This is a genomic window from Acinetobacter sp. V110_1 (assembly GCF_031798975.1).
Lineage (GTDB): Bacteria > Pseudomonadota > Gammaproteobacteria > Pseudomonadales > Moraxellaceae > Acinetobacter > Acinetobacter nosocomialis_A.
This window is the reverse complement of record NZ_JAVQNN010000030.1, coordinates 1,211,100-1,268,770: the sequence shown is the minus strand read 5'-3', so window position 1 is coordinate 1,268,770 and position 57,671 is coordinate 1,211,100. Positions and strand designations below refer to the sequence as shown.

Here is a 57,671-nt window from a genome sequence, read left to right as displayed (position 1 = left end):
CCCCGTTTTGCCATTGGAAGTTCAATCACTTGAGTCTGGACAAAAGGTTGGATGCGTTTGAAATAATCTTCAAAACCAGTAAGTACCCAAGCAGGCATTTTTTGACCAATGGTCAGAATACGAATTTTCATGTGGTCTATTCAGTCAAAACAGCTGACATATTATACCTGAGGAGACAATAACTGCGGGGCAGTAAGTGGGCATAAAAAACGCAGTCCAAAAAATGGTGTTGGACTGCGATCAAATGATCATCTGTCTGGAGTTCAGATGACCATAGAGAATAAAAACAAGGCTATCTGTGACATAAGATAGACAAGAGCAAATAATAAAATTAATTACTCTCACTTCTTATTATGAGGGAGGTTGGATATTTTTCAATCAAATTATGTAACAAAAAAAAGAGAGCCAAAGCTCTCTTTTTTCTATTTTATAAATTAGTGACGCGCTGCTTTTGAGCCTTCTACCGGTTTTACAATCGGTGTTTTAGGTAAAGGCTTTGGCATTGAAGTTAATGCTAAAGGTAAGATTTCATCAATGCTTTTCACAGCTTTGATTTCTAATCCTTCTTTCACATTGTCAGGAATCTCTGCCAAATCACGAACGTTATCTTGAGGAATAAAGACCAGCTTAATTCCACCACGATGTGCAGCAAGAAGTTTCTCTTTCAAGCCACCGATACGCATCGCACGACCACCAAGACTTGTTTCACCTGTCATTGCGATATCTGGACGAATCGCAATACCAGTAAATGCTGATACAAGTGCAGTTGTTAATGCCAAACCAGCAGATGGACCATCTTTTGGAGTTGCACCTTCAGGTAAGTGAACGTGTACATCAGTTTCTTCAAAACGAGATGCTTCTATACCAAGTTCGTCAGCACGTGTACGTACTACAGTCATTGCTGCGGTAATCGATTCTTTCATTACGTCACCGAGTGAACCGGTTGTAATAAATTTACCTTTACCTTTAACAGCTGCAACTTCAATAGTAAGTAACTCACCACCAACAGAAGTCCATGCCAAGCCATTTACACGGCCTACTTGTGCTTCATCTTCAGCCATACCAAAGTCAAATTTATGTGGACCTAGGTATTCAGGAAGATTGGCAGAGGTAACGTCAAGCTGTAAGTTTTTAGACTTTTTACTTACCGCTTCTTTTACCACTTTACGCGCAATTTTAGAAACTTCACGTTCTAAACTACGAACACCAGCTTCACGTGTATAGCGTTGAACAATGTCACGAATCGCTTCTTCATGAATTGTTAACTCTTTTGGACGTAATCCGTTGTTCTTAATTGCTTTAGGAACAAGGTAACGCTCAGCAATGTTTACTTTTTCATCTTCGGTATAACCCGGTAGACGAATGACTTCCATACGGTCCAGTAGTGCTTCTGGAATATTCATACTGTTTGCGGTACAGATGAACATGACTTCAGAAAGGTCAAGATCAAGATCTAAATAGTGATCGTTGAACTTACTGTTTTGTGATGGATCAAGTACTTCAAGCAATGCAGAAGCTGGGTCACCACGGTAGTCTTGCGCCATCTTGTCAATTTCGTCGAGTAAGAACAATGGGTTCTTCACGCCAACTTTTGTTAAAGACTGCACAATTTTACCTGGCATCGCACCAATATAAGTACGACGATGTCCACGAATTTCTGCTTCATCACGTACGCCACCAAGCGCCATGCGAACAAATTCACGACCTGTTGCTTTAGCTACTGATTCACCGAGTGAAGTTTTACCAACCCCTGGAGGACCTACTAAACAGAGGATAGGGCCTTTGAGTTTTTTCACACGTGATTGAACAGCTAAGTATTCAACAATACGGTCTTTAACATCATCAAGACCATAGTGGTCAGCATCAAGAATTTCTTGTGCTTTTGCTAAGTTAATACTGACTTTGCTCGCTTTGTTCCACGGCGTATCTAAAATCACTTCTAGATAGTTACGTACAACTGCAGCTTCACTAGATGCTGGTTGCATTGCTTTAAGTTTACGGAACTCAGCTTCAGCTTTTTTGCGTACGTGTTCAGGTAAATCAGCTTCAGCAAGACGTTTCTCAATTTCAGCAACGTCATCTTCAGCACCGCCATTCATATCGGAAAGTTCACGTTGAATGACTTTCATTTTTTCATTTAGAAAGTATTCACGTTGGTTCTTTTCCATTTGGCGTTTTACGCTGTCATGTAAAGTTTGCTCAATTTGCTGTTCAGCAGATTGATTCATCAAGTAGTTCATTAACTCTTGCAAATGTGCTTCAAACTCATCGTGCTCTAAAAACTTCTGTTTAATTTCAATATTTAGAGGTACACGAGTTGCTACGAAGAACATAAGTTGCAATAAGTCTTCGATTTTATTGGCAGCAGCAACTAGTTCACGTGCATTACGTAATTTTGCTTCTGCATATTGAGCAAATAAGTTACGTAACTCTTGTAAACGAGTTTCTTGAGTTGCCTTATCTACATTAATAGTCATTGGACTTAAATCGTGTTCAGCAGTCAAATAACTATCTTCATCGATAATTTTTGTGAGCTTAGAACGATGTAAGCCTTCAATAAGTACTTTAATGCAGTTTTCATCATTTTCATGATTAACTACTTGTACAATCTTAGCGACTGTACCGTACTGGTATAAATTGTCGTGATCAATTTCTTCTGTAAGCGAATCTTTTTGCGCAACTACAAATACTAAATTGTCACTGTTACGAGCCACCTCAACTGCATTGATCGATTTTTCACGACCCACGAATAGCGCAATTTGCATGTGTGGATAAACCACCACATCACGTAAGGCTAATAGTGGTAATACACTTGGAACCTGAGGCTCTAAGTCAGTTTTTTCATTCATAATAAGTTCAGACATGGGCACTCCTAATGAGTGACAACGAGGTTGCCATGTTTTTTATAGTGATGTGTATTTTAAAAATTACAAGGGCATGACAATAGAAAATGTTGAAAAAAGGACTAATTTAGTCAACTTTTTTTTAAAAATGTTATGAATCAATAGATTAATTCTTAAGAAGAATAAAATTTTGTAGTGAAGGTAAGCATTTTTACTTAATAATTAGTCTTTGCCGTACAAGTAAGGAGGTCAGTTTTCGAAACAAATACTTTGTTTAGTTTTATTTTATAATAAGTATTTTTATTAAGTATATTTAAAATTTTATTTATTTTATAATTTATTATGAGTAGGATAAATGTACTATTATTTATAATATACAGCTGTATTTTAAATGGGTGATTATTGTTGAATAATAATATCAATAATGATATTTATTTTAGAGTTAATATTCTATTTTTATAATATACAGATGTATTTTAAAATGTATTTATTTTTATTAATTTTATAAAAATTAATCATATATTTAGAGTTATTATTCTATTTTAAAATAAGTTTACTTATTTTTAACAAAAACAAAACACTCTAGCGTTAATTAATTTTTTATTTATTAAATTCAATAATTTAAAATTAATTATAAAAATGTAAATTGTGATTAAAATCACAATTTTTCTTCTCATTATTTTATTTTTATATTTACCCTTTAAATTTATTCAATTAGGATGCCGCCTCTTTTTTTGGGCCGAAAATTTTAAAAATGTATTTGTACATTTTTATTGGTCTTTGAGTTTGGTATTTGTCTGAGAAGTTTTATGAATAAAGTTTATAAGGTCATTTGGAATGCTTCGATTGGAGCATGGGTTGCAACATCTGAAATTGCAAAAGGTAAAACAAAGACTAAATCAAAAACTTTAAATGTATCAGCGGTAGTTTTAACTGGTGTAATTAGTTTTGCTCCAAATGCTTTCGCAGGGACAAATACCGACGGAGGAGTAGGCCAAGGAACATCTATTTCAGGTACAACTTCTTGTCGTGAAGGGAATGCGAGTACTGCCAATGAAAAAGATGTTGCTATTGGTTGTGGAGCCCAAACTCAAGACCGAACAGGCTCTAACATCGCAAATCGTAATAATCCTTATAATAATTCTACTGGTGCTTATGCTGGCGCAATGAAACAAGGTGGGGCGATCAGTGTGGGTACTGGTGCTGTAGTTGAGAAAGGTTTAGGTACAGCAATTGGTTCTTATGCGACAACTCAAGGTATTTCAGGTGTCGCAATTGGTACAGGTGCTCTATCTTCTGGAAATACCGCTCTTGCACTTGGGCGCCAATCTGCCGCGACTGCAGATTTTTCTCAAGCCATTGGTAATGTTGCAGCAGCTACAGGTAAAGGCTCGTTAGCAATTGGCCACTCGGCAACTGCAGAAGGTTACCGCTCAATTGCAATTGGTTCGCCAGATATTGAAAATGCTGACCCAGTTGCGGGGCAAGCAGGTGCTGCTTATCAACCAAAAATGGCAACAAAAGCAACGGGTAAGGACTCGATTGCGTTTGGTGGTGGCGCAGTTGCCACTGAGGAAAATGCTTTAGCGATTGGTGCATTTTCAGAATCTAAAGGTAAAAAGTCTGTTGCGATTGGTACAGGCGCAAAAGCACAAAAAGATAATGCAGTTGTGATTGGAGACCAAGCTGAGGCTACTTTCGATGGTGGTGTCGCAATTGGTAAAGGTGCGCGTTCAGAAGCTGAAAATAGTATTGCTGTAGGTAAAGATTCAAAAGCAGTCCAGGCTACGGGTGAAAGTTTCTTAACTAAACAATCCGCTCCAACTGGTGTTTTATCAATTGGTGACGTGGGAAGTGAGCGCCGTATTCAAAACGTAGCAGACGGCGCTGCAGATTCTGACGCTGCTACTATACGCCAGTTAAAAGCTGCTCGTACTCACTATGTCAGTATTAATGATAACGGTCAGCAAGGTGGTAACTTTGAAAATGATGGGGCAACTGGACGTAATGCAATTGCTGTTGGTGTGAATACTTCTGCTGCTGGTCGTGAGGCAATGGCGATTGGTGCATATGCACAGGCGATGGGTTCTGGCGCAATTTCAATGGGTAGTAGCAGTCAAACGATTGGTCGTGGGGATGTTGCTATCGGCCGTAATGCATCGACTAAAGGAGCAGAAGGTACACCGTCTGGCTATAGCAATCAGTCGATTGCGATTGGTGATCAGACAAAAGCGATTGGAGATCAGTCGATTGCGATTGGTGCAGATGTGATTGCCAAAGGGAACTCTTCTGTTGCAATTGGTGGTGATGATGTCGATAAAATCGCCCAAGATGCTGAGCTGAGTAAAACTTATACAGAAATTACGGGTGGTGTGCTTAAAGCAGGCAGCTATCCAACAACTGAAGCAAATCACGGCTCAACGGCTGTCGGTACTCAAGCTGTAGGTACAGGCGCATTTTCTTCTGCGTTTGGTATGACCTCTAAAGCAACAGGTGACGCTTCATCAGCTTTTGGCGTCATGTCAAATGCTTCGGGTAAAGGGGCTGCTGCATTTGGTGCGGTTGCTCAAGCAACAGGTGATGGTGCATCGGCAATGGGTATTAACTCATTGGCATCGGGTACAAATTCAACAGCAATTGGCTCTGGTAACAAACCAGGTGAAGGTGCAAAAGCAACTGGAAACAGTGCTGCTGCAATTGGTAGTGGTGCCCAAGCAACAGGCGATAACTCGGCTGCAATTGGTAAAGGGGCTGAGGCTACAAATGAAAATGCTGCTGCTGTAGGTGGCGGTGCAAAAGCAACGGGTAAAAATGCTGCAGCCATTGGTGGTGGTGCAATTGCTGACCAAGAAAATGCAGTTGCAGTTGGTCAAGGTGCCCAGTCTTTGGTTGAAGGTGGTGTAGCTTTAGGTGCACGCAGTAAAGTAGAAGCTAAAAATAGTGTTGCTTTAGGCCAAGATGCTGTAGCAACCGAAGCGACAGGAAGTTCTTTCCTGACCAATCGTGATGCTTCTAAATCTAATGGTGTTATTTCTGTTGGGTCGGCTGGAAAAGAACGCCGTATTACTAATGTTGAAGATGGCTCAGCTGACTCAGATGCGGTAACAGTACGTCAGCTTAAAAATGTTGATGGACGTGTAAATCAAAACGCGAGCAATATTAGTAAAAATGCTCAGAATATTACCAATCTAAATCAAAAGTTAGATGATACAAAAACTGACTTGGGTAACCAGATTACGGATACAAACACCAAGTTAAACAATACCAAAGATCAGTTAACGACTCAGATTAATGACACTAAAACTGAGTTAAACAATACAATTAGTAATACGAAAACTGAACTGAATACCAAAATTGACAACACCAAGACCGAGCTTGAAAACAAAGGCTTGAACTTTGCTGGTAATAGCGGTGCAGAAGTACACCGTAAGCTTGGCGAGAAGCTCAATATTGTAGGTGGTGCAGTTGCTTCAACACCAGCTTCAAAAACAAGTGGTGAAAATGTTATTACCCGTACTACTCAAGATGGTATTCAGATTGAATTGTTGAAAGACTCAAAATTTGACAGTGTGACTACTGGCAACACTACTTTGAACAATAATGGTTTGACTATTAAAGACGGTCCAAGCATTACTAAAGACGGTATTAATGCAGGTGGTAAACAAATTACCAATGTGGCTGATGGAGTAAATGCTAAAGATGCAGTGAATGTTGATCAGCTCACCAAAGTAAAAGAGAGCTTAAATGGCAAAATCACTGATACAAATAATCAGTTAAATGATGCGAAAAAAGATTTGGGTAATCAAATTGTAGATACCAACAAGAATTTAAATGATGCTAAGAATGATCTTAGTAATCAAATTACCGATACCAATACCAAGTTAAACAATACCAAAGATCAGTTAACAACTCAGATTAACGACACTAAAACTGAGTTAAACAACACGATTGGTAATACGAAAACTGAACTGAATAGCAAAATCGACAACACCAAGACTGAACTTGAAAACAAAGGCTTGAACTTTGCTGGCAACAGTGGTGCAGATGTACACCGTAAGCTTGGCGAGAAGCTCAATATTGTGGGTGGTGCAGCTGCCTCAACACCAGCTTCAAAAACAAGCGGTGAAAATGTCATTACCCGTACTACTCAAGATGGTATTCATATTGAGCTATTAAAAGATTCGAAGTTTGACAGTGTAACTACTGGCAACACCACTTTAAATAACAATGGTTTGACGATTAAAGATGGCCCAAGTATTACCAAAGAAGGTATTAATGCTGGCGGTAAACAAATTACAAATGTTGCAGATGGTGTAAATGCTAAAGATGCAGTCAATAAAGGTCAGTTAGATGATCTTGCTGCCAAGCAAAATGCAACTGATGATGCTGCGGTGAAATACGATGATGCTAAAACTAAAGATAAAGTCACCTTAAAAGGTAAAGACGGCACAGTTTTAGATAATGTGAAAGCAGGCAACATTTCAGCGACTTCAAAAGAAGCGGTCAATGGTAGTCAGATTCACAATATTTCGAACAGTATTAAAAACAGTATTGGTGGAAATACAGTTGTAAATCCGGATGGTAGCCTGACTACTAACAATATCGGTGGAACAGGTAAAAACAACATTGATGATGCAATTAAGTCTGTAGATGACAAAGTTACAAACGGTATTAAGGATGTTGAAAACAAAGGCTTGAACTTTGCTGGCAACAGTGGTGCAGATGTACATCGTAAACTTGGTGACAAGCTCAATATTGTGGGTGGTGCAGCTGCTTCAACTCCGGCAGCTAAGACAAGCGGTGAAAATGTCATTACCCGTACCACTCAAGATGGTATTCAGATTGAGCTATTAAAAGACTCGAAGTTTGACAGTGTGACTACTGGCAATACCACTTTAAACAATAATGGTTTGACGATTAAAGAAGGTCCAAGCATTACTAAAGAAGGTATTAATGCTGGTGGCAAACAAATTACCAATGTTGCAGATGGTGTAAATGCTAAAGATGCAGTAAACAAAGGTCAGTTAGATGATCTTGCTGCTAAACAGAACGCAACTGATGATGCTGCGGTGAAATATGATGATGCCAAAACCAAAGATAAAGTTACCTTAAAAGGTAAAGACGGCACGGTTTTAGATAATGTGAAAGCAGGTAACGTTTCATCAACTTCAAAAGAAGCGGTCAATGGTAGTCAGATTCACAATATTTCAAACAGTATTAAAAACAGTATTGGTGGCAATACAGTTGTAAACCCAGACGGTAGTTTGACGACCAATAACATTGGTGGAACAGGCAAAAACAATATTAATGATGCAATTAGTGAAGTAAAAAATACTGCAACTAAAGCAAAAACGACTGTAACTGAAGGCGACAACATTGTTGTAAAACAATCTGTTAATAAAGATGGCAGTACTAACTACGAAGTATCAACCAAAAAAGATCTAACTTTAGATAGCGTTACTACAGGTGATAGCGTACTTAATCATAATGGCCTAACCATTAAAGATGGTCCAAGTATGACTAAAGATGGCATTAATGCTGGCGGTAAGAAAATTACTGATGTCGCGAATGGCGTGATTGCACAAAATTCTAAAGATGCTGTAAATGGTGGTCAGGTACATAACATCTCAACAAGTATTAAAAATAGTATTGGTGGAAATACAGTTGTAAACCCAGACGGTAGTCTGACCACTAACAACATTGGTGGCACGGGTAAAAACAACATCAATGACGCAATCAAGTCTGTAGATGAGAAAGTTACCAACGGTGTAAATGATCTGACTCAAAAAGGGCTGAATTTTGGTGCGAATGACCAGAAAGCAACTCAGGGTAAAGCTGTCCACCGTAAGCTTGGTGACACTATTAATATTGTAGGTGGGGCTAATCCAGAAACTGTTGAAGATAAAACTAGTGGTGAAAACATTATTACTCGTACCACAGAAGATGGCATCAAAATCGAGATGTTAAAAGATGTGAAATTCGACAGTGTAAATGTCGGTGGTCATGTCTTAAATCAGCAAGGTCTTATCATTAAAGGCGGTCCAAGCATCACAATTAATGGTATTGATGCGGGAAGTAAGCAAATTACCAATGTTGCAGATGGGGTAAATGCAAAAGACGCAGTTAATAAAGGCCAGTTAGATAAGCAAATTAATGAAGTTAAAGATCAAATTGGAAAAGATATTGGCAAACTTTCTGATCATGCTGTGCAGTATGACAAAGATAAAAATGGCAATGTTGACAAAAACTCAGTCACTTTAGGTGGTGGAGATAAAGGTACCAATTTGAAAAATGTAGCTGATGGTAAAGTTGCTGAAGGCTCTAAAGACGCCGTAAATGGTGGTCAATTATGGAATGTTCAAAATCAAGTCGATAAGAACTCGAATGATATTAAGAACATTCAAAATAACATCGACAACATTTCTAATGGTAAAGCTGGGTTAGTTCAACAGCAAAAACCAAATGGTGAAATCACGGTCGGTAAAGACACGGGTGGTACTAGCGTAAATATGGCTGGTAAAGACGGTGATCGAGTTGTCCAAGGTGTTAAAGATGGCGAGATTAAAGCTGGTTCAAACCAAGCCGTAAATGGTGGTCAGATTCACAATATTTCAGACAGTATTAAAAACAGTATTGGTGGAAATACATCAGTAAATAGTGATGGTTCAATCACGACTAAGAATATTGGTGGAACAGGTAAAGACAATATTCATGATGCCATTGGTACGTTAAATCAGTCGAACCAAGAATTAGGCAACAAAATTACCAATCTGGGAGATCAGTTACAACAAGTGTTTTATGACACCAATAAACGTATTGATGACGTTGAGAAAAAAGCCAATGCAGGTATTGCCGCTGCAATGGCCCTAGAAAATGCGCCGTTTGTAGCAGGTAAATATACCTATGCTGTAGGCGCTGCATATCATGGTGGTGAAAATGCTGTCGGTGTGACTTTACGTAAAACCTCTGATAATGGTCGTTGGTCAATCACAGGTGGTGTAGCAGCTGCTTCTCAAGGTGAGCCAAGCGTTCGTATTGGTATTAGTGGTGTTATTAATTAAGAAACTGGTTAGGAGAGTAGCAATGCTCTCCTTGCTCGACAGATTAAAGAGATTATAGAAATGAATAAAACAATCCAAAGCTTAGTCGTAGCAGCTTTTGCTGGTTTCACGGTAACAACTTATGCAAATGAAGCAGCTCAGCCACAGGAAATTCATTTTCCAGCGATTGAAAAAAGTTATTTGAAACAAGTAAAACGTTATGAATACCAAGATGTTGCTCGTTTAGACCAAGGCCTAAATAAAGACCAAATTCGAGCTTTACTAGGCAATCCACAATTTAGTGAAGGACTTTTTTCAGTAAAAGTTTGGAACTATGTATTAGATGTCCGTGTTCCTAACACAAACCAGTACCAACGTTGCCAGTTACGTGTTGATTTTGATAAGCGCTATTTAGCAGAACGTTTATCTTGGAAAGGTGAGGCTTGTGAAGGTTTGGTTGCTTGGGGAGAAAATAATCAGATATCAGCACATAGCACTGTAATTGCAGATCGTACAGCGAGTGTCTTATTTGCCTTTGATCGATTTGATGCGAGTGCCATTGAAGAAGGTGCTGAGAGCATTACCAAAATTGCTGAGCAGATTAAAAAAAGTCAAACAAGGAATCCTATTATTGTTTCAGGCTTTACAGATCGGTTAGGTAAATTTAGCTATAACCAACAATTGTCTTCACAACGTGCTAATACTGTTGCCAAATTATTGGTGCAACAGGGTATTGTAGCAAGTCGAATCCAAATACAGGCCAATAGTCAGACCGATTTATATAAACAGTGTAGCGGTAACAATAGTTCACAACTTATTCAATGTTTAGCGCCAAATAGACGTGTTAATATCAATTGGTGAAACGGTCTGTCAGGTAAAAGTAACCACCTTTAAAGTGGTTACTTTTATTCTTTTAGTAAACTGAAAAATAAATCAATCAGCTACATTTTGAGTCATATAATCCTTTCATTGCCTATAAAATCATAAAGCGAATCTGATGGGGAAAATCCATATAATATAGCCAAGCTTTAATATTCTAATAAACACTTCTAAACAATCAGTCTTTAAAAATGATTATTTATCAAAATAATGAAATTTTTTTAATAAAAATAAAGCGATAGTTTTTAACTATAAATTCAAATTCAATATTTTGTTTTTATTATCTTTTGAATACAAAAAAGTTTGACTTTACCTACAAAGTTTTATTTTTGGTAAAAAATCATAATATATTTTTTGTATTTATTTGATTATATATTGTACTTTTCCTTGTTTTTCATCGCGTTACAGGATTTTTTTGTGATTTACCTCTCATTTTTTCTTTGATATATTCCGCAAAATTTGCCAAACCTTTTGTTTTTTGAAGCTTTATGTAACTAAAGGTAAGCATTGTCTATTTTTTGTAAAAATGCGAGTAAGTATATGAATAAAATATACAAAGTAATTTGGAATGCTTCATTAGGAATTTGGGTCGCTGTTTCAGAAATTGCAAAAGGGAAAACAAAAAATTGTTCAGGCGTTGCTTCTAGCACAAATGAACTCATTGTGGGTGATGGCACCTCGGAGTCAAAGTACTTTGAATATAAAGTACTAGTATTAGCTATATTAGGTGTAATTACCCCTTCCGTATTTGCGGGTTATGAGGCGGGTGGAGGTAGCACTTTTACAAACTGTACTTCAACATCCGCGGGGTCTGGTTCGAGATCAGCAGGTAGTGTAGCAATAGGAACATCTTCTACAGCAACAATTCCAACAAGTGGGCAAGCCTGTGCACCTACAAAGGATTCTATTGCGATAGGATTAAGCGCGAGTACTGCTGGTGCTGCAGGAAATAACCAAAGTATTGCTATTGGACGAGAAAGTGCTGCATCTGGCGATCAGGCTATTGCATTAGGAGCAAATGTAAAGGCGAGTGGTAACTCATCGGTTGCGATTGGTGGAGATGATGTTGATAAGGTCGTAGATAGTGATGGTGCACTATATACTGCAATTACTGGTGGAACGATTGTAAAGAATAATTATATTCCAACAGAATCTAGTGGTGCTGCCAGTACGGCTATGGGGGTACAAGCAAAGGCAAGTGGAGCATTTTCTACAGCTTTAGGTATGACATCTGCGGCAAGTGGGGCTGCAAGTGTTGCTTTAGGTGTGAAGTCAACAGCAACTGGAGATGGGGCTTTAGCAATCGGGGCTGTTTCTAACGCTCAAGACAACGGGACTATTGCAGTTGGTATTAACTCCAAAGCAGTTGGTAATAACTCAATTTCTATAGGTTCTGGTAATACAAGTACCACTGGTGCAAATACAACAGGTCCAAATGCCACATCAATTGGTAGTAATGCTAGTGCGGTTGTAGATTCTACAGCTATTGGTTCTGGGGCAAAAGCAAATGTGAGCGGAGGTGTTGCAATTGGTAAAGATTCAGTTGCAAACACTGCTGCTGGAGTGGCTGGTTTTGATCCAATAACAGGTACAACATCAACACAAACAACAAATGTATGGAAATCTACGCAAGGTGCAATTGCTTTAGGTGATGCAGCAAATAATGTCACACGTCAGCTTACAGGTTTGGCCGCAGGAACGAATGATTCAGATGCTGTAAACGTTGCACAGTTAAAAACAGTAACTAATCAGACATTTAAATTGCAAGCAAATGGTGATGTAGCTTCTGCTGTAAAAACAAGCGACACTATCCAATTTCTCGATGGTAAAAATATTAATATTACGCGTTCAGGGAATAATATTACGGTACAGACAGTTGATACGCCAACATTTACTAGCGTAACAACTGGTAATAGTAAACTAGATAACAGTGGCTTAAACATTACTGGTGGCCCAAGTGTAACCACAGCAGGGATTAATGCGGGTAATCAGAAAATTACCAATGTTAAAGCAGGCACTAATGCGACTGATGCAGTCAATTTTAGCCAGTTAAATGCAACCAACCAGAATGTAACCTCTGCACAAAACACAGCAAATACCGCATTGACCAATGCAGCAGCAGCGCAAGCGACGGCAGATAAAGGCCTGAACTTTAGTGTGAATGGTGGTACAACTGACAACGTGAAGTTAGGTGAAACGGTTAACTTTGCAGATGGGACGAACACAACAGCAGAGTATGACCCTGCAACCAATACCTATAAATACAGTGTCAATGACAACATTGCATTAACCAATGCGGGCAGTTTAACGGTCGGTAACACTAAGGTTGATGACAGTGGCTTAACCATTACCGGTGGCCCAAGTGTAACCACTGCAGGTATTAATGCGGGCAACCAGAAGATTACTAATGTTAAAGCAGGCACTAATGCGACTGATGCGGTCAATTTTAGCCAGTTAAATGCAACCAACCAGAATGTAACGACTGCACAAAACACAGCAAATACCGCATTGACCAATGCAGCAGCAGCGCAAGCGATAGCAGACAAAGGCCTGAACTTTAGTGTCAATGGTGGTACAACTGATAATGTGAAGTTAGGTGAAACGGTTAACTTTGCAGATGGCACCAACACCACAGCAGAGTATGACCCAGCAACCAATACCTATAAATACAATGTAAATGACAACATTGCATTAACCAATGCGGGCAGTTTAACGGTTGGTAACACCAAGGTTGATAACAGTGGTCTAACCATTACAGGCGGTCCAAGTGTAACCACTGCCGGCATTAATGCGGGCAACCAGAAGATTACCAATGTTGCAGCAGGTACTATTTCTGCGAGTTCTACAGATGCAGTAAATGGTAGCCAGTTAAATGCGACCAACCAGAATGTAACCACTGCACAAAATACTGCAAACACAGCAGTCAGCAATGCAGCAGCAGCCCAAGCAACAGCAGATAAAGGCCTGAACTTTAGTGTGAATGGTGGTACGGCTGACAATGTGAAGTTGGGTGAAACAGTTAACTTTGCCAATGGCACCAACACCACAGCAGTGTATGACCCTGCCACCAATACCTATAAATACAATGTGAATGACAACATTGCATTAACCAATGCGGGTAGCTTAACAGTTGGTAATACTAAAGTTGATAACAGTGGCCTAACCATTACCGGCGGTCCAAGTGTAACCACTGTCGGCATTAATGCGGGTAACCAGAAGATAACGAATGTTAAAGCAGGCACTAATGCGACTGATGCAGTCAATTTTAGCCAGTTAAATGCAACCAACCAGAATGTAACGACTGCACAAAACACAGCAAATACCGCATTGACCAATGCAGCAGCAGCACAAGCGATAGCAGACAAAGGCCTGAACTTTAGTGTGAATGGTGGTACGGCAGACAACGTGAAGTTAGGTGAAACGGTTAACTTTGCAGATGGCACCAATACCACAGCAGAGTATGACCCTGCAACCAATACCTATAAATATAATGTCAATGACAATATTGCATTAACCAATGCGGGCAGTTTAACGGTTGGTAACACTAAGGTTGATGACAGTGGCATAACCATTACAGGCGGTCCAAGTGTAACCACTGCTGGTATTAATGCAGGTAACCAGAAGATTACTAATCTGGAAGCTGGAACCATTTCATCTACATCAACAGATGCAGTGAATGGTAGCCAGTTAAATGCAACCAATCAGAATGTAACCACTGTACAAAGCACGGCAAATACTGCATTGACCAATGCAGCAGCAGCCCAAGCGACAGCAGATAAAGGCCTAAACTTTAGTGTGAATGGTGGTACGGCAGACAATGTGAAGTTAGGTGAAACGGTTAACTTTGCAGATGGCACCAACACCACAGCAGTGTATGACCCGACAACCAATACCTATAAATACAGTGTCAATGACAACATTGCATTAACCAATGCAGGTAGCTTAACAGTAGGAAATACTAAAGTTGATAACAGTGGCCTAACCATCACTGGTGGCCCAAGTGTAACCACTGCAGGTATTAATGCAGGCAACCAGAAGATTACCAATGTTGCAGCAGGCACTAATGCAACTGATGCTGTCAATGTAAGTCAACTTGGGGCAATAACTACAGCTGCCAATACTAGAACAGATGCTTTAGGTATAAGTACGGCAAGCAATCTGGGTGGCGGAGCAGTTTATAATCCGGTTACAGGTGCAGTCAGTTCACCAATCTATACAGTGAATGGCAGTAATTTAAATAATGTTGGTGATGCGATCACTGCATTGGACAAAGGCTGGACCTTACAAAGTAATGGTGCCAATGCGGGTGCAGTGAAAGCTGGTGATAGCGTTGATATTGGTACGGTTGCAGGCGAAAGCAACCTCAAAGTAACCAAGACTGGTAACAAGATCCAGTATGGTTTAAACCGTGATCTTAATATTGACAGCGTAACGGCAGGCGACAGCAAGCTAGATACCAATGGTCTCACCATTGCTGGTGGCCCAAGTGTGACCAAATCTGGCATTAATGCGGCTAACCAGAAGATTACTAACGTTGCAGCAGGGACTATTTCTGCGAGTTCTACAGATGCAGTGAATGGTAGTCAGTTAGATGCGACCAACCAGAATGTAACGACTGCCCAAAACACTGCAAATACAGCAGTGACGAATGCTGCAGCAGCCCAAGCCACAGCAGACAAAGGTCTGAACTTTAGTGTCAATGGTGGTACGACAGACAATGTGAAGTTAGGTGAAACAGTTAACTTTGCAGATGGTACCAACACCACAGCAGTGTATGACCCAGCAACCAATACCTATAAATATAATGTAAATGACAACATTGCATTAACCAATGCGGGCAGTTTAACGGTTGGTAACACCAAGGTTGATAACAGTGGTTTAACCATTACCGGTGGCCCAAGTGTAACAACTGCAGGTATTAATGCAGGCAACCAGAAGATTACCAATGTTACAGCAGGAACCAATGCGACTGATGCGGTCAATGTAAGTCAGTTAAATGCAACCAACCAGAATGTAACCACTGCGCAAAATACTGCAAACACAGCAGTCAGCAATGCAGCAGCAGCCCAAGCCACAGCAGACAAAGGCCTGAACTTTAGTGTCAATGGTGGTACGGCAGACAATGTGAAGTTAGGTGAAACGGTTAACTTTGCAGATGGCAGCAACACCACGGCAGTGTATGACCCAGCAACCAATACCTATAAATACAATGTGAATGACAACATTGCATTAACCAATGCGGGTAGCTTAACGGTCGGGAATAGCAAGGTTGATAACAGTGGATTAACCATTACTGGTGGCCCAAGTGTAACGGCTGCGGGTATTGATGCAGGTAATCAGAAGATTACCAATGTAGCAGCTGGTACTAATGCAACTGATGCTGTTAATGTAAGTCAACTTGGTGCAGTAACTACAGCCGCGAATACCAAGACAGATGCTTTAGGTACAAGTACTGCAAGCAATCTGGGTGGTGGAGCAGTTTATAATCCGGTTACAGGCGCAGTCAGTTCGCCAGTCTATAGCGTGAATGGCAACAACGTGAACAACGTTGGTGACGCGATCACAGCACTGGATAAAGGCTGGACCTTACAAAGTAATGGTGCCAATGCAGGTGCAGTGAAAGCAGGTGATACAGTTGACATTGGTACAGTTGCAGGTGAAACGAACCTGAAAGTAACCAAGACTGGTAACAAGATCCAGTATGGACTGAACCGTGATCTTAATATTGACAGCGTAACGGCAGGCGACAGCAAGCTAGACACCAATGGTCTCACCATTGCTGGTGGTCCAAGCGTGACCAAGTCTGGTATTAATGCAGCTAACCAGAAAGTGACTAACGTTGCAGCAGGTACAATTTCATCTACGTCAACAGATGCAGTGAATGGTAGTCAGTTACATACCCTCGATAGTCGCGTGACTAAGAATGGTGATTCTACAGCCAATATTTTTGGTGGAGGTGCTAAAGCTAATCCAGATGGTTCGATTACTAATCCTACTTACAATGTTGCAGGTACGAGTGCAAACAATGTTGGCGATGCTTTAACGGCATTGGATAAAGCAGTCACTGATGCAGGTACAGCAGCGAATGCAGGCTGGACTGTTTCAGCGAATGGTGATGCAGCGACTGCTAAAAAGATTAAACCAAATGGCAAAGTCAACTTTACAGGTGATGATAACTTAACTGTTGCTCAAAGCAGCGAAACTGATAATGAAGGTAATATCAAGGTCGCGCTGAACAAAAACTTGAAGGTTGATAGCGTCACGGCTGGTAATACAATTATTGATACGACTGGTGTAAAAGTTGGCAATAACGTTCAGTTAGGATCAACAGGTCTAATCATTGCTGGTGGTCCTAGTATCACTACTTCTGGAATCAATGCAGGTAATAAGGTTATTACCAATGTAGCTGCTGGTGTTAACACGACAGATGCAGTGAACAAAGGCCAACTTGATAGTGCAATCACGAACATTAATAACAATGTTGGTGCTTTGGCTAATAGTGCAGTTCAGTATGACAAAAATGCAGATGGCACTGTAAATAAAGATTCAGTGACATTCGCTGGTGGGGCAAATGGTACTGCACTTAAGAATGTAGCGAATGGTACCGTAGCAGCAGGTTCTAAAGATGCAGTGAATGGAGGTCAGTTGTGGAATGTTCAACAACAGGTCGACAAAAATACGGGTGATATCTCGAACCTTAAAAATGATATTAACAATGGTAAAACTGGTCTAGTCCAACAAACTGATAAAGATGCTGCGATTACTGTTGGTAAAGACACTGGTGGTACCCAAGTGAATGTTGCTGGTAAAGCCGGTGACCGTACAGTAACAGGCGTTAAAGCGGGTACAGTTACATCGACTTCAACAGATGCAGTCAATGGTTCTCAGCTTAATAGGACGAACCAAGCGCTTGTAAGTGCACTAGGTGGTGGAGCTGGTTATAACAATATTACCGAAAGCTTCTCAAATCCGACATATAACGTAGGTGATCAGTCTTACAACAATGTGGGTGATGCGATAGGCGCATTAAATCAAGCTGACCAAACATTAAACAACAAAATTGATAATGTGAACAACAAGCTTGAGCAAGCGTTCTATGCAACAAATCAGCGTATCGACAACTTGGAAGAAAAAATGTCTGCGGGTATTGCTGCAAATGCTGCACTTGAAAATGCGCCATTTATTGCAGGGAAAGTCACTATGGCTGTTGGCGCTGCTTACTATAATCAGCAAAATGCTGTAGGTGTGACCTTACGTAAAACAGCCGACAACGGTCGCTGGTCACTTACAACAGGTGCAGCGCTTGGCAGTCAGGGTAGCCCATTAGTACGTGTTGGCGTAAGTACAGTAATTGATTGAGTGCCTAACTAAGGAGAGTTTATCTCTCCTTTAAAATAATATTGTGAGTATGAAAATGAAACAAAATATTCAAATTTTGGTAATGGGCATCTTGGTAAGTTTAAGTATTACTGGATTTACGGATACTGAAGTAGCAATTCAACGAGATGGAGTAAAATTTCCAGCAATTGAAAAGAGTTATCTTAAACAAATAAAACGTTATGAGTATGATGACGTTGCTCGTTTGGATAAAGGATTGGATAAAGATCAAATTCGAGCTTTACTAGGAAATCCACAATTTAGTGAAGGAGTTTTTGCAGTAAAAGTATGGAATTATGTATTGGATATCCGTATTCCTAACACTAATCAATATCAACGTTGTCAATTACGCATTGATTTTAATGAAAAATATTTGGCTGAACATTTATCTTGGAAGGGGGAGGTGTGCGAAGGTTTGGTTGCTTGGGGTGGGAATAATCAGTCACCAGAGCATAGTAATTTAATTTTTGAGCGAACAGCAAGTGTGTTATTCCTCTTCGATCGATTTGATGTTAACGCTATTGAACAAAATATTCATAGTGTTGAGGAAATTGCTGAAAAGATCAAAAAAAGCCAGACAACAACACCAGTTATTGTTTCAGGTTTTACCGATCCATTGGGTAAATTTAGCTATAATCAAGAATTGTCTTCACAGCGTGCTAATACAGTTGCCAAGTTATTGGTTCAACAAGGTATTGATCCTACACGTATACAGACACAGGCGAATAGCCAGACTGATCTATACAAGCAGTGTTCAGGGAAAAATAGTTCGCAACTTATCGAATGTTTAGCGCCAAATAGACGCGTCAATATAAGCTGGTAAATAATCTGCTATATAGAAGTAATCCTATTTCTTAGGATTATTTCTATGAGTTATAAAAATAAGAAAAATTACAATAAATATTTTTAATTATTTGAATTTTAATGATTTTTATAAAATCTTTCGTGTTTAAAACTTATTAATATTTCGATGAAAGATATTAATATATTGAAAATATTAAATTTTTATCAATAAAACTTAGCTAAATATATATTATTTTTATGTAAAAATAATATAAATATCAGCAACTTGTGTTTTATTTTTAGCAATTAAAGAATTTGAATGATAAAAAACATCTTGATTGTAAAAAAATGTAACAACAGTCTTTTTAATGTTTAACGTTAAGAAAAATTAAAAAATTGATTAAATTACTATTTTTTTCTAAGTATAGAAAAAGTTAACAATATTTATTACTTGTTGTGACTTTGTTTGATTTTTATATTTGAAAATGTGATTTACTTCTCAAAATAAAAAAGATATTTTCACAAAAAATAAGCAATTTAATTGTTTTGATTGCAAAACTTTACAAATGTAAGCGTTAAGTTTACGGGTGGGAATATGAATAAGATATACAAAGTGGTATGGAATGCTTCTATTGGTACATGGACTGTTGTATCAGAATTAGCTAAAAGCAAAACGAGAACTGGTTCTGTTTCATCCTCTTCCGAAATAACTGGTTCGCAAAATGAGATTGTTTCTAAAGAAAAGAAATTTAAACCTAAGACACTTGTATTATCTATCATCTCCTGTTTAGCCGTTTCACATGTGTGGGCCGACTACACAAACTCGTATGGTTCAATTATTGATACAAGCCCAACCATTAGTAATGGTATTGCCATAGGGGCAAATACGGGTACTCCAGCGACTGCAAATGATTCTAATGGATTAGCCGTTGGATCAAGAGCAAATGCCAGCGCAGCAGATTCAACCGCATTAGGAAATTATGTAAATGCGACTGGTGTAAATTCAACAGTAGTTGGTGGACAAGCTAGTGCTGCTGGTGCGCAATCAATTGCACTTCAAAATAACAGTGATGCAGATCTTGTCGCAGAAGGTTTGGCAACAGGGTCATCTTTTACAGCAGTTGATAGTGCTTCTAGCTACAGTGTCGCAATTGGTGCGATGAGCCAAGTTGTTGGTTCAACAGCAGCAATGGCAATAGGGAAAAATGCTCAAGTTAACAGTGGTGCAAATAATGCTACTGCTATTGGTAATACAGCGGCTGTAGACACAAATGCGGTTGATGGTGTTGCTATAGGAACTAACAGCTTAACCTCAGCAGCAAATAGTGTAGCGCTCGGGCCAAGATCAACTGCGAATGTAACAAATTCAGTTGCTTTGGGTGCAGGATCAACAACTACGGTACAAAGTGGCAACTCATATATAACGAATGTTGCAGCATCTACGACAAATGGTGTTGTTTCAGTGGGTTCAGCAACAAATACTCGACGTATTCAAAACGTAGCCGATGGTGCTGCCGATTCAGATGCGGTTACGGTTGCTCAGTTAAAGGATGTAAACAATCGTGCTGTGGGTAATACGACAGCATTAGGTGGTGGCGCAGCATATAATCCTGCAACAGATGTATATACACCACCAAGTTATACAATAACAAAAACAGATGGAACGACTTATACTCCTGTTAATACCGTGTCTGGTGCGCTAACTAATTTAAATAATGAAGTTGTTAAACCTATTACTTTTGCTGGTAATACAGGGAGTTCAGCAAATAATTTAGGTACAACACTTAATATCACTGGAGGAGGTTCAACTGCTGGAACTTATTCTGGAAATAACTTAAAAACTGCTGTGACTGGTAACACAGTTAATATTCAAATGGCTGATGCACCTGTTTTCTCTGGGACAGTTACGGCTGGAAACGTAACTACTGGAGGTTCATTAAATGTTACTGGTGCAAGTAACTTAAATGGCGGTGCTAACCTTAATAATCAGAAAATTACCAATTTAGCAGCAGGTACGATTTCTTCTACCTCTACAGATGCAGTGAATGGTAGTCAGTTAAATACCACAAACCAGAATGTAACCACTGCTCAGAACACCGCAAATACAGCGGTGACTAATGCGGCAGCAGCTCAAAATACGGCAAACACGGCAGTCACCAATGCGGCAGCAGCACAAGCAACAGCAGACAAAGGCCTGAATTTTAGTGTGAATGGTGGTACAGCAGACAATGTGAAGCTGGGTGAAACGGTTAACTTTGCCAATGGCACCAACACCACAGCAGTATATGATCCTACAACCAATACCTATAAATACAATGTCAATGACAACATTGCATTAACCAATGCAGGTAGCTTAACGGTCGGTAACACTAAAGTTGATAACAGTGGCCTAACCATTACAGGTGGTCCAAGTGTAACCACTGCAGGTATTAATGCTGGTAATCAGAAGATTACCAATGTTACGGCTGGAACTATTTCTGCTACATCAACAGATGCAGTGAATGGTAGTCAGTTAAATACCACGAATCAGAACGTGGCCACTGCTCAGAACACCGCAAACACAGCAGTAACGAATGCAGCAGCAGCCCAAAATACGGCAAACACGGCAGTCACCAATGCTGCAGCAGCACAAGCGACAGCAGATAAAGGCCTAAACTTTAGTGTTAATGGTGGTACAGCAGACAATGTAAAGCTGGGTGAAACAGTTAACTTTGCCAATGGCACCAACACCACAGCAGTATATGACCCTGCAACCAATACCTATAAATACAATGTAAATGACAACATTACATTAACCAATGCCGGTAGCCTAACAGTAGGTAACAGCAAGGTTGATAATAGTGGCTTAACTATTACTGGTGGCCCAAGTGTAACGACTGCAGGGATTAATGCGGGTAACCAGAAAATTACCAATGTTGCAGCAGGCACCATTTCATCTACATCAACAGATGCAGTGAATGGTAGTCAGTTAAATACCACGAATCAGAACGTGACCACTGCTCAGAACACTGCAAACACAGCAGTAACGAATGCGGCAGCAGCTCAAAATACGGCAAACACGGCAGTGACCAATGCTGCTGCTGCACAAGCGACAGCAGATAAAGGCCTGAACTTTAGTGTCAATGGTGGTACGGCTGACAATGTGAAGTTGGGTGAAACGGTTAACTTTGCAGATGGAACCAACACCACAGCAGTGTATGATCCTGCAACCAATACCTATAAATACAATGTCAATGACAACATTGCATTAACCAATGCAGGTAGCTTAACGGTCGGTAACACTAAAGTTGATAACAGTGGCCTAACCATTACAGGTGGTCCAAGTGTAACCACTGCAGGTATTAATGCTGGTAATCAGAAGATTACCAATGTTACGGCTGGAACTATTTCTGCTACATCAACAGATGCAGTGAATGGTAGTCAGTTAAATACCACGAATCAGAACGTGGCCACTGCTCAGAACACCGCAAACACAGCAGTAACGAATGCAGCAGCAGCCCAAAATACGGCAAACACGGCAGTGACCAATGCTGCTGCTGCCCAAGCGACAGCAGATAAAGGCCTGAACTTTAGTGTCAATGGTGGTACACCTGACAATGTGAAGTTGGGTGAAACGGTTAACTTTGCAGATGGAACCAACACCACAGCAGTATATGACCCTGCAACCAATACCTATAAATACAATGTGAATGACAACATTGCATTAACCAATGCAGGTAGCTTAACAGTTGGGAATAGTAAGGTTGATAACAGTGGCCTAACCATTACTGGCGGCCCAAGTGTAACGACTGCAGGTATTAATGCAGGCAACCAGAAGATTACCAACGTGGCAGCAGGAACTATTTCTGCGACCTCTACAGATGCAGTGAATGGTAGTCAGTTAAATACCACGAATCAGAATGTAACGACTGCTCAGAACACCGCAAACACAGCGGTGACGAATGCTGCAGCAGCCCAAGCGACAGCAGACAAAGGTCTGAACTTTAGTGTCAATGGTGGTACGGCTGACAATGTGAAGCTGGGTGAAACGGTTAACTTTGCCAATGGCACCAACACCACTGCAGTATATGACCCTGCAACCAATACCTATAAATACAATGTGAATGACAACATTGCATTAACCAATGCGGGCAGTTTAACGGTTGGTAACAGCAAGGTTGATAACAGTGGTTTAACCATTACTGGTGGCCCAAGTGTAACAACTGCTGGCATTAATGCAGGCAACCAGAAGATTACCAATGTTGCAGCAGGCACCATTTCTGCAAGTTCTACAGATGCAGTGAATGGTAGTCAGTTAAATACCACGAATCAGAATGTAACCACTGCTCAGAACACTGCAAACACAGCAGTAACGAATGCGGCAGCAGCTCAAAATACGGCAAACACGGCAGTGACCAATGCTGCTGCTGCACAAGCGACAGCAGATAAAGGCCTGAACTTTAGTGTCAATGGTGGTACACCTGACAATGTGAAGCTGGGTGAAACAGTTAACTTTGCAGATGGAACCAACACCACAGCAGTGTATGATCCTGCAACCAATACCTATAAATACAATGTGAATGACAACATTGCATTAACCAATGCGGGCAGCTTAACGGTAGGTAACACTAAAGTTGATAACAGTGGCTTAACTATTACTGGTGGCCCAAGTATAACGACTGCAGGTATTAATGCGGGTAATCAGAAGATTACCAATGTTGCGGCAGGCACCAATGCCGCCGATGCAGTAAACAAAGGCCAGCTTGATGCGTTAAGCACATCAAGCAACAACAAGACCGATGCCTTGGGCAACAGTACAGCTAATAATCTGGGTGGTGGTGCAAGTTATGACAGCACTACAGGTGCAGTAAGTTCACCGACCTATACTGTGAATGGCAATAACGTCAATAACGTGGGCGATGCGATCACTGCATTAGACAAAGGCTGGACACTACAAAGTAATGGTACCAATGCGGCTGCAGTAAAAGCTGGTGATACGGTTGATATTGGTACGGTTGCAGGTGAAACCAACCTGAAAGTGACCAAGACTGGCAATACAATTCAGTATGGCTTAAATCGTGATCTGAATATTGACAGTGTAACGGCAGGGGACAGCAAGCTGGATACGAATGGTTTAACCATCACTGGTGGACCAAGTGTGACCAAGACTGGTATTGATGCTGCAGGTAACACCATCAGTAACGTAGCAGCAGGCACCAATGCTACCGATGCAGTAAACAAAGGCCAGCTTGATGCGTTAAGCACATCAAGCAACAACAAGACTGATGCCTTGGGCAACAGCACAGCCAACAATCTGGGTGGTGGCGCAAGCTATGACAGCACTACAGGTGCGGTAAGCTCACCAACTTATGTCACCACTAAAACTGACGGTACAACGGTTAATGCCAATAATGTCGGTGATGCCTTAACCAACCTGAATAATGAAGTGGTTAAACCGATTACCTTTGCGGGTAACAGCGGCAGTGTTGACCGTAAATTGGGTGAAACCCTGAATATCACAGGTGGGCTGACAGCATCTGGCTCGAACTCGAATGTGAAGACGGTCATCAGTGGCAATACCGTTGACATTCAACTTGCAGATGCACCTGTGTTTGCAGGGAAGCTGACAGCGAACGGACTGGATGCCAATGGTGAGAAAGTTACGAATGTTGGTGCGGGCACAGCAGCAACCGATGCAGTAAACAAAGGTCAGCTTGATGCATTAAGCACATCAAGCAACAACAAGACTGATGCCTTGGGCAACAGCACAGCCAACAATCTGGGTGGTGGTGCAAGTTATGACAGCACAACAGGTGCCGTAAGCTCACCGACCTATACTGTGAATGGCAATAACGTCAATAACGTGGGCGATGCGATCACGGCATTAGACAAAGGCTGGACTTTACAAAGCAATGGTACCAATGCAGCTGCAGTAAAAGCTGGTGATACTGTAGACATTGGTACGGTTGCAGGTGAAACGAACCTGAAAGTGACCAAGACCGGCAATACGATTCAGTATGGGTTAAATCGTGATCTGAATATTGACAGTGTAACGGCAGGGGACAGCAAGCTGGATACGAATGGTTTAACCATTGCAGGTGGACCAAGTGTGACCAAGACTGGTATTGATGCTGCAGGCAACACAATCAGTAACGTAGCAGCAGGCACCAATGCTACCGATGCAGTAAACAAAGGCCAGCTTGATGCGTTAAGTACGTCAAGCAACAACAAGACCGATGCCTTGGGCAACAGCACAGCCAATAATCTGGGCGGTGGTGCAAGCTATGATAGCACTACAGGTGCGGTAAGCTCACCAACTTATGTCACCACTAAAACTGACGGTACAACAGTTAATGCCAATAATGTCGGTGATGCCTTAACTAACTTGAACAATGAAGTGGTTAAACCGATTACCTTTGCAGGTAACAGCGGCAGTGTTGACCGTAAATTGGGTGAAACCCTGAATATCACAGGTGGCCTGACAGCGTCTGGCTCGAACTCGAATGTGAAGACAGTCATCAGTGGCAATACCGTTGATATTCAACTTGCCGATGCTCCTGTGTTTGCAGGGAAGCTGACAGCGAACGGACTGGATGCAAATGGTGAGAAAGTTACCAATGTCGGTGAGGGTACAGCAGCAACCGATGCAGTAAACAAAGGCCAGCTTGATGCATTAAGTACCTCAAGCAACAACAAGACCGATGCCTTGGGCAACAGCACAGCCAATAATCTGGGCGGTGGTGCAAGCTATGATAGCACTACAGGTGCGGTAAGCTCACCGACCTATACTGTGAATGGCAACAACGTGAATAACGTGGGCGATGCGATCACTGCATTAGACAAAGGCTGGACTTTACAAAGCAATGGTACCAATGTAGCTGCAGTAAAAGCTGGTGATACGGTTGATATTGGTACGGTTGCAGGTGAAAACAACCTGAAAGTGACCAAGACTGGCAATACGATTCAGTATGGGTTAAATCGTGATCTGAATATTGACAGTGTAACGGCAGGGGACAGTAAGCTGGATACCAATGGTTTAACCATCACTGGTGGACCAAGTGTGACCAAGACCGGTATTGATGCTGCAGGTAACACAATCAGTAACGTAGCAGCAGGCACCAATGCTACCGATGCAGTAAACAAAGGCCAGCTTGATCATGTAGATAATCGTGTAACACAGGTTACAAATACAACTGCAAGTATCTTTGGTGGTGGTGCTAAAGCTAATACAGATGGTTCAATTTCTAACCCGACTTATAATGTTGCAGGTACAAGTGCAAACAATGTTGGTGATGCTTTAACAGCACTTGATAAAGCAGTCACTGATGCAGGTACAGCAGCGAATGCAGGCTGGACTGTTTCAGCGAATGGTGATGCTGCGACTGCTAAAAAGATCAAACCAAATGGTAAAGTGAATTTTACGGGTGATGATAACTTAACTGTTGCTCAGACTAGTCAAACGGACAATGAAGGCAATATTAAAGTTGCGCTAAACAAAAACTTGAAAGTTGATAGTGTTACGACTGGTAATACCGTTATCGATACGACTGGCGTAAAAGTTGGTGATAACGTTCAGTTAGGATCAACAGGTCTAATCATTGCTGGCGGTCCGAGTATCACTACTTCTGGAATTAGTGCTGGTAATAAAACGATAAGTAATGTAGCCGCAGGTGTTTCTTCTACAGATGCGGTAAACAAAGGACAACTGGATAGCGCAATAAGTAGCATAAACAATAATGTTGATGCTCTTGCTAATAGTGCTGTGCAGTACGATAAAAATAGTGATGGATCAGTTAACAAAGACTCTATTACTTTAGCTGGTGGTGCTAATGGTACAACCATTAAAAATGTAGCAAATGGTACTGTAGCAGAAGGTTCTAAAGATGCTGTTAATGGAGGCCAGTTATGGACTGTTCAACAACAGGTCGACAAAAATACGGGCGATATTTCGAATCTTCAGACTGACATCAGCAATATTAACAATGGTAAATCAGGTTTAGTTCAGCAAGCTGATAAAGATGCAGCGATTACTGTTGGTAAAGATACTGGTGGCACTCAGGTTAACGTTTCTGGAACAGCAGGTGAGCGTACGGTGACTGGTGTTAAAGCGGGAGCAGTTACAGCGACTTCAAAAGATGCAGTAAATGGTTCTCAACTTAATACAACAAATCAGGCACTTGTAAACTACTTAGGTGGTGGAGCAGGTTATGACAATATTACCCAAAGCTTCTCAAATCCAACATATAACGTAGGTGATCAGTCTTACCACAATGTTGGTGATGCGATAGGTGCATTGAATCAAGCTGACCAAACATTAAATACCAAAATTGATAATGTAAGTAATAAGCTTGAACAAGCATTCTATGCAACAAACCAACGTATTGATGATGTTGAGAAAAGAGCGAATGCTGGTATTGCTGCTGCGATGGCTTTAGAAAATGCGCCATTTGTTGCGGGTAAATACACCTATGCTGTTGGGGCTGCTTATCATGGTGGTGAAAATGCTATCGGTGTGACCTTACGTAAAACTGCTGATAATGGACGTTGGTCACTGACTGGTGGTGTAGCTGCAGCTTCTCAAGGTGATCCAAGTGTTCGTATCGGTATTAGTGGTGTAATTGACTAATTTCGCTAGGCGAGGAAGGCAAGGCCTTCCTCATTCTCCATTTCGAGAGTAAAAATATGAAAAATACAGTTAAAGCGTTATTTATTGCTGTTCTTTCTGGCCTGGCAATGGTTAGTTATGCACAAGAAGAAGCAGTATCTCAAAAAAATGTCACGTTTCCTAAAGTAGCAGATAGCTATCTTAAGCAAGTTAAACGTTATGAGTATGATGACGTTGCACGCTTGGATTTAGGGCTAAATAAAGACCAAATTCGAGCTTTACTCGGCAATCCACAATTTAGTGAAGGACTTTTTGCAGTAAAAGTCTGGAATTATGTATTAGATATACGTATACCAAATAGTAACCAATACCAACGTTGTCAGTTGCGTATTGATTTTAATAAAAAATATTTGGCTGAACGTTTATCTTGGAAAGGAGAAGCATGTGAAGGGTTGATGGCTTGGGGTGAAAATAATCAGCCTCCTGTAAATAGTACTGCAGTTAATGGACGTACAGCGAGTGTTTTATTTGCTTTTGATCGATCTGATGCTAGTGCAATACAGCAAGGTTTAAACAATATAGACAATGTTGTCGATCAAATTAAGCAAATCCCATCAACAACACCTATTATTGTTTCTGGATTCGCAGATCCATTAGGTAAGTTTAGTTATAACCAAGAGTTATCATCTAAACGAGCGAATACGGTTGCTAAACTACTTGTAAACCAAGGTGTAGATCCGAATCGTATTCAAATACATGCGAATAGCCAGACTGATTTATATCAGCAATGTTCAGGTGGTCACAATTCTCAACTTATTCAATGTTTAGCACCTAATAGACGTGTTAATATAAGTTGGTAACAGCCTGTCACGTAAGAGTAACCATCCATAAGGTGGTTACTTTTTCGTTTTAAGGGACTAAAAAGTAAAAAGATATATTTAAGGTTCTATAAATTTTCTATAAAAATCATCTTTTAAAATAATAAAAATGCTGTGGCGTGAGCAAACCATCTAAGGGCTGATCCCAGCTTTGACGTTGTAATGTGTGTTCAATAAATTGAAATTGATGAGCCAACCCTAAACGGTAAGGTTTATGCTTAGCACTTGCCAATGTACGATCATAATAACCACCACCCATGCCAATACGTGTCCCGTAGTGATCACAGGCTAAAAGAGGCATAAGCAGTAAATCAAGCTCTGATATATGTTTTCCTCGCGTTGCCATAGGCTCTTTCATACCTAAGGGATGATGAGAAAAACGACGACTTAAATATTGGTTCTTATTGATCTTTACCCATACTAAACGTTGATTCATTGAACAAATCATAGGTAAATAGATTTTTTTGTTCTTTTTAAAGCAGAGTTTAATAATAAGATCGGTATGAATTTCACCGAAAGCATGGAGATATAAGCCAATTTTTTTTGAAGAGTGAAAAATAGGAAGAGTATTCAGGAAATGTAATACGCTAAGCTGAGCCTGTTTTTGCTCAAATGGGGTTAAAGAACGTCTTTTAGATCTTAAATTTTTTCTAATAAAACTTAGTTCATTCATGGATAAATCTAACAAAGATTTGAGATCAGTCGTGCAAAATTATACCTATTTTTCTATAGTTTCACCGAAATTTAACTACTATAAAAAACAATCTAGTTTAATCGATAAAATAAAAATTGCTTTTCTCTAGAAAAAGACATCCCTATAAGATTTTTTAGCTTTTTTACGTATTTACAGTATTTATTTACATTTAATCAGGATAAGTATATTTAAAGATGAATATGAAAATGTGAAGTCTATGAAGCTAAAAATTTTAACAGTGATCGTATGCACGGCTTTGCTGAGTGCATGCACTAAACAGGCAGAATCTGAAGCTCCTCAAGTTGACTATAATGCTCAATTTGAAGAGTCTGACCGAAAAATTGGTGAGTTTTTAGATCAATTAGATAACCCCAAAACACCTCAAGAAGTTAAGGTTAAAATTTTATGCCATGACTATCCTGATGTATATAAAAAACAATATATGCCGGCATTAATAAAAGTTTCACCAAAGCCGTATACTGAAGAAAAATTACTGTCAGATTTGAAAAGTGCAACGGATTACTATAAAGGAACTTTAGGAATAAAATGTGATAATTAAAAATATGCTGTTTATCACATTAAAAATAATAATTGTGAATTGATTGGCATTATTTAGTTGTGCTAAATTTATTGCTGCTAATTATTTAAATTTTCATTGGATTTGAAATGCAAATCTTAAAATTTTTGCAGAGTTTTAATACGGTTGGCACCTACTTAACGCTTGCTTCTATCTTGTTAGTGGTCATGATGGTTTACTTTTATGTCATCAATCCCACCTGAACATTTTGAAAGAAAAATCTTTTTTATCTATTCGTTTTATTAAATGGAAATTTAATAATAAATATAGGCTAGGGATATGAAATTTAAAATATTATTGCTAAGTTTGATTGCCACGGGTTGCTACGCTACTGAAAACACAAATGATCCCGATATTTGTAATGTCGTAAAAAAAGTTGCTTATAACGTGATGGAAGCACGACAACAGAAAGTACCTTCACAAGATTTACAACAAATTGCTGATGGGCTTACAGATGAAAAGGCAAAGCAGCTTTATCAAGACTTAATTAACTCAGCTTATGCTGCCAAAGTATTTAAAACAAGTTTCTTTAAGCGTAAAGCCATCGAAGATTTTCAGACAGGGTGGTACCAAGAATGCTTAAATAGAAACGAAAAATAATATTCGTTTAATTTTTTAAGTTTAGCTAATTAATTGTAAGAAATAAAAGGAATAGACTGACGGTTCTGTCTAGAGTGCTTAATTTAAATAAAAATTATATTTCTAATCATTTAATAAAAATCAATGCTCCGAAGATGCCGCTGCATGTGTCGTTACCCTGAACCCGACGAGTTCAAGGTGGACGCGACGTATACTTGCTGGGTTTCCTACTCGAAGGTAGGCATACACTCTAAATATACAGAACGCAATCCATAAGTTTAAGTATCGGCAGGGGAATAGACCCGCTGGCGAACATCCCAGAGATAGCTTAAGTATAACCGATCTTATTCAGTTGGCAATCGTCTGAGTTTATTGAACTGTAAAGTTAGTCTTCATTTGATGAAGCTTTGTACACTAAAAGTACATATAACAAGCATGAGGTACAGAAGAGACCCTCAATACAAAAATGCCTTGCACTATCAATAAATAGAGCAAGGCATTTTTATTATCAGAAGTTAATTAAACAGTTTGTTCAACATCTTCCAAAATAGCCTGTAGTAGGCGTTCACAATGCGTATATTCTTGCAAAGATTTATTCAAGCTTAACACTTCTTGGGTAAGTTGTAGAGCAACCATAATGACAAGTTTATTATGCTCAACGCGAGGGGCACTACGGCGCATATCGTTGAATTTCTCATTAAGAAGTTCAGCTGCACGTTCAAGCTCATCTTTTTTATCTGATGTCGTTGCAAGCCTAAATGTTTGCTCAATCAGACGAAGCTCTACCATGACTTGTTCACTCATGATTGTGTCTCCTCACCAGCTTCAGCATTTGGGTGAGCAAGTTGCTGAATTTCTTGCGCATTTTGATCTTGAGCTGTACCTAAAATTGCTAAGCGTTGAATAATTGCTTCAACTTTTGCTTTGGCAAGTTCATTTTTTTGTAACAAACGGTCACGGTCTTGCTGCAAATCATGTAACTCTTGTTGAGTTTGACGTTGGTGTGACTGAAGTTTTTCTTTAGTGACGCGTAACTCATTACGCTCAGCCAAAATTTCTTGAAAACGATTTTTTAAATCAGTCGTACTTTTTTCTAGACGGCTGTAACGCTCTGCAAGTGTGTTAGCATCTTGATTCAATTGTTGAAATTGGCCTTGTAACTGAGTTAGTTGCTCAGTTAATGTCTCAATTTCCTCTTGTTTTTTAGTGATGATGCTATTTTTTTGCACAACTTGTGCGTGATGCTCTGTTTCAGCCAGTTGTTTAGCTTCCGTGAGAGCAGAATTTTCACTCTCTAGATGATGTAAGCGTGTTTTTAAAACGCCAATATGCGCTTGTAGCCGCTGTAATTGTTCTAACATAACGAGGTCGCACAGAATTGCAATCAAAGGTAATATATACGAAGTATAGAGATTGGATAAACGAATGCAAGACGATATTTCAGGCTGGACAGAATGGAACGCTCATTTTGAAGGAATTGAAGAAATTTCAAGCCCTAGTGAGTTACATGGTTTACTAACAGGTATTGTTTGTGTGACAGAAGCACCAACGCGTGAAGAATGGACACAAATTTTAACAACACTTAATGTTCCTGATTTAAATGAAGAAGCTTTAGCGCTTTTAACTGATGAAACCGAAGATGTAGCACATGCATTGTCGGAAGATGAATTGGACTATTTACCAATGCTTCCAGATGATGAGCATACGCTTCAAGACCGTGTACAAGCATTATCAGACTGGTGTGCTGGCGTTGTACTCGGTTTTGGTTTGGCATCGGGTCATGTCCGTGCTGATGAGCGCGAATTGATTGAACATCTACAAGATGTGGCAGCAGTAGAATTTGAAGATTCTGATAATGACGAAGAAGGCGAAAGCAGTTACGAAGAATTGTATGAATTTGTACGCCTTATTCCAGTGAGCTTATCTATTGGCAGAAAGAAAGTAACAGTGGCTGAAAGTTCATTGTTGAAAAACTTTTATGCAAAAAGTAAAACTTCTGCTGTAGGCACCGCAGATCAAAATATTGTAGAAATGTTTACACCACATCGCCCAAGTTAATTGAGGCGATGTGTTATTGGCTGTGTTTAATTTTTTGACTTTAAAATTCTAAATCAAGTAGATCATTATGAAATTGCCTCAAGCTGATTTTCAACATCGCAGAAATCGTCTAGCAGAAAAAATGGGTCCAAACAGCATTGCGATTATTGCAACGCGTGAGGAAATGTACCGTAATCGTGATGCGGATTATAAATTCCGTGCCGATAGTAGTTTTTTCTATTTGACTGGTTTTGCAGAGCCTGAGGCAGTTGCTGTCATAGAAACTTTTGATGATGTTACAGACTATAGCTATAGTCTATTTTGTCGTGAACGTAATCGTGAGATGGAAATCTGGAATGGTTACCGTGCTGGAATTGATGGCGCAATTGAAGAATATGAGGCAGATGAAGCCTATGCGATTGATCTGCTTGATGAAGAAATTATTGAAAAATTATTAAATAAAGAACGTCTTTATTATCGAATCGGACACAATGCTGCATTTGACGCCAGAGTAAGCCAATGGATTAAAAAAGCAAATGCAGAGCACCGTCATGAAGCTGCTCCAGCTCAGTTAGTTCAACTTGATCGCATTGTTGATGAAATGCGTTTAATCAAGTCACCGCAAGAAATTGAGCTAATGCAAATTGCTTCAACAATTAGTGCTAAGGCACATACTCGTGCAATGCAAACTGTTCGCCCCGGCATGATGGAATATGCACTTGAAGCCGAGCTTAATTATGTATTTGGGCAAAACGGCTGTGTGCCTTCTTACAACAGTATTGTTGGTGGCGGTGCCAATGCTTGTATTTTGCACTATGTTGAAAATAACCAGCCTCTTAAAGACGGTGATTTGGTTTTAATTGATGCTGCATGTGAATATGAGTTTTATGCATCGGACATTACCCGTACTTTTCCGGTAAACGGAAAATTTAGTCCAGAACAAAAAGCATTGTATGAAGTGGTACTGGCATCTCAATATGCGGCGATTGATGCAGTACGTATTGGTAATGCGTACCGTGAGCCTCATGAGGTTGCAGTCAAAATTTTAACTGAAGGCTTAGTTAATTTAGGTTTGCTCAAAGGTAATGTGAGCGAGCTTATTGAAAATGAAGCATATCGTCAGTTTTATATGCATGGTACAGGTCACTGGTTGGGTATGGATGTACATGATGTCGGTTCTTATAAAAAAGATGACGAGTGGCGACAATATGAAGAGGGCATGGTCGTTACTGTTGAACCAGGGTTATATATTGCGCCAGACGATGAAACAGTAGATGAAAAATGGCGTGGTATTGGTATTCGTATTGAAGATGATGTGGTCGCAACGTCAAAAGGCCCACGAGTTTTAACTGCCGATGTAGTTAAAGATATTGCAGACATTGAACATTTAATGGCGCAAGCTAAAGCATAATTAAACGTATTCGCCAAAGGAGCAAACTCGATGCAACAACAAGTGATTATTGTAGGTGGGGGTATGGTGGGTTTGAGCCTTTCCCTGATGCTGGCGAAGGCTAATATCGCAGTAAAGCTATTAGAAGCTGTGAAATACCCAAACTATGATGATCAGAATGTTGCCCCTTACCATTCTAGTTTCGATGCACGTAATACGGCTTTATCACGTCGTAGCGTACAGATTTATCAAAAGCTAGGGCTATGGGATGCATTACAACAACATGCCACTCCAATTTTGCAAGTTCACATTACTGAGCAAGGCAGTTTTGGTAAAGCACGTTTAATTGCAGAACAAGAGAAAGTCGAAAGCTTTGGACAAGTCATTGAGAATGCGTGGCTCGGTCGTGTTTTATTAACTCAAGTACGCCAACAACCTTTGATTGAGCTAATTGATGGCGTACAAGTCACTGCTTTAACTCAAGACGCTGAACAGGTACATATCGAAGCTCAGCGTGGTGATGAAGTCTTAAAGCTTGAGTCAAAATTATTAATTGCAGCAGATGGGCGTGATTCTTTCTGTCGTCAAGCAATTGGTGTGGGTGTTGATGTCCACGACTATGATCAAGTTGCGATCGTTACGACTGTTCAAACTTCAAAGCCACATGAGCATGTAGGGTTTGAGCGTTTTAGTGCTTTAGGGCCTTTGGCGTTGTTGCCTTTACCGGGTGAATACCGTCGCTCAGTGGTATGGCCTGTTAAAAAGGGCACCGAAGATGAATGGTTAGGTGAAGAAAACGACCAACACTTTTTAGATGCTTTGCAAAAAACCTATGGTGACAGAGCAGGTAAATTTGAAAAAACAGGTAAACGCTTTAGCTATCCGCTTTCACAAGTGCTTGCGCATAAACAAGCGGTTGGACGCGTTATTTTAATGGGTAATGCAGCACACACCATTCATCCTGTTGCAGGGCAAGGTTTTAATTTATGCCTACGTGATGCAGATGTGTTGCTACGTTATTTGGTAAACCAGTTAAGCACATCTGATGACATTGGTAACCCAGATAATTTACTTGCCTATGAACAAGCGCGTTTATCTGACCAACAACGCGTGATTAAGTTCTGCGATACTGTCGTTCGTGGTTTTAGTAATCAAAACCCGTTATTAAAATTAATTCGTAATACGGGATTAATTGCATTTGATGTGATTCCGGGTGTTAAGCCACTGGTAGCGAACTATGCAATGGGGCTAAAAGCATGAGCGAAGTGTTAGATGTCGTTATTGTGGGTGGTGGACTAGTTGGTGGCTTAACTGCTTTATTACTTGCACAAGGTGGTGTACAGCCTACGGTGCTTGATGCTGCTCCTGTACTTGATGTTGAAAAAACATTAAGTGTGATGAACCCACGTGTTTTAGCACTTAGCCAAGCGACCATTCATTTACTGAAAACAGTCAATGTTTGGGATGATTTGGCACGTCAAATGCCTTATACCGGCATGCAAGTGTGGAATCTAAATGGCTATGGTGAAATTAATTTTGGTCATGAATCTGTACAAAGACCAATGCCAGAACAAGCGTTGGGTTCTATGGTTGAGCCAAGCGTATTGAATGTTGCCATTCAACAAAAAATGCTTGAGCAGTTAACAGATTATCGTACTCAAGTTCGCGTTACCCGTATTGAGCAAGGTGTTGGATGCTGGCATATTCAACTTGCAGATGGTTCTACACTTAAAACTAAACTGCTTATTGGTGCTGATGGTGCCAATTCATTTGTACGTGAGCAAGCTTTTATTGACTTAGATGTACTAGATTACAAGCAAGCAGCGATTAGCTGTGCAATTAAAACGTCTAAGCCCCATCACTATGTTGCTCGTCAAATCTTCTTAACTACAGGGCCTTTAGCATATTTGCCAATGGCGAGTCTTGAAGAAAGTGAAAACGGCTACTGGCAGTCCATTGTCTGGACACTACCAGATGATTATGCCGATGAATATTCAGCTTTAAGTGATGCTGAGTTTATGCAACTTCTAACCCGTGAAAGCCAACATATGTTGGGTGAAGTGCTCGATGTTCGTTCAAGAGCACAATTTCCATTGAAAGCGCGTGCCGCAAAACAATACGTTAAAGCTGGCCTAGCCCTAATTGGCGATGCAGCTCATGTTATCCATCCGCTTGCTGGGCAAGGGGTGAATATTGGTTGTTTAGATGCTGCGGTACTTTGTGATGCACTACTGCATGATTTAGGTCGTGGCGTATGGGCGCATGAACAAACTTTAATGCGTTATGAGCATCGCCGTAAAGGACAAAACGATGCGATGATGCATAGTATGTCGGCAATTGGTTGGTTAGAAAGTTCTGAGCTATTCCCATTTATTTGGGTCAGAAATGCGGGACTTAAGCAGGTTGAACAAATTTTGTTCTTAAAAGAGCGTTTTATGCAACAAGCGAACGGTTTAGGGGCTTTACAAAACACCCAGTATAGTCGTTAAAATAATTACGAAGTTTATGCTCTACTGGTCTAAATAAATATCAGTAGATATTTTTTAAACAATCATTTATATATCATTACCAAATCGGTCAGAAAAGATACTGATTTGACCAATTTGGCTCTTTGCTAAATGCAAAGAGATTGCTAAATTTCTGAGGTCTCAAAGACCATAGCGATGATGCAATACAAATCATTGTGGGGAGTGTAAATATGACAGATATCAATGATTATGAAGATGCAGAAGATTCTGCTGTAGATGAAGATGAAGCCAAAGCGGCTGAGAGTGGCGCGGCTGATGAAGAAGCAGGCAACTTAACTGATGCTGATCTTGCTGAAGCAGAAACGCTTACTGTAACTGCGAAACAAAAACAGCGCCAAGCATTGGAAGATGAAATTGCTGCGTTTTTAGCTCGCGGCGGGAGAATTACTGAAGTTCCGCCAGATGAACATAGCGACCTTTAATACTAAAAAAGCATCACATGAGTGATGCTTTTTTATTGGCTTTTAGGTTGAGTTAAAGGTTGTTTTGCAGTTCTTTTAAAATGCCGCATTCGTCTACTGTACGGTCGGTCGAGCAGTGTTGTTTTAAATCGATGAGTGTTTCTTTTAAAAGCAAAAGTCGTTCAATTTTTTCCGATACTTCAATCAAATATTTATTCACCAAATTATCAATTTCTGTGCAGGCCTGTTTAGGCTGAGCTTTCATTTCTTTTAGCGTTTTAATGTCGTTGAGAGAAATATCTAATTCGCGGCAATGCTTAATAAATAATAGGTCCGCGAGTGTTTGATCTGTGTAAACACGATAATTATTTTCTGAACGCTGAATACGGTCCAGCACACCTACTTTTTCGTAATAACGAATAGTATCGATTGGGACATCCGCTTTTTTTGATAATTGGCCAATAGAAAGACTCATAAGACTTGACTCTGGAGCTACTCAAGGGTTTTTAATCACTATAAAAGAGTTTTTGAGGAAATAAAATGGCTGGATGTGGATGTGCTTCAACATGTTCTCCTACAAAGAAAGTAAGCCCGCGATTTAGAAAAGCGTTATGGATTGCTCTTGTAATTAATGCACTCATGTTTGTAGTTGAAATAGTAGGTGGTTATAAAGCCCAATCTGTTTCACTATGGGCGGATGCACTAGATTTTGCCGGAGATGCTGCAAATTATGCTTTATCTTTAGTTGTACTTTCGATGAGCCTTTACTGGCGTGCAACCGCGGCTCTTGTTAAGGGTATTACGATGGCTGCTTTTGGTTTCTTCGTCATTGCAAAAGTAGTATGGTCATTCTTTCATGGTGTTTCACCTGAACCGATGGTCATGGGGGCAATTGGGGTAATGGCTTTAATTGCTAACGTTTCTGTTGCTTTAATGCTTTATGCATTTAGAGATGGTGATGCCAATATGCGTTCTGTGTGGCTGTGTAGTCGAAATGACTCTATTGCCAACATTGCTGTTATTTTTGCTGCTGTAGGTGTGTTTGGAACAGGCACCATATTTCCAGATTTATTGGTAGCCTTTGTGATTGCATACTTAGGTGTATCTTCGGGCTATGCTGTGATTAAGCAATCATTACAGGAACGAAAACAGTCAAAGGTGATGTTGGGTTCACAGGCTTAATTTTGATTGCATAAATAAAAAGTACCATGTAATCATGGTACTTTTTAGTGTTTGAATGCATTAGATGAGAAGTGAAATTGCAATACTCCACATAACACAACCAATAAGAAAATCTAAAATTTTCCAAGCTTTTGGATTGGTAAATAGTGGTTTTAATAATCTTGCACCATAACCCAAACTGAAAAAGAAAATCCAAGAAGCAAGAATGCTGCCCAAGGCAAAACTAATTTTATCTTCTAGCTGAGTTGCAACCGAACCCATCAGTACAATGGTGTCTAAATAGACGTGTGGATTTAGCCAAGTAAAGGCCAGACAGGTTATAAGTGCTTGGGTTAGAGTCTGTTTTTGACTACCATCAAGCTCCATGCCTTGATTCGTTTTAAACGCAGCATAAAATGCTTTTGCACCGTAGACCAATAAAAACGTTGCCCCTAAATATTTAGCGACTGTGATTAAGATGGGTGATGCTGTCATAATTTCGGCAAAACCTAATACACCACAGGCAATTAAAATCGAATCAGACAATGCACAGATTAAACATAGCCAAAATACATATTGCTGTTTAAGTCCTTGCTTTAGAACAAAAGCGTTTTGGGCACCAATCGCTACAATTAGGCCGCTACCAATACCTAAACCTTTAAAAAACACACTCAGAGAAAGCATAACCATTAAGCAGAAAAAATCAGATGCGGGAATTATCTGACTTTTTATTGGGAAATAAGTAAAATTAAGAATATTTAGGTTTAGCTAAAAATAATTTAGGTTTGTATATGTTAGATAGTAAGCAATGTGAAGCTTTTCTTGCTGTTGCAGAAGTCGGGAGTTTTGATGCAGCAGGAGAGTATTTATGTATAACTCCCTCTGCTGTATCACTACGTGTACAAGCACTAGAAAAATATTTGGGTCAGATTTTAATTATACGGGGCCGCCCTTGTGTACTCACTCAAGCTGGGCAAACCTTACTCCAGCATTTACGTCATACAAGGTTAATGGAGCAAAATCTTTTACAAGGTTTAATGGGCAAATCTTCTGAATCGGAATTTTATAAAATTGCTTTAGCTTCAAATGCAGACTCATTAGCGACTTGGCTTTTACCAACTATTCAGCAAACATTGTTTAAAGAAAAAATAGTGTTAGAGCTAAAAATTGATGATCAATCACACACGCATACTTTGCTAGAAACAGGGCAGGTTAATGCATGTATCACAGCAGAAGAGCAGGTTATGGCGGGTTGCTTAGCTCAGCCTCTTGGTAAAATGCGCTATAAAATGCTGGCATCGGCCGAATTTGTAAACCAGTGGTTTAGTGGTGGAATTAACCGAGAAAATTTAAGAAAAACACCAGCAGTTATTTTTAATCATAAAGATTTAATGCATTCGGAAGTTTTATTAAAAGGATACGGTTTACCGATGCAGAGTTATCCTTATAGTTTTATTCCGGCAACAGATGCTTTCGTCAAAGCAATTCAGCTGGGTTTAGGTTACGGAATGGTGCCAGAGCTTCAAGTTCAACCATTACTCGAAAATGGAACACTTATTGATATTATGCCTGAGGCTCAACTTGATGTTCCTTTGTATTGGCACCACTGGAAAAGACAGTCGAAACAACTTGATGTGCTGACCGAAACAATTGTTCAATCAGCGAAAAAGATATTGAGATAAATTTAAGTCTGTGAGCGTGCATAAAAGTTTGAAACGTGTTGAATGTAAAACTCTATGTCTTGCGCTGAATAACCTAAAAGTTGTCCGATTCTACGGTCTAGTGCTAAGCGGTCTTCAAGTTGAGTTTCCTTTATTGATTTTTCAATACATAACACGAGTTCATTCAAATCTGCTAAAGAGGCATCTTTATAGATCAGCATAATTGAAAAAGGTACGGGTAAAGATGTTTCAATATCTTTACTGAGCATAGTTAAAGTACCTTGCTCAAGGTGCTTTACAAATTCAGTAGGTAATAAGTCATAAAATAAAGCAATTGGTTTCTTACCAGACAATAATAATTCTAGTTCTTGCCCTTCATGGGGGCCAAGTTTTCCAAGCTGTTCAGCCATATCAATGCTCTTGTTTTTATGATTAATATTATTATGCAAAATTCATGCGCGGGATGGCATAAAGTATTTGCCATCACCGCACTTAGTTAAAAAATTAAGATTGTGTCAGTTCAAGTGCACGTTGATAAGCGACTTTTTTCTTAATACCTGTTAGATCTGCAGCAAGTTGAGATGCCGCTTTAACAGATAAATCTTGAAGTAAGCGCTTTAAGAGCTCATCTAGTTTTTCTTGTTCCAGATCTGTCTTTTCTGGTGCACCGCCAACTACCAGAACAATTTCACCTTTTTCTTGATTGTGATCATTTTCTATAAAACTAACCAAATCTTTTAAAGTCATTTTTTTGATGGTTTCAAAAGTTTTGGTAATTTCACGTGCGAAACCGACAGGGCGGTTTTCACCAAATACTTCAGCCATATTTTTTACGCACTCTAAAATACGGTGAGGTGCTTCATAAAAAATTAAAGTTTGAGTTTCATTTTTAAGCTTTTCAAGTTGTGTAATACGTTGTGAAGCTTTTGATGGTAAAAAGCCTTCAAAACTAAAACGGTCACTTGGTAAGCCCACCGCACTTAACGCAGCAATTGCAGCACATGCACCGGGTACAGGTACAACTCTAATACCATGTTCTTGTGCAGCTCGAACCAGTTTAAAACCGGGATCACTAATAAGCGGCGTACCTGCATCGCTAATCAAAGCAATATTTTCACCAGCAAGTAACTTTTGAACTAACTGTTCAATTTTATTGCTTTCGTTGTGGTCATGGCATGCTGTAAGTGGAGTAGATATATTATAGTGCTTAAATAATTGAGCCGACTGGCGTGTATCTTCGGCAGCCACAATAGAAACTGATTTTAAGATATCAATTGCACGGAAAGTCATATCATCTAAGTGCCCGATAGGGGTGGCTACAACAAATAACTGAGCACTCATTTGGTTTTTTACTCCGTACAGATAAACAATTTTAATCGGTTAGTGTACCCGAAATTATCTTTTTGGCGTGAACAATGTCATTGGGCTTTTTTACTTTTTAAGACATCTGCTTTTGATTTGCTCAATTGAAAAAAATTAAAAATGTATAGAGTAAGTATTGAGAGTATTTACATTTCTAATGGGGAAAATTATGTTAGTCGCGCAGCAGCTCGGGCAATGGGCTGAACAAACGGCATTAAAAATTTTAAAAGAACAAAATTATGAATGGGTCGCCAGTAATTATCATTCACGCCGTGGAGAGGTTGATCTGATTGTAAAACGCGGTAACGAATTGATTTTTGTTGAGGTAAAAGCGCGTGGACAGGGAAATTATGGACAAGCTTGTGAAATGGTCACTGTGAGCAAACAGAAAAAAATAATTAAAACGGCGATGAGGTTTTTACAGCGCTACCCATCTTATCAGGATTTTTATTGTCGTTTTGATGTGATTTGTTTTGATTTTCCACAGAAAATTGCAAAAACAGTACAGCAAGACTTTTCGAAATTCCATTATGATCTGCAATGGATCGAAAATGCATTTACTTTGGATTAAGAGTTCATTACTCTTTTGAGCAAATTAAAACCGATGTTTATGATCAAGCCAAGAAGAGATTGATAGGAGTCTGGTGGAGTGTTGAAACGTATTGCTGTAACAGCGCTTTGTGTCGCAAGTTTGTCAGGTTGCGCAAGTTTTATTTCTGGTGGAACAGGTACAGCTCCAGTTGGAACAGATAGTGGTGTACGTAGCTTAGGTCAGGTATTCATTGACTCTTCAATTAAACGTACAGCGAATATTAACCTCTATAAGCTTGATCAGCGTTTTAAACAATCTCGTATTAACATCGAAAGCTTTCATAGCACAGTATTGTTAACTGGTCAGGTACCAGACCCTTACTTGAAACAGCTAGCAGAAGATAATGTTAAAGCGATGAGTGATGTGAAAGCCGTACATAACTATATTACGGTAGGTAACAAAGTAAGCTATAACACGATCATGCAAGATGCTGGTGTAACTGCAAATACACGTGCTCTATTGATGAAAGCACCAGTTGTATCGGACAGTAAAGTACTCGTTCATACCGAAGATGGTGTTTTATACGTGATGGGTCGTTTAAATACTGCTGAAATTAATGATTTAAACAGTGTGCTTCAAAATGTGGGTAACGTGACCAAAATTGTGACGCTTATTGATAACATTGATTTAGCGCCTGCTCCAGCAGCATCGACGGGCAACGCAACGACTACGCCAGTAATTAATAATGTTCTTGCTCAACCAACAGTTCAAACTCCTGTTGCAATTGATCCGGACCAAGCAGATCCAGCATCATCTACTGCACAATAAAATATGAACTTAATTGAACAATTACAAAGCAAAATTGAGCAGGCGAGAACTCTTTATAAAGAGTTCCGTCTGTATGATTTGGGGAGCTTTGCTTTAAACCGTTTTACACCAAAAGATGGTTTCGAGCAGGTTTTAAATGTGCGTTATGGCTTAAAGCCTCGCCATCGTCTAGATATTTATCGTTCTACTAAGCGCTTAGCTCATCGACCACTCATTGTTTTTGTACATGGTGGTGCTTGGCAACATGGTAATAAACGAGACTATTTATTTGTTGGTGAAGCTTTTGCAAAAGAAGGTTATGACGTTGCTGTCATTAACTATCAGCTTGCACCAAAGAATATTTTTCCAAGTTATGTAGAGGACTTAACGCAAGCGTTAAATTATTTGCATCAAAATCAGGAAAAATTAGAAATCTCGACAGAGAATACTGTGCTTATGGGACATTCGGCAGGTGCATTTAATGTAATGTCTGCTGTTTATCACCCTGATTCCACTAAAATTGAATGTTTAGGGAAAATTAAGGCAATAGTTGGATTAGCTGGACCATATCATTTTGATTATAAAGGTGATCCGCTTGCTGAAGATGCTTTTGATCAGGACATTTCTTATAAAGAAGTGATGCCTTATTATTTTGTAAATCAAAATAATATTAAGCATTATCTACTCATGGCTGAAAATGATCAGATCGTAAAGCAACATAATACTTTAGATATGGATCAAGCTCTTAGAGAGAAGGGGAATCATAGCCATATTGCTATTATCCCTAAAACTGGCCATATTACGATTTTGGCCAGCCTATCGAGTTTTGTAAGTCACTACTTCAAAACAAAACGAACCATTTTGCATTTTCTTGATGAAGTATTTTAAAACCATTGAGTGTTAGAAAGCGCAGATTACTTTGCTTGAGTAATCTGCGTAATCATTGCGTGTGCAATACTGCCCTTAAATGGAATTTCAGGAAGCTGATCAAATTTAAAGAATTGTGCATCGGCAATTTCATCTTCCTGTAAAGAAATCTCGCCTGACTCATATTCAGCTCTAAAAGCAATCATGAGATTACTTGGAAAAGGCCAAGGCTGGCTTGACATATATTGAATATTTTTGAGTTTAATACCCACTTCTTCTAAAGCTTCACGTTGTACCGCTTCTTCGAGTGTTTCGCCAACTTCGACAAATCCTGCAATCAAACCATACATGTTGGTTTTATTGTGAATTGATTTTGCCAATAACACTTCATCATCACCTTTAGTAATGATAGTAATAATACATGGATTGACACGAGGATACTGGTGATACCCACAAGAAGGGCACACCATTGCATATTCACTTGAGTGGACTTCGGTGGCATGTCCACAATGGCTACAAAACTTGTGGTTACGCCGCCATTCGAGCAATTGTACAGCACGACTTGCCTGTAAAAATTGCTCTTTTGACCAGTTGGAAATGAGCTGACGTATGGGAACGAGTTGCAGACCTTCTGGTATAGCCTCTTCACTCAGTAGGTCACGTGCAATGACCTGTTCGTTATGAGTGAAAAGCAGATCACTTGCTAACTTTTCGACTTTAGGTAATTGAAGGTTTTGGTCAACCAATAATTGTTGATGATGAAAAATATAAGCAAGTGATAATTCAGACATTAAGCTGCCTTTTTTTGAAGTTGTTGACTACTTAGCAATGCTACATCAAACATGGATTGTAGAACAGGCTGTTTATTTTTTAAATTGTCAACTAACATATCTAGTCCAGCTAATACGTTAAAAATACAGTGAATTTGATCATGACTAAAAGGTTGGTTCTGATCGATTTGATTCTGTACAAACTTAGCAGTTTCAAGCAAAGCATTTTGTTGAACCGTACTGCCTAAAAATTCAGCTGCACCAGCCAACTCTTTTAAAGAGCCTGCAATTGCTTCAATATTCTGAGTTTGATCGTTGGCATATAAAGTCAAACTTTGGCATACAAAATCGATTAAATTTTTTGTCTCATTTAATAAGGTTTGATGTGCTTCATCCAAACGATCTAAAGAAATATTGGTGTTGTTTACACGAATTTGTAGACGGCTAGAAGAATAATTTCGTACTAAAATACCAATGGCATTCATCGCTGACAAAATGCTCTTCATGAGCTGCTGAGCGTAATTTTCATTACTCAATATATTGATTTGACTTAAGCTGCTTGCTTGATGAGAAAGCTCGGCTGCTGCTTCATTTAAATTAAGTAATTTAAATGTATGTGCGAGTTGCATAAGGCTGTTTTGTAATTGCTGTGCCTTTTCTGGTGACATGTTTTGGTAGTTGTATTCAATATCATTACGAACTTTATTCATTTCGTTTAAGATCAATTGGCTTACCGTTTCCATGGTGTCAAAGTCTGGACCATACAAATGCTGACTTAAGGCTTTAAGCTGAGCATCGGTGAGAAATTCATAACCAATATTCAGTTGCTTACGAATTTGCTTTGCAAGTTGATCTTCTTGTCCAATCACAATACTAATCATATCTGCTAGGGCATTCGAATTTGCTTCAAAGCTTTCAGGTGCTGCTAAAAATAGACTTATAGAATTTTCAAGATTAATCAATACACGTAAGCGAGCATCATTTAAAACAAGTTCATCAATGTGATTAAAGGCAGAGTTAACCAATTGCCAATATTGTTGACTTGGTTGGCCATGCGCCATGCTGACTAAATAACTACCAATGAGTTTGAATGCTTGGAAATCTTGAGTAGTTTCAGTTTTATTTAAAAATTTAAGCAAAGACAACTTATAAAGCTGATGAATAAACTGAGTCTTTTCATTAATAACGACCTCGGATAAAGGTAACTCAAGTGAAGCTACTGTAAGATTTGCAGAAATCTGTTGTCCAGATGATGTTAATGGCTTGTTTAAAGCTTTTTCTAAATTGTTTAGAGTGTCCAAAAGAAACTGCGGTACTTCAACTTCGCGTAAACAGATAAACTCGATATAGCGTTTAACCATGGTCGTGCCTTCACTTAGAGCAACCACCTCATCGGTATTGATGTGCTCTGGCTTAGCCATAATCTTTTGCATTAATTCTGTCGAATACTGTGTGATCTTTGCCAAATAAGGGATATCAATGAGGCGTAATACCTGAGTGCATTGTTTAAATTGTTCTAATGCATCATCAATACCAAAAGGGAGAGCCTGTTCTTCAATTAATGTACTTACAGCGCCTTCCACAAGTTTTATTGAGTTATCAATTTCATTCTTGATGATAAGCAACGCTGTCGGATCAAATTGAATCGAATTATGCTCAGACATAAAAATTCCCCTTTGCAAAAAAAATCAATTGTTATATTCGTCATGGCTCAATATTTTGAGCTAAAAATCTATACGACTAATATAACTTAACTTGCAAAAGGGGAAACCAAAAAAACACTAGAGAATCAAAAATTTATTTTGCAAAAAGGCAAGGTTCTCCATGTTTTTTCTCAAATTCTTTGACCCAAGTCTCATGTGTGCTTAACTCTTCATCTGAAGGGTAAATAACGGGTAAATCAATTTGAACTCTAGTTCTTGTTGTATTTTGCTGATCTTTTTCACTCTGCGATAGTGCATCCATATCAAACGATACTTGACCACCTGTCATTGCCAAGTAAACATCAGACAGAATTTCAGCATCGAGTAATGCACCATGGAAGGTACGGTCACGAGCTGGAATTTCATAACGTCTGACTAGGGCATCGAGTGAGTTTTTCTGTCCCGGATGCTTGTTTTTTGCAAGTGCTAAAGTATCAGTAACTTCACAAACTTCTGAAAGAGCAGGTAACCCAACACGTCTAAACTCCATATCCAAGAAGTTCATATCGAAGGTCGCGTTATGAGCGATAATTTCTGCCCCTTTTAGATACTCAAATAAAGTATCCGCAATGTCTGCATAGAGGGGTTTATCTTTTAAGAAATCATCACTGATACCGTGAATGTTTTCTGAATCGCCCACTGGCTTTTCAGGGTTAATATAAATGTGAATTGAACTACCCGTAAGCTTACGGTTAATCATTTCAATTGCACCGACTTCAATAATTCGGTCGCCATCTTGGAAATAGAAACCAGTCGTTTCAGTATCGAGAATGAGCTGACGAGGGCCTTGCAATTTAAGCTTTGCTTCTGTCACTACAATCTGCGGATGAATGTTGCTACTTTGCTGCTTAGTTTCTTGTTCTACAGCTTCAACTTCATTTACTTCTTCGTCTACAGTAATCATCTCAACTTCTTGTGATGGTTCAAGAGCGATATCTTCATCATCGGTTGTTTCAACCAGATCAAATCCAAAAGGGTCGTCTAGCAACCAGTCCTGTTCAGGCTTTTTTATATCTTGCGGTGCAGCAACAGACTGTGGTTGCTTGAGTTCTTGAGCAGTCTTATCTGCACCTAAATTGGCAAGTTGGTCTGCCATTTCATTGCCAGGATGTCCTGCATGGCCTTTAATCCAATTCCACTCAATATTTCTACCTGCGCAAACAGCATCAAGTTTTTGCCATAGGTCAGGGTTTTTAACATCTTTCCAATTTTTCTTTTTCCAGCCATGAATCCACTCTGTAATACCTTGCTTTACATAGTTTGAGTCGGTCCAGATAATTAATTGTGCGTCGGGTGGGCAAAAAGAAACACCTTCAATCGCCGCAGTAAGTTCCATACGGTTATTGGTTGTATCTGGTTCGCCGCCAAATAATTTATGTTCACCCTGTTCGGTAATGACATATGCACCCCAACCGCCTAAACCGGGATTGCCACGACATGCACCATCAACATACAGTGTGATTGTTTGAGACATAAATCGAAACCTAAACTGAAAGAAAAAGAGCTGAATATGGTGTATTGTATACGCAAAAAGTTCGGTTCCATCGTTACAAAGCAAGCTTTTTTTAATTTCTTGTAACATTTCCATGCAAATGACATTAAATTATTGCCTTGTCTATCTTGCATGCTTTACTACAATGGCATCGAAGACCTAGGGTTTGTGGGCAGACCCCAAGAAATATTACGCGAGTTGTTTGGAAGTTTTTATGTATAAACCAACCACATTTGTGTGGCAGCCATCTGCAGCATCATTATTCAAAATTACAGTCCTTAGCTCTGCTTTAGCTGCGTTGGGTATTACAACAGGCTGTTCTTCGACTCCGCAATCTGCAAAAACCTCGAAAACAAAACAGGTTAGTGGAGCAGGTTATCTTGATGCAAGCAGTCTAGACTCGTTAGAAGATTTACTTTCAGCAACTGATATGCGTGCTGTAGAGGGTGACCGTCTACTTATTTTAAAACACGGTGACGTTTGGAAACGTATGGCTGTCGGCTTTAAAATGGATCTCGATCACTGGGATCCGCGTATTGAAGCGCAGCGTAGTTGGTTTATTTCACGTCAGCCCTACCTTGACCGTTTAAGTGCTCGCGCAAGTCGTTATTTATATCATACTGTTAAAGAAGCAGAACGCCGTGGTCTTCCAACTGAACTTGCGTTATTACCAGTAATTGAAAGCTCGTATGACCCGGCTGCAACAAGTAGTGCAGCAGCAGCAGGTTTATGGCAGTTTATTCCAAGTACCGGCCGTATTTATGGTTTACAACAAACGGGTATGTACGATGGTCGTCGTGACGTTGTTGAGTCTACACGTGCTGCATATGAGTTCTTAGGAAGCTTATATAACCAGTTTGGTTCATGGGAATTGGCTTTGGCAGCTTATAACGCTGGTCCGGGCCGTATCCAACAGGCGATTAACCGTAACCAAGCTGCGGGTTTGCCAACTGACTATTGGTCATTAAAACTTCCACAAGAAACTATGAACTATGTTCCACGTTTCTTGGCAGTTGCTCAAATTATTAAAAATCCACGTGCTTACGGGGTTTCATTACCACCAATTGCGAATAGACCCCATTTCCGTGAAGTTACATTATCTGCGCCGTTATCTTTAAATGAAATTGCTTCGGTCAGTGGTCTTAGCCGTGCCGAGTTATATGCATTAAACCCAGGCTATCGTGGTGAAACAGTAGACCCTGCAAGTCCAATGCGTATTTTAATTCCGGCTGATGTAAGTCCATCAGTTGATAATAAATTGAAAGGAATGAAAGCGGGTGGTGGTTCAGGTTGGTGGGCAAATGTCACTTCGCCGTCTAAACCTACAACAAGTCCTTCAAGTTCAGTCACAATTAAAACAACACCAGCGACTCAGGTTCAGCCTGTAAGACCAACAACACCTGTTAAAACAACCAGCAGCTCTGTAACTGTAAAAGGTTCAACACCGCGTGGTTCTGATGCTTTAGCTGCTTTTGCAGCCTCAGCTGATGTGCCAAGTGCACCTCGTATTCCAGTTGCAGTAACACCTGCAACCAATGTTAAGCCAGTAAGAACAGAACCACCAATTTCAGCTGTTGAGCGTGAGAAAATTTTAGCGGCGGTTCGTGCTGAAGGTGAGAAAGAAACTGTTGAGCAAGCTTTACAGCCACAGGCCACTCAAGCTGAAAAAGACCAAGTGGTTGCTGAGTTAAAGGCAATTGCACCGCAAGGTACCGAAATTGTTGATCCTTACGATGGCAAAATTAAGTTAACTGCGATTCAGACAAGTCAATCCGTTGCTGAACAGCAAGGTAAAGAGTTAAGTAAGGGCTTTGCTTATCCAAAAACGTTAACTGAAGATGCAAGTGTTGCAAATTCTGAAGAAGCACAGCGCAATAAAGATAAGCCTTACATTAAAACCGATACAGATGTTGTTGTTGTACAACCTAAAGGTAAGCGTAGTACCTATACCGTACAGCCGGGCGATACATTAGCAATTATTGCGATGAAAAATGGGGTCAACTGGCGTGATGTTGCCAAGTGGAACCAGATTGATCCAGAAAAGACGCTGTTTGTAGGAACTAGCCTGTATTTATACGATGCTAAACCACAAGAAGTTGAGTCTACGGCTAAATCAACAGTTAAACCTGATGTTTATGTTGTTCAGGCAAATGACAGTTTAACAGGTGTGGCAAATCAATTTAATTTGTCTGTGAAACAGCTTGCTGAATATAACGATTTATCTGTAAGTGATGGTCTATTTGTTGGTCAGAAGCTGCATTTGAAAGAGCCTAAAGGTAACCGTAATTCTGCTAAGGCAGAGCCTAAAGCTGTTCAGGCAAGTACACGTCGTATTGCCACAAAGAGCTATACGGTTAAACGTGGCGAATACTTAAAGTTAATTGCAGATCGTTATGCATTATCTAATCAGGAATTGGCGGAGTTAACACCAGGGTTATCAGCTGGTAGTAATTTAATGGCTGGCCAGAAAATTAATGTACCTGCAAAAGAAGTTGCTGTTGATGAATCTGATGACAACAAAGCTTCTGGCAAATATGAAAAACTTGCAGCAGGGCCATCATACAAGACTGAAAGCTATAAAGTGCAACGTGGTGATACATTATCAAGCATTGCCACCAAGTCTAAAATTAGCTTAGCTGAACTTGCAGAACTGAATAACTTAAAAGCGAGTAGCCATGTCCAGCTTGGCCAAAACTTGAAAGTACCTGCGGGTGTAAGTGTTCCTGAACACTATGTTGTGCAGTCTGGTGATAGCTTACATGCGATTGCAGCTAAATATAACTTACAAACCAGTTATTTGGCCGATTTAAACGGATTATCACGTACAGCAGGTGTTCGTGCTGGTCAGCGTTTAAAATTGACAGGTGAGGTTGAAACACCGAGCAAGGCTGCTACTAAAAATGCTAAAGATGAAACACCAGATACTTACACCGTTAAGTCTGGTGATAACTTACGAAGCATCGCTAGCCGTTATCATTTACAGTTAGATTATCTAACTGCATTAAATGGCTTATCTCGTAACAGCACTGTACGTGTTGGTCAGCATTTAAAACTAACAGGTGATGTGCCTGTAGAAACAGCGAAAGCTGATACCGCAAAATCATCGCCTAAACCTGTTGCAGCAGGTAAAAATACTGAAAAGTATACGGTTAAAGCAGGCGAGTCGTTAAATGCGATTGCGAGTCGTGCAGGTATTTCAGTTCGTGAACTTGCTGAAATGAATGCATTAAAAGCAAATGCTAGTCTACAGCGCGGTCAAAATATTGTGATTCCAAAAACTGTAGTGGAATACAAAGTTAAACGTGGCGACACTTTAATTGGTCTTGCAAGTAAATATGGTCTAGAAACCAGTTTACTCGCGGAACTCAATAACCTAACACCGTCGACGCAATTGCGTATTGGCGATATCATAAAAGTGCCTAATTTATAGAATAATTAGAACTTTATGCAAAAGTTATATTGTCAACTGAGCCTGCTAGTCGGGCTCAGTGTCTTTTCGCAAGTTGTATTCTCTGCACAGCAAACCACGCCTTATATCGCAATTCATTCTAAGCCTAAATATTTAACAATGGCTGCTATGCCTTATGCCGACCCAAACGCACCTAAGGGTGGAGTGTTGAGTCAGGCCGCGCAAGGGACATTTGATAATTTAAACAGCATGAATGGGAAGGGGAACGCGACAGAAGGGGTAAATTATCTTTTTGATACTTTAATGACTCAGTCACTCAATGAAGTTGGGGTTTTATATCCACTTTTAGCCGAGAAAGTTTCGTATGACCCAGAAAGAACTCAATCCGTTACTTTCTATTTAAATCCTAAAGCTCGTTTTAGTAATGGTCAGCCCTTAACAGCAGCAGACGTAAAATTTAGCTTTGATGTCTATCAGACCAAATCTAATTTTGGTCTACAAATGTATCTTGCTGACTTGGCAAAAACAGAAGTGATCAACCCACATCAAGTTAGATTCACTTTTAAGTCTAGTCATAATCCTAAAATGCCTTTTGTTGTGGCGAGCTTACCAATTTACTCAAAAGCAGATTGGCAGAACCGTGATTTTACCCGTATTACCTTGCAACCGATTGTAGGTTCAGGGCCGTATGTTGTTGAAAAAATTGATGCTGGACGTAGTATTAGCTATAAACGAAACCCCAATTATTGGGCAAAAGATTTACCTATTAATAAAGGGCGTTATAACTTCGACCATTTAAAATATGTTTATTATCGAAATTGGGATATCGCATTCGAAGGTTTTAAATCTGGGCAATATACCTTGCATGAAGAAACTAACCCTAAAAAATGGGTCACTGATTACAAGTTTCCAGCGGTAAAAGCAGGTTTAGTCACTCTATATAAATTTAGACACCATAACCCGATTGCAACCGAAAGTTATGTGTTTAATACACGACGAAAACCTTTAAACGATATTCGCTTTAGACAAGCTTTAACCTATGCCTATGATTTTGAATGGCAGAACAAAGCTTTGTTTTATGGACAATATCAACGACTACAAAGTTATTTTGAAAATAGTGAGTTGGCCGCAACAGGTCGTCCTTCAAAGAGTGAGCTCACGATATTAAAACCACTTTTACCAAAGCTTTCACCAGTTATGCAAAAAGCTGTTTTGGCAGACTGGAAATATCCAGTTTCGGACGCCAGTGGTTTTAACCGTCAAAATTTATTAATCGCAAGACAATTACTCATTCAGGCCGGTTATAAAATTAAAGAAGGGCAGTTATATACGCCTGAAGGCAAGCCTGTACAAATTGAGTTTCTTATTCAGCAAGATGGCAAACAAAGAACACTCATGCCATTTGTAAGAAATTTAAAAAAATTAGGAATTAATATTCAATTACGACAAGTCGATGCACCGCAATATTTAGAGCGTACACGCCGCTATGACTTTGACATGACGACCATGAACTTACCGCAATCTTTAAATCCGGGCAATGAACAGGCCCAGTTCTGGGGCAGCGCAGCAGCCATTCAAGATGGCAACTATAATTACGCTGGTATTCGTAATTCTGTCATTGATGAAGTTATCTCAAAACTGGTCACTGCTAAAGACCGTGAACAGCAAATTATTTATACTCATGTTCTTGATCGATTACTTCGCGCAGGGTATTACCAAATTCCGACTTATGGAAAAGGTGATTATTGGTATGCATACTGGAATATGTATCAGCAACCTAAAGTGAAACCCGTGCTCTCTGCTGGTATAGAGTATTGGTGGAGTAATCCAAACCAAGCCAAAAAAGTTGCTCAATATTTACATCAACAATAAGAGCACGTACCTAAAGGAAATCCTGTTATATGGGTTCATATATTCTGAAGCGACTTCTTTTAATCATTCCAACGTTGTTCATTATTTTATTGATTAACTTTGTGGTTGTGCAAATTGCCCCAGGTGGGCCCGTTGAACAAGCAATCCATGAAGTAGAAAGCGGTGTAGGAGCAGGGCGTGTATTAGGTACTGAAATGTACTATCAGGGTGCGAAAGGATTAAGCCCTGAAATGGTCGAGAAAATTAAAGCACAGTACGGCTTTGACCATCCTCCAGTAGAACGTTTTTTACTGATGTTAAAAGGCTATTTGACTTTAGACTTTGGACAAAGCTTTTTTAAAGATAAACCAGTAGTTGAATTGCTTTGGGAGAAAATGCCTGTGTCGATATCGCTTGGGCTATGGGGCACTTTGCTGATTTATCTTATTTCAATTCCGCTCGGTATTAAAAAAGCCAAACAACAAGGTTCTTGGTTTGACCGTTCTACTTCACTGTTACTGGTAGTGGGTTATGCGGTGCCAAGTTTTGTTTTTGCTATCTTACTTATTGTTTTCTTCGCAGGTGGGTCATATTTTCACTGGTTTCCATTGCAAAATCTTGTGTCGGATAATTTTCATCAATTAAGTTTTTTTGAAAAAATTACGGACTACTTATGGCACATGACTTTGCCGCTTATTACCATGGTGTTAGGTGGTTTTGCGAGTCTAACCTATTTAACCAAATATTCATTTTTAGAAGAGCTTAATAAGCCTTATGTTTTGTCGGCCTACGCAAAAGGTTTAAATAGCCAGCAAGTTTTATATAAACATGTATTTCGTAATGCCATTTTAGTGTTGCTCGCCGGATTACCTGAGGTTTTGGCTGGTATTTTCTTTGTCGGAAATCTTTTTATTGAAATTATTTTTCACCTAGATGGTGTCGGTTTATTAGGCTTTGAAGCCATTGTTCAGCGGGACTATCCGGTTATTTTTGGCGTATTGTTTTTTTTCACGCTTTTTAGTCTGCTTTTACGACTTATTTGTGATGTGCTGTATCAATGGATTGATCCGCGTATTCACTTTGATGCACAAGGAGGCAAATAATGTCTTTGATTGTGCGGTCACGGCTGCAAAAGTTTAGGAAACATAAACTTGGTTGGATAAGCTTTATCTTGTTTAGCCTCATTTTAGTGATGTCTTTAGCTGCTGAACTCATTGCTAACGATAAACCATTGTTAGTGAAATATGAGGACGCTTATTATTTGCCTGTTTTTAAGGCATATCCCGAAACCACTTTTGGTGGTGTATTTGAAACAGAAGCAGATTATAAAGACCCTGCTGTACAAGAGCTAATTAATCAAAATGGTTGGGCAATTTGGCCGCTCATTCAGTTTTCTTATCAGACACCTAATTTAGATTTAGCTGTACCTGTGCCTTCGCCACCTTCTAAGCAGAATTGGTTAGGAACAGATGACCAAGGGCGAGACGTGCTTGCACGTATTCTCTATGGGCTAAGAGTCTCATTACTTTTCGGCTTGGCTTTAACAGCTTGTGCAGCACTACTTGGGATTTTTGTAGGTGCTATACAAGGCTACTATGGTGGCTGGGTCGATTTGTTAGGGCAACGACTGGTAGAAGTCTGGAATGGTTTACCCATGCTGTTTATGGTCATGATTTTGGTCAGCATGTTTACCCCAAATGTATATTGGCTATTTTTTATTATGTTGTTCTTTAGCTGGACTGTGCTTGTGGGAATTGTCCGTGCTGAATTTTTAAAAGCGCGTCAACTTGACTATGTGCGTGCGGCTCAGGCTTTAGGTGTAAATGATAAAGCAATTATCTTTAAGCACATTTTGCCAAATGCTATAAGTTCTAGCTTATCGCAATTACCTTTTATTCTGACCACCAATATTATTGCTTTAACAGCACTCGATTTCTTGGGCTATGGCTTACCGCCAGATGCGGCCTCTTTAGGTGAATTGTTGTTGCAAGGTAAAAATAACTTAGATGCACCTTGGTTGGCTTTATCAGGATTTTTTAGCCTTGCTTTTGTGTTGTCATTATTAATTTATATTGGGGAGGCTGCACGCGATGCATTTGACCCAAGAAAATAACTTAAGTGAAGATGCTACCTTGCTAAAAATAGAAAACCTTTCAATATCTACGCAAGATCAGACTTTATTGGAGGGTCTCAATTTACACTTACAAGCTGGTGATACGCTTGCAATTGTAGGTGAAAGTGGTTCAGGTAAAACAATAAGCTGTTTGGCGATGATGGGATTATTACCAGAAAAATTAAAAACATCTGGACGTATTATTATTGATTCAAAAAATATTTTAGACGCAGACGAAAAGACTAGAACTTATTTACGTGGCCGCCAAATTGCCATGATTTTTCAGGAGCCTTCTACAGCTTTAAACCCATTGCATCGGGTTGAAAAAATTGTATGTGAACATTTTATTTTACAAGGTTGGTCAAAAAACAAAGTACAGCAACAGGTTATTCGACTATTAAAAGATGTAGGAATTGCTAATCCTGAGCACATTTTAAAGCGTTATCCGCATGAGCTCTCTGGTGGACAAAAGCAAAGGGTCATGATTGCGGCTGCGCTTGCACTTCAACCTAAAATTTTAATTGCAGATGAACCAACTACCGCGCTTGATGTGATTTTACAGACGCAAATTTTAGAATTATTAAAATCTTTGCAAACCAAATATGGCATGGCGCTGATTTTAATTAGCCATGATTTGAATTTGGTGCGCCGTTATGCCAATGAACTCATTGTATTACACGAGGGGCAAGTTGTAGAGCAAGGTCAGCTTGAACAGATCTTTAAAAATCCTGCATCAATTTATACTGAGCAATTGTTAGATCATGATCTTGGTTTTGCTCAGCCACTTTCCTCCAGTTATAAAATTTTATCTGTTCAACAACTCAATGTTAAATACCCAATTCGGAGTGGTATTTTTAACCGAATTCAAAGCTATACCACTGCTGTTGAAAATATAACTTTTGAGCTTACTCAAGGCGAAGCGTTAGGTGTTGTAGGTGAAAGTGGTTCAGGTAAAACCTCATTGGCTTTAGCGCTAGTTCGATTACTCAAAAGTGATGGGCAAAATATCTTTTTAGGGCAAGACATAAACAGCTTAGAACAAAAAGCTTTGTGTAAGATTAGGTCAGACTTACAAATTGTTTTCCAAGACCCATTTGGTAGTTTAAACCCGCGTATGACGGTAGGGCAGATTATTGCTGAAGGCTTAAAAGTGAAAGCTGTAGCTGATAGCGAGATACAGCGACAAGTTGAATCAGTCTTGGTAAAAGTTGAGTTGGCTGAAGACTTTCAACATCGCTATCCGCACGAGCTTTCGGGTGGACAACGTCAGCGCGTTGGTCTAGCACGAGCTTTAGTGGTTCAACCTAAACTTTTAATTTTAGATGAACCAACATCTGCCTTGGACCAAACCACGCAAAAAGCCATGATTCAATTATTGCGACGTTTACAACAAACAGAGCATCTAAGCTATATTTTTATTAGTCATGATTTAAATGTGGTCAAAGCACTGTGTCATAAAGTGATGGTATTACGACATGCAAAAGTTGTTGAATATCAGCCGACTGAACAGTTATTTAATGATCCTCAAACTGAATATACCAAGCAATTAATTAGGGCGAGTCTTTAATTTATTTAAATAAGATTATGTTTTATAAACATAAATATAATTTAAATTTTCAATGCAAAAAGTTGCATTCCTCTATACTTTTTAAATTTGACATGTGCTATTGTCAGTTATCGATTTTCCCTTGACATGACCTATAACTCATCTAAATTAGAGTAATTGCTCTAAAGTATTAAAAGAGGTTAACCATGAGCCAGATTGCACAACCAATCACGATTCGAAATACCACATTTAAAAACCGAATTATTAAAGGTGCAATGAGTGAGGCACTTGCAAACTATGAGGGACAGCCAAATGACTTACATTTAGGCCTGTACGGTGCATGGGCTAAAGGTGGTTTAGGCTGTGCGATTACTGGTAATGTGATGGTCAATTTCGAAGCCAAAAATGAACCAGGCGTGGTGGTGATTGAAACCGAACGTGACCTAGAGCGTTTAAAAGAATGGGCAGCGGTTGGTAAACAATATGGAATGGTACAGCTCATTCAACTATCTCACCCAGGTCGTCAGTGCCCTAAAGGCTTAAATAAAGAAACAGTCGCACCTTCGGCAGTTCCTTTTAGTCCAGCTTTAGCGACGATGTTTGGCACTCCACGTGCGCTTACACATGAAGAAATTTTGGATATTATTAAACGCTTTGCAACAGCTGCCAGCATTTGTGAGAAAGCTGGTTTTGAAGGGGTACAGTTACATGGTGCACACGGCTATTTAATTAGCCAGTTTTTATCACCATTAACCAATAAACGTACAGATCAGTGGGGTGGTTCAGTTGAAAATCGTACTCGCTTTTTACTAGAAGTTTATAAAGCAGTACGTGAGGCCACTTCAGAGAATTTTATTATTTCAGTTAAGCTTAACTCTGCTGACTTCCAGCGCGGTGGTATTAGCGAAGAAGATGTGATTTCGGTATTTAAAGCAGTTGATGAAGCAGGCATCGACTTAATTGAAATTTCAGGTGGTACTTATGAAGCACCAGCAATGGCTGGTGCTAAAGCTGATAAACGTAAGGCAAGTACCATTGCACGCGAAGCATACTTCTTAGACTTTGCTGAAAAAATCCGTCAGCATGTAAAATGTAAACTTATGGTGACAGGTGGCTTCCGTACAGTAGAAGGCATGAATGCTGCTCTGGCAAGTGGAGCATGCGACTTTATTGGTATTGCTCGTCCACTTGCTGTTGAAACAGATTTGACTGACCGTTTAATCGCAGGCCAAGATGTTCGCTATGCCGTAAAACCAATTAAAACAGGTTTACCTTTTGTTGACAAAATGGCGATTATGGAAATTATTTGGTACGCAGCACAATTTAAAGCTATTGGGCAGGGCAAAAAACCAAATCCAAAACTATCGCCTTTAATTGTGTTTTTAAATTACGCGAAGGGCAATATTAAGGCCGTTGTTCAAGGGCGCGTGAATTCACGTAAATCTGCATAAATAAATTACCAAGCAATAGCCCAGTAAGTCTGAAAAGTAGAAGCAGACCATTGACCTTTAATTAAAGCATTTTTAAAGGCAGGTCTGTTTTCTATTTGGGTCAGATAACGCTGTATATGTTTAAACTGGCTGTAATTTGGTGAGCAAGCCAATAACGGAAACCACATCAAAATATCAGCAGTAGTAAACTGATCTCCAGCAAACCATAAGTGGTGCTTTAAATGTTTATCGATCATGCTCATGTGTTGTTGTAATGATTGATTGAGATAACCTTGATCGAATCCATATTTTAAAAGCTTTGGAATGAAACGTACTGGAAAAGGAGTACGCTCAGCAATTTGTTGAAAGATTTGTTT

Annotated in this window: 37 protein-coding genes, 1 other RNA gene and 3 pseudogenes (2 of these 41 cut by a window edge); 27 read left to right on the top strand and 14 right to left on the bottom strand. The window is 39.5% G+C overall.

Going from position 1 to position 57,671, the window contains the following annotated elements:
* Positions 1 to 131 carry the 5' end (the start) of a 23S rRNA (pseudouridine(1915)-N(3))-methyltransferase RlmH gene (gene rlmH, locus RMA95_RS16795; protein WP_311072052.1) on the bottom strand. It extends 349 nt beyond the left edge of the window, so the window shows 131 of its 480 coding nt (coding positions 1-131); the start codon lies at positions 129 to 131; its stop codon lies off the left edge, out of view.
* Positions 132 to 434: 303 nt separating this feature from the next.
* Entirely contained in the window at positions 435 to 2,864 is a 2,430-nt protein-coding gene (lon, locus tag RMA95_RS16790; RefSeq protein ID WP_311072050.1) for an endopeptidase La, read from the bottom strand.
* Positions 2,865 to 3,652: 788 nt separating this feature from the next.
* Between lon and ata the strand changes: the two genes are divergently transcribed.
* The 8 genes and pseudogenes from ata (at position 3,653) to tpgA (RMA95_RS16760) (ending at position 28,366) form a co-directional block, all read left to right on the top strand.
* Positions 3,653 to 9,904 (top strand): trimeric autotransporter adhesin Ata, encoded by a 6,252-nt coding sequence (gene ata / locus RMA95_RS16785; protein WP_311072048.1) that lies wholly within the window; start codon positions 3,653 to 3,655, stop codon positions 9,902 to 9,904.
* 60 nt (positions 9,905 to 9,964) lie between these two features.
* On the top strand, positions 9,965 to 10,744 hold the full coding sequence (gene tpgA / locus RMA95_RS16780) for a trimeric autotransporter adhesin/peptidogylcan-associated protein TpgA (RefSeq protein WP_311072045.1): 780 nt from the start codon (positions 9,965 to 9,967) through the stop codon (positions 10,742 to 10,744).
* A gap of 558 nt (positions 10,745 to 11,302) precedes the next feature.
* Positions 11,303 to 12,064 (top strand): annotated as a pseudogene (locus RMA95_RS17680) (ESPR-type extended signal peptide-containing protein); the annotation flags it as partial.
* A gap of 372 nt (positions 12,065 to 12,436) precedes the next feature.
* A pseudogene (locus RMA95_RS16775) lies at positions 12,437 to 18,121 on the top strand (YadA-like family protein); the annotation flags it as partial.
* Between the two features lie 55 nt (positions 18,122 to 18,176).
* Complete coding sequence (tpgA, locus tag RMA95_RS16770; protein WP_311072315.1) at positions 18,177 to 18,962, top strand: trimeric autotransporter adhesin/peptidogylcan-associated protein TpgA; 786 nt, start codon at positions 18,177 to 18,179, stop codon at positions 18,960 to 18,962.
* Positions 18,963 to 19,517: 555 nt separating this feature from the next.
* A pseudogene (locus tag RMA95_RS17675) lies at positions 19,518 to 19,619 on the top strand (ESPR domain-containing protein); the annotation flags it as partial.
* 462 nt (positions 19,620 to 20,081) lie between these two features.
* Positions 20,082 to 27,527: a hypothetical protein gene (locus RMA95_RS16765; protein ID WP_409187562.1), complete on the top strand. Its 7,446-nt coding sequence runs from the start codon at positions 20,082 to 20,084 to the stop codon at positions 27,525 to 27,527.
* A gap of 56 nt (positions 27,528 to 27,583) precedes the next feature.
* Positions 27,584 to 28,366, top strand: coding sequence for a trimeric autotransporter adhesin/peptidogylcan-associated protein TpgA (gene tpgA, locus RMA95_RS16760; protein WP_311072039.1), 783 nt, complete (start codon positions 27,584 to 27,586; stop codon positions 28,364 to 28,366).
* A gap of 106 nt (positions 28,367 to 28,472) precedes the next feature.
* Here tpgA (RMA95_RS16760) and RMA95_RS16755 read toward each other — a convergent pair whose 3' ends face one another.
* Positions 28,473 to 29,057, bottom strand: a complete 585-nt coding sequence (locus tag RMA95_RS16755) for a 5-formyltetrahydrofolate cyclo-ligase (protein WP_311072037.1) — start codon at positions 29,055 to 29,057, stop codon at positions 28,473 to 28,475.
* A 238-nt stretch (positions 29,058 to 29,295) separates the two neighbouring features.
* Here RMA95_RS16755 and RMA95_RS16750 point away from each other — a divergent pair, with 238 nt between their 5' ends.
* The 3 genes from RMA95_RS16750 (at position 29,296) to RMA95_RS16740 (ending at position 30,255) form a co-directional block, all read left to right on the top strand.
* Positions 29,296 to 29,637, top strand: a complete 342-nt coding sequence (locus RMA95_RS16750) for a hypothetical protein (protein WP_311072035.1) — start codon at positions 29,296 to 29,298, stop codon at positions 29,635 to 29,637.
* 107 nt (positions 29,638 to 29,744) lie between these two features.
* A complete protein-coding gene (locus tag RMA95_RS16745; RefSeq protein ID WP_253861125.1) occupies positions 29,745 to 29,858 on the top strand; it encodes a hypothetical protein in 114 nt (37 codons plus the stop codon).
* Between the two features lie 76 nt (positions 29,859 to 29,934).
* The gene (locus RMA95_RS16740; RefSeq protein WP_263613198.1) at positions 29,935 to 30,255 is read left to right on the top strand and encodes a hypothetical protein; all 321 of its coding nucleotides are present in this window, start codon (positions 29,935 to 29,937) and stop codon (positions 30,253 to 30,255) included.
* Between the two features lie 121 nt (positions 30,256 to 30,376).
* Here RMA95_RS16740 and ssrS read toward each other — a convergent pair.
* The 3 genes from ssrS to RMA95_RS16725 form a co-directional block, all read right to left on the bottom strand.
* A non-coding RNA gene (ssrS, locus tag RMA95_RS16735) (6S RNA) lies at positions 30,377 to 30,561 on the bottom strand.
* Between the two features lie 192 nt (positions 30,562 to 30,753).
* Positions 30,754 to 31,038: a cell division protein ZapA gene (locus tag RMA95_RS16730; protein ID WP_288420635.1), complete on the bottom strand. Its 285-nt coding sequence runs from the start codon at positions 31,036 to 31,038 to the stop codon at positions 30,754 to 30,756.
* Complete coding sequence (locus RMA95_RS16725) at positions 31,035 to 31,595, bottom strand: hypothetical protein (protein ID WP_311072031.1); 561 nt, start codon at positions 31,593 to 31,595, stop codon at positions 31,035 to 31,037. The genes RMA95_RS16730 and RMA95_RS16725 overlap by 4 nt, the downstream gene beginning before the upstream one ends.
* Before the next feature lie 64 nt (positions 31,596 to 31,659).
* Here RMA95_RS16725 and RMA95_RS16720 point away from each other — a divergent pair, with 64 nt between their 5' ends.
* The 5 genes from RMA95_RS16720 to RMA95_RS16700 all read left to right on the top strand — a co-directional run bounded on the left by RMA95_RS16720 (position 31,660) and on the right by RMA95_RS16700 (position 36,611).
* Positions 31,660 to 32,292 (top strand): UPF0149 family protein, encoded by a 633-nt coding sequence (locus RMA95_RS16720; protein ID WP_031996835.1) that lies wholly within the window; start codon positions 31,660 to 31,662, stop codon positions 32,290 to 32,292.
* Positions 32,293 to 32,359: 67 nt separating this feature from the next.
* The gene (gene pepP / locus RMA95_RS16715; RefSeq protein ID WP_311072030.1) at positions 32,360 to 33,682 is read left to right on the top strand and encodes a Xaa-Pro aminopeptidase; all 1,323 of its coding nucleotides are present in this window, start codon (positions 32,360 to 32,362) and stop codon (positions 33,680 to 33,682) included.
* A 30-nt stretch (positions 33,683 to 33,712) separates the two neighbouring features.
* Positions 33,713 to 34,921 (top strand): 2-octaprenyl-6-methoxyphenyl hydroxylase, encoded by a 1,209-nt coding sequence (gene ubiH, locus RMA95_RS16710; protein ID WP_311072029.1) that lies wholly within the window; start codon positions 33,713 to 33,715, stop codon positions 34,919 to 34,921.
* The gene (locus tag RMA95_RS16705; protein WP_311072028.1) at positions 34,918 to 36,150 is read left to right on the top strand and encodes an FAD-dependent monooxygenase; all 1,233 of its coding nucleotides are present in this window, start codon (positions 34,918 to 34,920) and stop codon (positions 36,148 to 36,150) included. The genes ubiH and RMA95_RS16705 overlap by 4 nt, the downstream gene beginning before the upstream one ends.
* Before the next feature lie 209 nt (positions 36,151 to 36,359).
* Entirely contained in the window at positions 36,360 to 36,611 is a 252-nt protein-coding gene (locus RMA95_RS16700; RefSeq protein ID WP_033852997.1) for a hypothetical protein, read from the top strand.
* A 52-nt stretch (positions 36,612 to 36,663) separates the two neighbouring features.
* On the opposite strand, the gene RMA95_RS16695 is transcribed toward RMA95_RS16700, so the two are convergent.
* Positions 36,664 to 37,065: a MerR family transcriptional regulator gene (locus tag RMA95_RS16695; RefSeq protein WP_263613202.1), complete on the bottom strand. Its 402-nt coding sequence runs from the start codon at positions 37,063 to 37,065 to the stop codon at positions 36,664 to 36,666.
* 65 nt (positions 37,066 to 37,130) lie between these two features.
* On the opposite strand from RMA95_RS16695, the gene RMA95_RS16690 reads away from it, so the two are divergent.
* A complete protein-coding gene (locus tag RMA95_RS16690) occupies positions 37,131 to 37,772 on the top strand; it encodes a cation diffusion facilitator family transporter (protein ID WP_311072027.1) in 642 nt (213 codons plus the stop codon).
* A gap of 60 nt (positions 37,773 to 37,832) precedes the next feature.
* Here RMA95_RS16690 and RMA95_RS16685 read toward each other — a convergent pair whose 3' ends face one another.
* On the bottom strand, positions 37,833 to 38,435 hold the full coding sequence (locus tag RMA95_RS16685; RefSeq protein ID WP_288420642.1) for a LysE/ArgO family amino acid transporter: 603 nt from the start codon (positions 38,433 to 38,435) through the stop codon (positions 37,833 to 37,835).
* Positions 38,436 to 38,542: 107 nt separating this feature from the next.
* Here RMA95_RS16685 and RMA95_RS16680 point away from each other — a divergent pair, with 107 nt between their 5' ends.
* The gene (locus tag RMA95_RS16680) at positions 38,543 to 39,433 is read left to right on the top strand and encodes a LysR family transcriptional regulator ArgP (protein ID WP_311072024.1); all 891 of its coding nucleotides are present in this window, start codon (positions 38,543 to 38,545) and stop codon (positions 39,431 to 39,433) included.
* 2 nt (positions 39,434 to 39,435) lie between these two features.
* Here RMA95_RS16680 and RMA95_RS16675 read toward each other — a convergent pair whose 3' ends face one another.
* Together RMA95_RS16675 and rsmI are read right to left on the bottom strand one after the other, a co-directional pair.
* Positions 39,436 to 39,822, bottom strand: a complete 387-nt coding sequence (locus RMA95_RS16675) for a hemin receptor (protein WP_240060688.1) — start codon at positions 39,820 to 39,822, stop codon at positions 39,436 to 39,438.
* Positions 39,823 to 39,916: 94 nt separating this feature from the next.
* Entirely contained in the window at positions 39,917 to 40,753 is an 837-nt protein-coding gene (rsmI, locus tag RMA95_RS16670; protein ID WP_068934914.1) for a 16S rRNA (cytidine(1402)-2'-O)-methyltransferase, read from the bottom strand.
* Between the two features lie 190 nt (positions 40,754 to 40,943).
* Here rsmI and RMA95_RS16665 point away from each other — a divergent pair, with 190 nt between their 5' ends.
* The 3 genes from RMA95_RS16665 to RMA95_RS16655 all read left to right on the top strand — a co-directional run bounded on the left by RMA95_RS16665 (position 40,944) and on the right by RMA95_RS16655 (position 43,001).
* A complete protein-coding gene (locus RMA95_RS16665) occupies positions 40,944 to 41,345 on the top strand; it encodes a YraN family protein (RefSeq protein WP_004703001.1) in 402 nt (133 codons plus the stop codon).
* Between the two features lie 78 nt (positions 41,346 to 41,423).
* A complete protein-coding gene (locus tag RMA95_RS16660; RefSeq protein ID WP_004702998.1) occupies positions 41,424 to 42,134 on the top strand; it encodes a BON domain-containing protein in 711 nt (236 codons plus the stop codon).
* Positions 42,135 to 42,137: 3 nt separating this feature from the next.
* A complete protein-coding gene (locus RMA95_RS16655; protein WP_004702996.1) occupies positions 42,138 to 43,001 on the top strand; it encodes an alpha/beta hydrolase in 864 nt (287 codons plus the stop codon).
* 26 nt (positions 43,002 to 43,027) lie between these two features.
* Here RMA95_RS16655 and nudC read toward each other — a convergent pair whose 3' ends face one another.
* From nudC to dnaQ, 3 genes are all read right to left on the bottom strand, one after another.
* The gene (gene nudC / locus RMA95_RS16650; protein ID WP_019458256.1) at positions 43,028 to 43,771 is read right to left on the bottom strand and encodes an NAD(+) diphosphatase; all 744 of its coding nucleotides are present in this window, start codon (positions 43,769 to 43,771) and stop codon (positions 43,028 to 43,030) included.
* Positions 43,771 to 45,414, bottom strand: a complete 1,644-nt coding sequence (locus RMA95_RS16645) for a chemotaxis protein (RefSeq protein ID WP_308965120.1) — start codon at positions 45,412 to 45,414, stop codon at positions 43,771 to 43,773. The genes nudC and RMA95_RS16645 overlap by 1 nt, the downstream gene beginning before the upstream one ends.
* Before the next feature lie 133 nt (positions 45,415 to 45,547).
* Positions 45,548 to 46,927 (bottom strand): DNA polymerase III subunit epsilon, encoded by a 1,380-nt coding sequence (gene dnaQ / locus RMA95_RS16640; RefSeq protein ID WP_311072014.1) that lies wholly within the window; start codon positions 46,925 to 46,927, stop codon positions 45,548 to 45,550.
* 232 nt (positions 46,928 to 47,159) lie between these two features.
* Here dnaQ and RMA95_RS16635 point away from each other — a divergent pair, with 232 nt between their 5' ends.
* From RMA95_RS16635 to RMA95_RS16610, 6 genes are all read left to right on the top strand, one after another.
* A complete protein-coding gene (locus tag RMA95_RS16635; RefSeq protein ID WP_311072012.1) occupies positions 47,160 to 50,375 on the top strand; it encodes a LysM peptidoglycan-binding domain-containing protein in 3,216 nt (1,071 codons plus the stop codon).
* Between the two features lie 15 nt (positions 50,376 to 50,390).
* Positions 50,391 to 52,226 carry an extracellular solute-binding protein gene (locus RMA95_RS16630; RefSeq protein ID WP_311072010.1) on the top strand — a complete coding sequence of 612 codons (1,836 nt, stop codon included), beginning with the start codon at positions 50,391 to 50,393 and terminating at the stop codon, positions 52,224 to 52,226.
* A gap of 29 nt (positions 52,227 to 52,255) precedes the next feature.
* A complete protein-coding gene (gene yejB, locus RMA95_RS16625) occupies positions 52,256 to 53,308 on the top strand; it encodes a microcin C ABC transporter permease YejB (protein ID WP_311072007.1) in 1,053 nt (350 codons plus the stop codon).
* Positions 53,308 to 54,318, top strand: a complete 1,011-nt coding sequence (locus RMA95_RS16620) for an ABC transporter permease (protein ID WP_311072006.1) — start codon at positions 53,308 to 53,310, stop codon at positions 54,316 to 54,318. Before yejB ends, RMA95_RS16620 begins: the two co-directional genes overlap by 1 nt.
* Entirely contained in the window at positions 54,296 to 55,885 is a 1,590-nt protein-coding gene (locus RMA95_RS16615) for a dipeptide ABC transporter ATP-binding protein (RefSeq protein ID WP_311072004.1), read from the top strand. Before RMA95_RS16620 ends, RMA95_RS16615 begins: the two co-directional genes overlap by 23 nt.
* A gap of 185 nt (positions 55,886 to 56,070) precedes the next feature.
* Positions 56,071 to 57,315, top strand: coding sequence for an NADH:flavin oxidoreductase/NADH oxidase family protein (locus tag RMA95_RS16610; RefSeq protein ID WP_032051500.1), 1,245 nt, complete (start codon positions 56,071 to 56,073; stop codon positions 57,313 to 57,315).
* A gap of 5 nt (positions 57,316 to 57,320) precedes the next feature.
* On the opposite strand, the gene RMA95_RS16605 is transcribed toward RMA95_RS16610, so the two are convergent.
* A protein-coding gene (locus RMA95_RS16605) for a glutathione binding-like protein (protein WP_191105552.1) crosses the window boundary here: on the bottom strand, positions 57,321 to 57,671 show its 3' portion. 333 nt of this gene lie beyond the right edge of the window; only the last 351 of its 684 coding nucleotides appear in the window; its start codon lies off the right edge, out of view — the gene reads right to left on this strand; its stop codon occupies positions 57,321 to 57,323.

Coding starts and splice junctions, on each gene's coding strand:
- RMA95_RS16690 (WP_311072027.1), top strand. CDS start 37,131: ATGGCTGGATGTGGATGTGCTTCAACATGTTCTCCTACAAAGAAAGTA.
- RMA95_RS16610 (WP_032051500.1), top strand. CDS start 56,071: ATGAGCCAGATTGCACAACCAATCACGATTCGAAATACCACATTTAAA.
- RMA95_RS16630 (WP_311072010.1), top strand. CDS start 50,391: ATGCAAAAGTTATATTGTCAACTGAGCCTGCTAGTCGGGCTCAGTGTC.
- RMA95_RS16750 (WP_311072035.1), top strand. CDS start 29,296: ATGAAGCTAAAAATTTTAACAGTGATCGTATGCACGGCTTTGCTGAGT.
- pepP (WP_311072030.1), top strand. CDS start 32,360: ATGAAATTGCCTCAAGCTGATTTTCAACATCGCAGAAATCGTCTAGCA.
- RMA95_RS16645 (WP_308965120.1), bottom strand. CDS start 45,414: ATGTCTGAGCATAATTCGATTCAATTTGATCCGACAGCGTTGCTTATC.
- nudC (WP_019458256.1), bottom strand. CDS start 43,771: ATGTCTGAATTATCACTTGCTTATATTTTTCATCATCAACAATTATTG.
- RMA95_RS16685 (WP_288420642.1), bottom strand. CDS start 38,435: ATGCTTTCTCTGAGTGTGTTTTTTAAAGGTTTAGGTATTGGTAGCGGC.
- RMA95_RS16655 (WP_004702996.1), top strand. CDS start 42,138: ATGAACTTAATTGAACAATTACAAAGCAAAATTGAGCAGGCGAGAACT.
- RMA95_RS16665 (WP_004703001.1), top strand. CDS start 40,944: ATGTTAGTCGCGCAGCAGCTCGGGCAATGGGCTGAACAAACGGCATTA.
- RMA95_RS16635 (WP_311072012.1), top strand. CDS start 47,160: ATGTATAAACCAACCACATTTGTGTGGCAGCCATCTGCAGCATCATTA.
- RMA95_RS16730 (WP_288420635.1), bottom strand. CDS start 31,038: ATGAGTGAACAAGTCATGGTAGAGCTTCGTCTGATTGAGCAAACATTT.
- dnaQ (WP_311072014.1), bottom strand. CDS start 46,927: ATGTCTCAAACAATCACACTGTATGTTGATGGTGCATGTCGTGGCAAT.
- yejB (WP_311072007.1), top strand. CDS start 52,256: ATGGGTTCATATATTCTGAAGCGACTTCTTTTAATCATTCCAACGTTG.
- RMA95_RS16695 (WP_263613202.1), bottom strand. CDS start 37,065: ATGAGTCTTTCTATTGGCCAATTATCAAAAAAAGCGGATGTCCCAATC.
- RMA95_RS16615 (WP_311072004.1), top strand. CDS start 54,296: ATGCATTTGACCCAAGAAAATAACTTAAGTGAAGATGCTACCTTGCTA.
- RMA95_RS16620 (WP_311072006.1), top strand. CDS start 53,308: ATGTCTTTGATTGTGCGGTCACGGCTGCAAAAGTTTAGGAAACATAAA.
- tpgA (WP_311072039.1), top strand. CDS start 27,584: ATGAAAAATACAGTTAAAGCGTTATTTATTGCTGTTCTTTCTGGCCTG.
- ata (WP_311072048.1), top strand. CDS start 3,653: ATGAATAAAGTTTATAAGGTCATTTGGAATGCTTCGATTGGAGCATGG.
- RMA95_RS16680 (WP_311072024.1), top strand. CDS start 38,543: ATGTTAGATAGTAAGCAATGTGAAGCTTTTCTTGCTGTTGCAGAAGTC.
- RMA95_RS16765 (WP_409187562.1), top strand. CDS start 20,082: ATGAGCCAAGTTGTTGGTTCAACAGCAGCAATGGCAATAGGGAAAAAT.
- rsmI (WP_068934914.1), bottom strand. CDS start 40,753: ATGAGTGCTCAGTTATTTGTTGTAGCCACCCCTATCGGGCACTTAGAT.
- RMA95_RS16705 (WP_311072028.1), top strand. CDS start 34,918: ATGAGCGAAGTGTTAGATGTCGTTATTGTGGGTGGTGGACTAGTTGGT.
- RMA95_RS16740 (WP_263613198.1), top strand. CDS start 29,935: ATGAAATTTAAAATATTATTGCTAAGTTTGATTGCCACGGGTTGCTAC.
- ubiH (WP_311072029.1), top strand. CDS start 33,713: ATGCAACAACAAGTGATTATTGTAGGTGGGGGTATGGTGGGTTTGAGC.
- lon (WP_311072050.1), bottom strand. CDS start 2,864: ATGTCTGAACTTATTATGAATGAAAAAACTGACTTAGAGCCTCAGGTT.
- RMA95_RS16675 (WP_240060688.1), bottom strand. CDS start 39,822: ATGGCTGAACAGCTTGGAAAACTTGGCCCCCATGAAGGGCAAGAACTA.
- RMA95_RS16720 (WP_031996835.1), top strand. CDS start 31,660: ATGCAAGACGATATTTCAGGCTGGACAGAATGGAACGCTCATTTTGAA.
- tpgA (WP_311072045.1), top strand. CDS start 9,965: ATGAATAAAACAATCCAAAGCTTAGTCGTAGCAGCTTTTGCTGGTTTC.
- RMA95_RS16755 (WP_311072037.1), bottom strand. CDS start 29,057: ATGAATGAACTAAGTTTTATTAGAAAAAATTTAAGATCTAAAAGACGT.
- RMA95_RS16725 (WP_311072031.1), bottom strand. CDS start 31,595: ATGTTAGAACAATTACAGCGGCTACAAGCGCATATTGGCGTTTTAAAA.
- tpgA (WP_311072315.1), top strand. CDS start 18,177: ATGAAACAAAATATTCAAATTTTGGTAATGGGCATCTTGGTAAGTTTA.
- RMA95_RS16745 (WP_253861125.1), top strand. CDS start 29,745: ATGCAAATCTTAAAATTTTTGCAGAGTTTTAATACGGTTGGCACCTAC.
- RMA95_RS16700 (WP_033852997.1), top strand. CDS start 36,360: ATGACAGATATCAATGATTATGAAGATGCAGAAGATTCTGCTGTAGAT.